This is a genomic window from Aeromonas sp. SG16, from assembly GCF_024436135.1.
Taxonomy (GTDB): Bacteria; Pseudomonadota; Gammaproteobacteria; order Enterobacterales; family Aeromonadaceae; genus Aeromonas; species Aeromonas jandaei.
This window is the reverse complement of sequence record NZ_JANFNW010000005.1, coordinates 73,298-129,409: the sequence shown is the minus strand read 5'-3', so window position 1 is coordinate 129,409 and position 56,112 is coordinate 73,298. Positions and strand designations below refer to the sequence as shown.

General features: G+C 57.9%; 61 protein-coding genes (2 of these 61 only partly in view). 46 read left to right on the top strand and 15 right to left on the bottom strand.

Annotation, left to right across the window (positions count from 1 at the left end; all coding sequences use genetic code 11):
* The 4 genes in view from fliGL to lfiJ are tightly spaced (at most 12 nt apart) and all read left to right on the top strand, a layout consistent with a single transcriptional unit that may run on beyond the window.
* Positions 1-581, top strand: partial view of a lateral flagellar motor switch protein FliGL gene (fliGL, locus tag NOM67_RS13840; RefSeq protein WP_033115424.1) — the 3' portion only. 448 nt of this gene lie to the left of the window's left edge; 581 of the gene's 1,029 nt are visible here — the last part of the coding sequence; its start codon lies beyond the left edge, outside the window; it ends in the stop codon at positions 579-581.
* A 12-nt stretch (positions 582-593) separates the two neighbouring features.
* Positions 594-1,286, top strand: a complete 693-nt coding sequence (gene lfiH, locus NOM67_RS13835; RefSeq protein ID WP_156853737.1) for a lateral flagellar assembly protein FliH — start codon at positions 594-596, stop codon at positions 1,284-1,286.
* Positions 1,279-2,607 carry a lateral flagellar FliI-like assembly ATPase LfiI gene (lfiI, locus tag NOM67_RS13830; protein WP_041210148.1) on the top strand — a complete coding sequence of 443 codons (1,329 nt, stop codon included), beginning with the start codon at positions 1,279-1,281 and terminating at the stop codon, positions 2,605-2,607. Before lfiH ends, lfiI begins: the two co-directional genes overlap by 8 nt.
* 12 nt (positions 2,608-2,619) lie before the next feature.
* Positions 2,620-3,039 (top strand): lateral flagellar protein LfiJ, encoded by a 420-nt coding sequence (gene lfiJ, locus NOM67_RS13825; protein ID WP_041210149.1) that lies wholly within the window; start codon positions 2,620-2,622, stop codon positions 3,037-3,039.
* Here the strand turns inward: lfiJ and lfgN are convergent.
* From lfgN to lfgA, 3 genes are all read right to left on the bottom strand, one after another.
* Positions 3,036-3,479: a lateral flagellar protein LfgN gene (lfgN, locus tag NOM67_RS13820; protein ID WP_104015876.1), complete on the bottom strand. Its 444-nt coding sequence runs from the start codon at positions 3,477-3,479 to the stop codon at positions 3,036-3,038. The two genes, lfiJ and lfgN, sit on opposite strands and share 4 nt — an antisense overlap.
* Positions 3,476-3,751, bottom strand: a complete 276-nt coding sequence (gene flgM, locus NOM67_RS13815) for a flagellar biosynthesis anti-sigma factor FlgM (protein WP_033115419.1) — start codon at positions 3,749-3,751, stop codon at positions 3,476-3,478. The genes lfgN and flgM overlap by 4 nt, the downstream gene beginning before the upstream one ends.
* A gap of 77 nt (positions 3,752-3,828) precedes the next feature.
* The gene (gene lfgA, locus NOM67_RS13810) at positions 3,829-4,620 is read right to left on the bottom strand and encodes a lateral flagellar basal body P-ring formation protein LfgA (protein ID WP_305121673.1); all 792 of its coding nucleotides are present in this window, start codon (positions 4,618-4,620) and stop codon (positions 3,829-3,831) included.
* Between the two features lie 60 nt (positions 4,621-4,680).
* Here lfgA and lfgB point away from each other — a divergent pair, with 60 nt between their 5' ends.
* The 12 genes from lfgB to NOM67_RS13750 all read left to right on the top strand — a co-directional run bounded on the left by lfgB (position 4,681) and on the right by NOM67_RS13750 (position 14,491).
* A complete protein-coding gene (gene lfgB, locus NOM67_RS13805; protein ID WP_033115417.1) occupies positions 4,681-5,070 on the top strand; it encodes a lateral flagellar basal body rod protein LfgB in 390 nt (129 codons plus the stop codon).
* Positions 5,071-5,072: 2 nt separating this feature from the next.
* Positions 5,073-5,498: a lateral flagellar basal body rod protein FlgCL gene (gene flgCL / locus NOM67_RS13800; RefSeq protein ID WP_033115416.1), complete on the top strand. Its 426-nt coding sequence runs from the start codon at positions 5,073-5,075 to the stop codon at positions 5,496-5,498.
* Between the two features lie 3 nt (positions 5,499-5,501).
* Positions 5,502-6,209, top strand: a complete 708-nt coding sequence (locus NOM67_RS13795) for a flagellar hook assembly protein FlgD (RefSeq protein ID WP_041210153.1) — start codon at positions 5,502-5,504, stop codon at positions 6,207-6,209.
* Positions 6,210-6,227: 18 nt separating this feature from the next.
* Positions 6,228-7,433 carry a lateral flagellar hook protein FlgEL gene (gene flgEL / locus NOM67_RS13790; RefSeq protein ID WP_255937976.1) on the top strand — a complete coding sequence of 402 codons (1,206 nt, stop codon included), beginning with the start codon at positions 6,228-6,230 and terminating at the stop codon, positions 7,431-7,433.
* Between the two features lie 10 nt (positions 7,434-7,443).
* A complete protein-coding gene (gene lfgF / locus NOM67_RS13785) occupies positions 7,444-8,178 on the top strand; it encodes a lateral flagellar basal-body rod protein LfgF (protein ID WP_033115413.1) in 735 nt (244 codons plus the stop codon).
* 82 nt (positions 8,179-8,260) lie between these two features.
* A complete protein-coding gene (gene lfgG / locus NOM67_RS13780; RefSeq protein WP_033115412.1) occupies positions 8,261-9,046 on the top strand; it encodes a lateral flagellar basal-body rod protein LfgG in 786 nt (261 codons plus the stop codon).
* Positions 9,046-9,717 (top strand): flagellar basal body L-ring protein FlgH, encoded by a 672-nt coding sequence (gene flgH, locus NOM67_RS13775; protein ID WP_033115411.1) that lies wholly within the window; start codon positions 9,046-9,048, stop codon positions 9,715-9,717. Before lfgG ends, flgH begins: the two co-directional genes overlap by 1 nt.
* 8 nt (positions 9,718-9,725) lie before the next feature.
* Complete coding sequence (gene fgIL, locus NOM67_RS13770) at positions 9,726-10,832, top strand: lateral flagellar basal body P-ring FlgIL (RefSeq protein WP_255937972.1); 1,107 nt, start codon at positions 9,726-9,728, stop codon at positions 10,830-10,832.
* Between the two features lie 8 nt (positions 10,833-10,840).
* Positions 10,841-11,239, top strand: a complete 399-nt coding sequence (locus tag NOM67_RS13765) for a rod-binding protein (RefSeq protein ID WP_042030092.1) — start codon at positions 10,841-10,843, stop codon at positions 11,237-11,239.
* Positions 11,239-12,558, top strand: a complete 1,320-nt coding sequence (gene lfgK, locus NOM67_RS13760; RefSeq protein ID WP_156853734.1) for a lateral flagellar hook-associated protein LfgK — start codon at positions 11,239-11,241, stop codon at positions 12,556-12,558. The genes NOM67_RS13765 and lfgK overlap by 1 nt, the downstream gene beginning before the upstream one ends.
* A 10-nt stretch (positions 12,559-12,568) precedes the next feature.
* Positions 12,569-13,468: a lateral flagellar hook-associated protein LfgL gene (gene lfgL, locus NOM67_RS13755; protein ID WP_041210158.1), complete on the top strand. Its 900-nt coding sequence runs from the start codon at positions 12,569-12,571 to the stop codon at positions 13,466-13,468.
* Positions 13,469-13,489: 21 nt separating this feature from the next.
* Positions 13,490-14,491, top strand: a complete 1,002-nt coding sequence (locus tag NOM67_RS13750; RefSeq protein WP_042030090.1) for a hypothetical protein — start codon at positions 13,490-13,492, stop codon at positions 14,489-14,491.
* A gap of 70 nt (positions 14,492-14,561) precedes the next feature.
* Here NOM67_RS13750 and fliB read toward each other — a convergent pair whose 3' ends face one another.
* On the bottom strand, positions 14,562-15,725 hold the full coding sequence (gene fliB, locus NOM67_RS13745) for a flagellin lysine-N-methylase (RefSeq protein ID WP_201968042.1): 1,164 nt from the start codon (positions 15,723-15,725) through the stop codon (positions 14,562-14,564).
* A gap of 201 nt (positions 15,726-15,926) precedes the next feature.
* On the opposite strand from fliB, the gene lafA reads away from it, so the two are divergent.
* The 9 genes from lafA to lafU all read left to right on the top strand — a co-directional run bounded on the left by lafA (position 15,927) and on the right by lafU (position 23,238).
* Positions 15,927-16,793 carry a lateral flagellin LafA gene (lafA, locus tag NOM67_RS13740; protein WP_071913369.1) on the top strand — a complete coding sequence of 289 codons (867 nt, stop codon included), beginning with the start codon at positions 15,927-15,929 and terminating at the stop codon, positions 16,791-16,793.
* A gap of 113 nt (positions 16,794-16,906) precedes the next feature.
* Complete coding sequence (gene lafB, locus NOM67_RS13735) at positions 16,907-18,190, top strand: lateral flagellar capping protein LafB (protein ID WP_201968041.1); 1,284 nt, start codon at positions 16,907-16,909, stop codon at positions 18,188-18,190.
* A gap of 46 nt (positions 18,191-18,236) precedes the next feature.
* Positions 18,237-18,629 (top strand): lateral flagellar export chaperone LafC, encoded by a 393-nt coding sequence (gene lafC, locus NOM67_RS13730; RefSeq protein ID WP_033115401.1) that lies wholly within the window; start codon positions 18,237-18,239, stop codon positions 18,627-18,629.
* Positions 18,630-18,750: 121 nt separating this feature from the next.
* Entirely contained in the window at positions 18,751-19,089 is a 339-nt protein-coding gene (locus NOM67_RS13725) for a LafX (protein WP_201968040.1), read from the top strand.
* Positions 19,086-20,174 (top strand): flagellar hook-length control protein FliK, encoded by a 1,089-nt coding sequence (locus tag NOM67_RS13720; RefSeq protein WP_236663483.1) that lies wholly within the window; start codon positions 19,086-19,088, stop codon positions 20,172-20,174. The genes NOM67_RS13725 and NOM67_RS13720 overlap by 4 nt, the downstream gene beginning before the upstream one ends.
* A gap of 35 nt (positions 20,175-20,209) precedes the next feature.
* Positions 20,210-20,668 carry a lateral flagellar basal body-associated protein LafF gene (gene lafF / locus NOM67_RS13715; RefSeq protein ID WP_042030211.1) on the top strand — a complete coding sequence of 153 codons (459 nt, stop codon included), beginning with the start codon at positions 20,210-20,212 and terminating at the stop codon, positions 20,666-20,668.
* Between the two features lie 7 nt (positions 20,669-20,675).
* Positions 20,676-21,386: a lateral flagellar system RNA polymerase sigma factor LafS gene (lafS, locus tag NOM67_RS13710; protein WP_033115398.1), complete on the top strand. Its 711-nt coding sequence runs from the start codon at positions 20,676-20,678 to the stop codon at positions 21,384-21,386.
* 47 nt (positions 21,387-21,433) lie between these two features.
* Positions 21,434-22,291, top strand: coding sequence for a lateral flagellar motor stator protein LafT (gene lafT / locus NOM67_RS13705; RefSeq protein WP_033115397.1), 858 nt, complete (start codon positions 21,434-21,436; stop codon positions 22,289-22,291).
* On the top strand, positions 22,291-23,238 hold the full coding sequence (gene lafU / locus NOM67_RS13700) for a lateral flagellar motor protein LafU (protein ID WP_255937953.1): 948 nt from the start codon (positions 22,291-22,293) through the stop codon (positions 23,236-23,238). The genes lafT and lafU overlap by 1 nt, the downstream gene beginning before the upstream one ends.
* Before the next feature lie 380 nt (positions 23,239-23,618).
* Here lafU and NOM67_RS13695 read toward each other — a convergent pair whose 3' ends face one another.
* Positions 23,619-24,629 carry a lytic transglycosylase domain-containing protein gene (locus NOM67_RS13695; protein ID WP_252353708.1) on the bottom strand — a complete coding sequence of 337 codons (1,011 nt, stop codon included), beginning with the start codon at positions 24,627-24,629 and terminating at the stop codon, positions 23,619-23,621.
* 164 nt (positions 24,630-24,793) lie between these two features.
* A complete protein-coding gene (locus tag NOM67_RS13690) occupies positions 24,794-25,114 on the bottom strand; it encodes a hypothetical protein (protein WP_255937950.1) in 321 nt (106 codons plus the stop codon).
* 159 nt (positions 25,115-25,273) lie between these two features.
* On the opposite strand from NOM67_RS13690, the gene mraZ reads away from it, so the two are divergent.
* The 18 genes from mraZ (at position 25,274) to mutT (ending at position 46,355) form a co-directional block, all read left to right on the top strand.
* The gene (gene mraZ, locus NOM67_RS13685; RefSeq protein ID WP_201968037.1) at positions 25,274-25,732 is read left to right on the top strand and encodes a division/cell wall cluster transcriptional repressor MraZ; all 459 of its coding nucleotides are present in this window, start codon (positions 25,274-25,276) and stop codon (positions 25,730-25,732) included.
* On the top strand, positions 25,733-26,671 hold the full coding sequence (rsmH, locus tag NOM67_RS13680) for a 16S rRNA (cytosine(1402)-N(4))-methyltransferase RsmH (protein ID WP_201968036.1): 939 nt from the start codon (positions 25,733-25,735) through the stop codon (positions 26,669-26,671).
* A gap of 3 nt (positions 26,672-26,674) precedes the next feature.
* The gene (gene ftsL, locus NOM67_RS13675; RefSeq protein ID WP_005341708.1) at positions 26,675-26,989 is read left to right on the top strand and encodes a cell division protein FtsL; all 315 of its coding nucleotides are present in this window, start codon (positions 26,675-26,677) and stop codon (positions 26,987-26,989) included.
* A complete protein-coding gene (locus tag NOM67_RS13670; RefSeq protein WP_033115391.1) occupies positions 26,986-28,740 on the top strand; it encodes a penicillin-binding transpeptidase domain-containing protein in 1,755 nt (584 codons plus the stop codon). Before ftsL ends, NOM67_RS13670 begins: the two co-directional genes overlap by 4 nt.
* Positions 28,721-30,205: a UDP-N-acetylmuramoyl-L-alanyl-D-glutamate--2,6-diaminopimelate ligase gene (murE, locus tag NOM67_RS13665; protein WP_255938196.1), complete on the top strand. Its 1,485-nt coding sequence runs from the start codon at positions 28,721-28,723 to the stop codon at positions 30,203-30,205. The genes NOM67_RS13670 and murE overlap by 20 nt, the downstream gene beginning before the upstream one ends.
* The gene (gene murF / locus NOM67_RS13660; protein ID WP_201912974.1) at positions 30,202-31,557 is read left to right on the top strand and encodes a UDP-N-acetylmuramoyl-tripeptide--D-alanyl-D-alanine ligase; all 1,356 of its coding nucleotides are present in this window, start codon (positions 30,202-30,204) and stop codon (positions 31,555-31,557) included. The genes murE and murF overlap by 4 nt, the downstream gene beginning before the upstream one ends.
* Positions 31,551-32,633, top strand: a complete 1,083-nt coding sequence (gene mraY, locus NOM67_RS13655; RefSeq protein ID WP_005341701.1) for a phospho-N-acetylmuramoyl-pentapeptide-transferase — start codon at positions 31,551-31,553, stop codon at positions 32,631-32,633. Before murF ends, mraY begins: the two co-directional genes overlap by 7 nt.
* Before the next feature lie 4 nt (positions 32,634-32,637).
* Complete coding sequence (murD, locus tag NOM67_RS13650) at positions 32,638-33,921, top strand: UDP-N-acetylmuramoyl-L-alanine--D-glutamate ligase (protein WP_255937942.1); 1,284 nt, start codon at positions 32,638-32,640, stop codon at positions 33,919-33,921.
* A complete protein-coding gene (ftsW, locus tag NOM67_RS13645) occupies positions 33,918-35,099 on the top strand; it encodes a cell division protein FtsW (RefSeq protein ID WP_041210684.1) in 1,182 nt (393 codons plus the stop codon). The genes murD and ftsW overlap by 4 nt, the downstream gene beginning before the upstream one ends.
* Positions 35,099-36,181, top strand: coding sequence for an undecaprenyldiphospho-muramoylpentapeptide beta-N-acetylglucosaminyltransferase (gene murG / locus NOM67_RS13640; RefSeq protein WP_255937937.1), 1,083 nt, complete (start codon positions 35,099-35,101; stop codon positions 36,179-36,181). Before ftsW ends, murG begins: the two co-directional genes overlap by 1 nt.
* A gap of 109 nt (positions 36,182-36,290) precedes the next feature.
* On the top strand, positions 36,291-37,745 hold the full coding sequence (murC, locus tag NOM67_RS13635) for a UDP-N-acetylmuramate--L-alanine ligase (RefSeq protein WP_071913394.1): 1,455 nt from the start codon (positions 36,291-36,293) through the stop codon (positions 37,743-37,745).
* Between the two features lie 98 nt (positions 37,746-37,843).
* Complete coding sequence (locus NOM67_RS13630) at positions 37,844-38,596, top strand: cell division protein FtsQ/DivIB (protein ID WP_033115385.1); 753 nt, start codon at positions 37,844-37,846, stop codon at positions 38,594-38,596.
* Positions 38,577-39,836 (top strand): cell division protein FtsA, encoded by a 1,260-nt coding sequence (gene ftsA, locus NOM67_RS13625; protein ID WP_005336148.1) that lies wholly within the window; start codon positions 38,577-38,579, stop codon positions 39,834-39,836. The genes NOM67_RS13630 and ftsA overlap by 20 nt, the downstream gene beginning before the upstream one ends.
* A 39-nt stretch (positions 39,837-39,875) precedes the next feature.
* Positions 39,876-41,027, top strand: coding sequence for a cell division protein FtsZ (gene ftsZ, locus NOM67_RS13620; protein WP_005336147.1), 1,152 nt, complete (start codon positions 39,876-39,878; stop codon positions 41,025-41,027).
* A gap of 99 nt (positions 41,028-41,126) precedes the next feature.
* The gene (lpxC, locus tag NOM67_RS13615; protein ID WP_005336146.1) at positions 41,127-42,050 is read left to right on the top strand and encodes a UDP-3-O-acyl-N-acetylglucosamine deacetylase; all 924 of its coding nucleotides are present in this window, start codon (positions 41,127-41,129) and stop codon (positions 42,048-42,050) included.
* Between the two features lie 140 nt (positions 42,051-42,190).
* Positions 42,191-43,096 carry a M23 family metallopeptidase gene (locus NOM67_RS13610; RefSeq protein WP_255937930.1) on the top strand — a complete coding sequence of 302 codons (906 nt, stop codon included), beginning with the start codon at positions 42,191-42,193 and terminating at the stop codon, positions 43,094-43,096.
* Positions 43,097-43,155: 59 nt separating this feature from the next.
* Complete coding sequence (gene secA / locus NOM67_RS13605) at positions 43,156-45,876, top strand: preprotein translocase subunit SecA (RefSeq protein WP_255937927.1); 2,721 nt, start codon at positions 43,156-43,158, stop codon at positions 45,874-45,876.
* Positions 45,877-45,950: 74 nt separating this feature from the next.
* Positions 45,951-46,355 carry an 8-oxo-dGTP diphosphatase MutT gene (gene mutT / locus NOM67_RS13600; RefSeq protein ID WP_216995041.1) on the top strand — a complete coding sequence of 135 codons (405 nt, stop codon included), beginning with the start codon at positions 45,951-45,953 and terminating at the stop codon, positions 46,353-46,355.
* A gap of 72 nt (positions 46,356-46,427) precedes the next feature.
* Here the strand turns inward: mutT and yacG are convergent, their stop codons facing one another.
* The 9 genes from yacG to NOM67_RS13555 form a co-directional block, all read right to left on the bottom strand.
* A complete protein-coding gene (gene yacG, locus NOM67_RS13595) occupies positions 46,428-46,622 on the bottom strand; it encodes a DNA gyrase inhibitor YacG (protein ID WP_005336142.1) in 195 nt (64 codons plus the stop codon).
* A 9-nt stretch (positions 46,623-46,631) separates the two neighbouring features.
* A complete protein-coding gene (gene zapD, locus NOM67_RS13590; RefSeq protein ID WP_041210678.1) occupies positions 46,632-47,354 on the bottom strand; it encodes a cell division protein ZapD in 723 nt (240 codons plus the stop codon).
* 44 nt (positions 47,355-47,398) lie between these two features.
* Positions 47,399-48,007: a dephospho-CoA kinase gene (gene coaE, locus NOM67_RS13585; RefSeq protein ID WP_255937918.1), complete on the bottom strand. Its 609-nt coding sequence runs from the start codon at positions 48,005-48,007 to the stop codon at positions 47,399-47,401.
* Positions 48,008-48,024: 17 nt separating this feature from the next.
* Positions 48,025-48,897, bottom strand: a complete 873-nt coding sequence (locus tag NOM67_RS13580; RefSeq protein WP_255937916.1) for an A24 family peptidase — start codon at positions 48,895-48,897, stop codon at positions 48,025-48,027.
* A gap of 61 nt (positions 48,898-48,958) precedes the next feature.
* Entirely contained in the window at positions 48,959-50,200 is a 1,242-nt protein-coding gene (locus NOM67_RS13575; protein ID WP_255937914.1) for a type II secretion system F family protein, read from the bottom strand.
* Positions 50,201-50,345: 145 nt separating this feature from the next.
* Positions 50,346-52,052 carry a PilB family type IVa pilus assembly ATPase TapB gene (gene tapB / locus NOM67_RS13570; protein WP_033115377.1) on the bottom strand — a complete coding sequence of 569 codons (1,707 nt, stop codon included), beginning with the start codon at positions 52,050-52,052 and terminating at the stop codon, positions 50,346-50,348.
* A gap of 6 nt (positions 52,053-52,058) precedes the next feature.
* A complete protein-coding gene (locus NOM67_RS13565; RefSeq protein WP_255937910.1) occupies positions 52,059-52,475 on the bottom strand; it encodes a prepilin-type N-terminal cleavage/methylation domain-containing protein in 417 nt (138 codons plus the stop codon).
* A 322-nt stretch (positions 52,476-52,797) separates the two neighbouring features.
* A complete protein-coding gene (gene nadC / locus NOM67_RS13560) occupies positions 52,798-53,655 on the bottom strand; it encodes a carboxylating nicotinate-nucleotide diphosphorylase (RefSeq protein WP_255937908.1) in 858 nt (285 codons plus the stop codon).
* Positions 53,656-53,658: 3 nt separating this feature from the next.
* Positions 53,659-54,129, bottom strand: a complete 471-nt coding sequence (locus tag NOM67_RS13555; RefSeq protein WP_255937906.1) for a TIGR02281 family clan AA aspartic protease — start codon at positions 54,127-54,129, stop codon at positions 53,659-53,661.
* A gap of 124 nt (positions 54,130-54,253) precedes the next feature.
* Here NOM67_RS13555 and ampD point away from each other — a divergent pair, with 124 nt between their 5' ends.
* From ampD to aceE, 3 genes are all read left to right on the top strand, one after another.
* Complete coding sequence (ampD, locus tag NOM67_RS13550) at positions 54,254-54,823, top strand: 1,6-anhydro-N-acetylmuramyl-L-alanine amidase AmpD (protein ID WP_255937904.1); 570 nt, start codon at positions 54,254-54,256, stop codon at positions 54,821-54,823.
* A 278-nt stretch (positions 54,824-55,101) separates the two neighbouring features.
* Positions 55,102-55,866, top strand: coding sequence for a pyruvate dehydrogenase complex transcriptional repressor PdhR (gene pdhR, locus NOM67_RS13545; RefSeq protein WP_139394041.1), 765 nt, complete (start codon positions 55,102-55,104; stop codon positions 55,864-55,866).
* A gap of 79 nt (positions 55,867-55,945) precedes the next feature.
* A protein-coding gene (aceE, locus tag NOM67_RS13540; RefSeq protein ID WP_041210670.1) for a pyruvate dehydrogenase (acetyl-transferring), homodimeric type crosses the window boundary here: on the top strand, positions 55,946-56,112 show its 5' end (the start). Its footprint extends 2,494 nt past the window's final position; only the first 167 of its 2,661 coding nucleotides appear in the window; the start codon lies at positions 55,946-55,948; the stop codon falls past the right edge of the window.

The window sequence follows — 56,112 nt, the reverse complement described above, 5'->3', positions numbered from 1 at the left end:
AGACCGCTTCCGCGGTACTGGATGAGCTGCCCGGCTCGGTACACGACGATCTGCTGGTGCGGGTCGCCAGTCTCAGCAGCGTTAGCGAGCATGTTCTGGGTGAACTCAGGCTGACGCTAGATCGTTGTCTTGCCTATGTTGCTGACCAGTCCGGAGCCAAGGTGAATGGTGTGCGGCAGGTTGCCGATATCCTCAACCGCTATCAGGGCGACAAGGAGCAGATGCTCTCGCTGCTGCGTGAACACGATGGTGACATGGCGCTGGAAATCGAGAAGAACATGTTCGACTTCATGACGTTGCGTCGCCAGAGCGACGAAACCCTGCAGCGTCTGGTGCAGGAGATCCCGAGCGAGCTGCTGGCGCTGGCCCTCAAGAATACCGAGACCAGTTTCCGCAAGGTGGTGCTCGGTGCCATGCCGAAGCGGATGGCTCAGGCACTGGAAGATCAGATCCAGCATCAGGGCAGCGTCTCCTTGCGCAAGGTCGAGCAGGCCCGAGAGGAGATCATGCAACTGGTCCGCGAATTGGTGGAGCAGGGCGAGATCGAGTTCCAGCTGTTCGAAGAACCGACGGTCAGCTAACAGGGGGCATTGATGAGTCACTATGTGCGCAAGTTGATGCCCGGCCCGACCCGGCTCTACCGCTTTCCGGCCTTGGGGCAGAGCGGGGAAGAGGCTCAGAGTCAGCAGGAGCAGTTCGAGTTTGGTTATCAGCAGGGGCTGGAGCAAGGTCACGACGAAGGGTATCAATCCGGATATCAGCAGGGACTGACCAGCGGTCTGGTGGAAGGAGAGGCCAAGGGGCTGCAGCAGGGACAAACCCGCGGCTTCGCTCAGGGTTTGGCGGAGGGGCGCGCCTCTTTCGATCAGGCCATGGTGCCCTTTGCCAAGCTGCAGGAGCAGTGGGAATCCCTGACCCGGGTAAAGATGCAGGAGCAGAAAGCACTGATTGCCCAGCTGGTGGCCCAGGTGGCCAAGCGGGTTATCCAGGCCGAATTTACTCTCAATCCCCAGCAGGTACTCAATCAGGTGGAGCAGGCGCTGGCGACTCTGCCTGCCGCTTCGGAAGAGCTGGTCATCTATCTCAATGAGGGGGATCGCCAGCGTCTGGCCGAACAGGGAGTCACCCGCTGCGAAGGGTGGCCGTTGCAGGTAGACCCCAATCTGGCCATTGGCGATGCTCGCATCGAAACACGAGCAGCGGTGATCGAGGTCAATACCGGCGAGCGCCTTGCCTCCTGCATCGAGCAGCTGAACAGCACGCTGGAACTGCCGCAGCATGCATGAAGCTCTGCAACAGGCGCTCACCTCGGCGCTCGACTGCTTTGACGAGGTGCCCGGTTTTCGCCGCTATGGCCGACTGGTTCGCGTAACGGGGCTGACCCTTGAGGTAATCGGCTGCCAGCTGGTGATGGGGCAGCGCTGCCGGGTCGATACGGCATCCGGCGAGTCTCTGTTGGCGGAGGTGGTGGGTTTCAACCGGGAGATCTCCTATCTGATGCCGCTGCAGCCCATGGGAGGGCTTTACGCCGGAGCCCGGGTGCTGCCAATCGATGGCGAAGAGACAATCAGGGTCGGTGAGCATCTGCTGGGCCGGGTTGTCGATGGTCTGTTGCAGCCGCTGGATGGCCGTCCTCTTCGTGACGAGGGGGAGCGTGTTGCACTCTTCTCTTCTCCGCCCAATCCGCTGCTGCGCACGCCGATCCGTGAACCTCTTGATGTGGGTATCCGTGCCATCAATGGCTTGCTGACGGTTGGCAAGGGGCAGCGACTGGGCCTGTTTGCCGGTTCCGGCGTGGGCAAGAGCATGTTGCTCGGCATGATGACCCGCAACACCACGGCACAGATCGTCATCGTGGGGCTGATTGGTGAACGGGGTCGTGAAGTCCGCGAGTTCATCGAACACAGTCTCGGTGCGGAAGGTCTGGCCCGCTCGGTGGTGGTGGCCGCTCCTGCGGATCAATCCCCTCTGATGCGGTTGCGTGCCGCCCAGCTCTGCCATCGTCTTGCCGAATATTTTCGTGAGCGGGGCCAGGATGTACTGCTATTGATGGACTCCCTCACCCGCTACGCCCAGGCCCAGCGCGAAATCGCACTGGCTATCGGTGAGCCGCCGGCGACGCGCGGCTACCCGCCATCGGTGTTCAGCATGCTGACCCAGCTGGTGGAACGGGCCGGCAACGGTACCCACCCTGATGGCAGCCTGAGTGCCTTTTACACCGTGTTGGCGGAAGGGGATGATCAGCAGGACCCGGTAGTCGACTCGGCCCGTGCCATTCTGGATGGTCACATAGTGCTGACCCGACGTCTGGCGGAAGAGGGGCACTACCCGGCCATCGACATCGGCGCTTCGGTGAGCCGGGTGATGCCGCAAGTGGTGCCGACTGACTGGCAGCAGCTGGCGGTCACCTTGCGTCAGTTGTGGGGGCGCTACCAACAGGTGCGCGAATTGCTGCCGCTCGGTGGCTATCAACCGGGGGCAGATCCACAGATGGACGAAGCGGTACAACGTTACCCGGCCATTGCCGCCTTCCTGCAGCAGGGGATCCATGAAGAGACCCCGCTGGCTCAGGTCGTGGCTGGGCTCAAGCAGGTTCTGGGCAGGTAATCAGAGGTCGCCATGTTGAAATCCTATCTCGGCTTGCAGCAGGAGGCGCTGGAGGCGCTCGGCAAGGAGCGTCAGCGCTTGCGGGAAGAGGCGATAAGGGAAGAGCAGAGAGCCTTGCGGTTGCAGGAGGTGATCGGCTCGCTGAGCCCCGGCTCGGCCACTTTCCATCCCTTGCTGTGGCAGAACAAGCAGCAGATGGATCGCCAGTTGCGTCATTTGCTGGCCCATCAGGTTCAGCAATCGGCACTGGCCAAGCTCGATCTGGAGCGCCATGAAGGAGAGGTGGTCAGGCAGTTTGGTCGGGTCAAAGGGCTGGAGCACCTGCTGGACAAACGTGAGCGAGCCATCAGCCAGCAGCGGGAGCTGCGGGATCAGCGCCAGCTCGACGAGCTTTCCGGCTTGCGCCACCGTCAGCTCAAAGAGGGGAACTAGTCGGGAAAACGCTCCAGCTGGCCGTAAGCATGCTCCTGACCCAGCAGCGTGTTGATGGTCTCTATCTGCCCAGCCAGCAGACGGCCGTTGAGATCGTTCTGGCGCAGACACTGCTGCAACAGCAGTTCGAGTTGTTGCCACTGGCTAGCGACTTTTGGCTGCATGGTGGCAGGCAGTTTGGCAATCAGGGTCGCCATCCCCTTTTCATCCGGTTTCAGTCCCAGAGCGAGCAGATGGTGGCAACGTTGCTGAGCCTGTTTTTGCACATCGGCCATCAGCCTTGTCTGCTGCTGGTTGTGGGTTGCCAGTCCATCGACATCGTGCGCTGCCAGCAAGCCGTGCTGGCGCAGCAACAGGCTCTGCAGCTCGGCGTAGCGGCTGCAATCTTGCTGGATGCCCAGGATCAGCTCCTTGATCCGCTGCTTCGGCTCCATGCTCATCGGCGATGCATGTCCAGAATGGCCTGACCCAGTGCATCCATATCGAGTTCCAGTTTTCCTTCGCTGATGGCCTGACGGATCCGGTTCACTTTTTCCATATCCACGTCGGATGTGGTGGCAAGCTGGGCTCTCGCCTGATTGACAACCTGTGCCGTGCTGCTGATCTGGGCGTCAGCCTTGGTAGCGCGCGCCTCGACTTGGGCTGGCGCGCCATCCTGCTTGCGTTGCAACTGGGTCTGAACGTAGAGCGGGTCGGTGCGTGTGATTTTCATAACGTCAATTCCTGGTGGTCTATCTCTGCAAAGCGACCCAAGGTCGGCCTAACTTGAATAAAAACCCTTATACGGGTTCAAAAACGGGTTTCGACTTCCCCTTTTGCGATGACCCAGGCCTGGATCTCTTTGCCTGAGCTGCTGTTGCGTACCTTGATGCCATCGCCGATGGCGCCGCTTGCCAATGCCGTGCCGCGGGTTGTGGCCGAGAATCCACCCTGACCGGCCCGGATCAATACCCCTTCACCCTCCTTCACCGCCCAGGCCTTCTGCAGGTCCAGTTCGCCAATCAACTGCCCCATCCTGAGATTGCGATTGGCCTTGCTGCCTGTCAGCGACTCGGTGACGGGAATGAAGCCTCGCTGCAGTCTGCTGACATCCAGAGACTCCTCGACGAGGTCCGCTGCCTGAATGGTCTGGCCTTTCCGGATCTCCCGGGCCGTCATCCAGACTGGCAGCATGAGCGTGACCTCGACCCGGGCTCTCAGTTGCCAGGAGGGGTTGGCACACTCGACCAGGTAGGGGCGACGACCCCACGGCTGGCGATATTGGCCCCCTGCCTGCAAGCGGATCTCTTGCTGGCAGGGAGGAAGGTGTTCCACCGCCGGAGAGATCCACACCTGATAGTCCACCTCCGGGATTGCCCAGCCCTGTTGTTGCAGGTAGGCATGCAGGGTCTGACTTGCATCCTCCCTGAGGCGGGCACCGACCTGTTGCGACAGCTCGCCGGGTTCAGCGTGCAGCGGGCTTGCCAGCATCAGCAGCCAGAAGAGGCCTGATCGCTTCCATACGGGAAACGGTACTTCCCCTTTTGTCAATGTGATCAGCCAGGGGCAGCGCTGCATCCGGCGCAAATAAGGGATCTTCATGATTGGCATGAGTCTTGATAACAAGTGCACCGGTCTGACTGATTCATAAAAGGATGAAGCATGAGTATCTCATTTGACAGCGCTCTTGGCGTACACCCTTATGCCCTTGATATTCGGGCTGATCGGGCGCGTATTCTGGCCGGGAATCTGGCCAATGTGGATACCCCCGGCTATCTGGCCCGGGACGTCGATTATAAGACGATTCTTGGCCGTGTCGCACAGCAAGTTGCGGCAGGCGAGGAGAGCGCTGCCATCAGTCAGGGCACCATGGCTGACGATATGCAGCATCCGCTATATCGCATCCCCTATCAGGCATCCATGGATGGCAATACCGCTGAGCTCAGCGTCGAGCAGAGCAAGTTTGCCAACAATGCCACGGATTTCCAGACCAGCCTGACCTTCCTGAATATGAAAATCACCGGGATCGCCAAAGCGATCGAGGGGCGTTAATCATGTCGTTCAACCGAATCTATGACATCGCCGGCAGTGCCATGCGGGCACAAACCGTGCGACTCGATACCGTCGCTTCCAACCTGGCGAACGTGGACAGTGCAGCCGGCAGTGAAGATGCCGCGTTTCGCGCCATCAAGCCGGTTTTCTCCACTCTCTATCAGCGCGTGCAGGATGCAGAGGCGCTGGGGTCTGCACAGGTTCAGATTGCCGGCATAGTGCAGTCCGATCGTCAGGTCGAGAAGCGTCTCGAACCGACCAACCCGATCGCCGATAAAGACGGCTTTGTTTACTACTCCAACGTCAATGCGGTGGAGGAGATGGCCGACATGATGAGTGCCTCCCGCGGTTTCGAAACCTCGGTCGAGGTGATCAATCGCATCAACAGCATGCAGCAGGGTCTGCTGCGTCTTGGTCAGGGGGTCTAAGCCGTGAGTCTGCCTCAGGTAAGCACCCTTGATACCGCCCGTGGTGCCAGCCAGCGCTCTGCCACCCCGGATATCGCCCCCAACAATGCGGCGGCGGGCTCTGCCACTGGCCAGAGTGCCCAGAGCGGCATGCAACTGCGCAACGAATTTCTGCAGATGATGGTGGCCCAGATCCAGAACCAGGACCCCACCAACCCGCTGGATGGCGCCCAATATGTCACCCAGCTGGCCCAGTTCAGCATGGTGGAAGGGGTCGAGAGCCTGAAGCTGCTGCAGCAGAAGTCCATCAACATGATGGATACCCAGCAGGTACTGCAGAGTACCGACCTTATCGACAAAGAGGTGATGGTACCGAGCAAGACCCTGACCAAGAGCGATGACAAAGCCATTCGCGGTCAGGTCGAACTGGCGGGCGCCGCCGATCAGGTCGAGCTCAAGGTTTATGACGAGCATGGCACCCTGGTTGCGACCAAGAGTTGGGGTGAAAGCAAGGCTGGCGGGCTGGATTATGAACTGCCGGAGCTGCCCGCCGGTGAGTACAGCTTCGAGGTCAAGGCATCCCTCAACGGGGTTGCCACCACGTCCAAAAACTATGTCGCCAGCAAGGTGGATCGCGTCACCCTGCCCGGCACGGGCGAGATCATGTTGCAGGTCGCTGGCGTGGGTGACGTCCCCCTCTTCAGTGCCATTCAGTTCGGCAAATCGGCGTAATCAAACAGGAGCGAAATTGTGTCTTTCAGTATCGGATTGAGCGGCCTGCGCGCCGTAAACCAGGAATTGAGCGTTATCAGCAACAACGTGGCCAACGCCAGTACCGCAGGCTTCAAATCGAGCCGTGCCGAGTTTGCTGCCATCTATGGTGGCGGTCAGGCGGGCGGGGTTGAGATGAACAACGTATCCCAGAACTTTGACCGCAATGGTGACGTGATGCGTACCGGCCGTGGTCTGGATCTGGCCATCTCCGGCAGCGGTTTCTTCGTGCTCAAGGACAGCAACGGCCAGACCTCCTACACCAGAGCCGGCATGTTCCAGCGTGACCCGAACAACTACCTGACGGCCGCCAACGGCACCCGTTTGCAGGGCTATACCACCAATGATGCCGGTGAGCTGCAATCCGGGGTGATCGGTGACATCCAGGTCAAAGCCGGCAGCCTGCCTGCCAAGGCATCCGACAAGCTGGAGTTCGTCGCCAACCTGAAGGCGGATGCCAGCGTGATCGATCCGGCTCTTCACCCCTTCGATCCAGCCAAGTCAGACAGCTTCAGCTACTCCCAATCCAGCAAGGTCTATGACTCGCTCGGGGTTGAGCACACCGTCACCCAGTATTTTGTCAAAACGGCACCCAATGAGTGGGCCGTGCATTACACATTCAATGGCACTGATATCACCCCTGCTGGCGGGGCCAAGATGAAATTCACCGCTGATGGCAAGCTGGATACGGGGGCTTCGACCATTCCTGCCAATTTGGCGCTGGCACCCGCGGGCGCCTCTCCAATTGCCCTGCAACTGGATATGAGTCGAGTCAGTCAGTACGCCTCCGATTTCAATGCCACTCGTAACCAGTCCAACGGCTATACCGCGGGCGATTTGACCGGTGTTCGGGTGGATGCCGATGGCGGCGTCTTCGCCACCTTTACCAACGGCCAGAGCCTGAAGCAGGGGCAGGTGGTGATGGCGAACTTCGCCAATCCCAACGGTCTGCTGCAGACCAACAACACCACCTGGCAGCAGTCCTTCAGCTCCGGTCAACCGGTGCTGGGGGCGCCGGGCTCCGGCACCATGGGTCAACTGACAGCAGGGGCTTACGAGAGCTCCAACGTCGACCTGACCGGTGAGCTGGTCAGCCTGATGACCTCCCAGCGCAACTATCAGGCCAACGCCAAGACCATCAGCTCAGCTGACAAGATGACCCAGGTTCTCTTCAACTCCTTCTAAGGGCTGACCCGTGGAAAAGCTTATCTATACCGCCATGTCAGGGGCGCAACATACCCTGATGGCCCAGCAAATCCGGGCCAATAACCTGGCCAACGTCAACACCGCCGGCTTTCGTGCTGACTTCGAGCGGGTGTCGGCCTATGCCCTGAGCGGTGATGGTTACCCCAGCCGGGTCATGGCTCGCGAAGAGATGGCCGGCACCGACTTCAAGCCGGGCGCGCTGATGCAGACCGGGCGCAAGCTGGACGTGGCCATTCGCGGTGAAGGCTTTATCACGGTGCAGACCGCAGATGGCAAAGAGGCCTACACCCGGGCCGGCAATCTGGAGAGCGATGCCGACGGGCTGTTGACCCTCAACGGTCGCCCCGTGCTGGGCGATGGTGGGGAAATGGTACTTCCTGCCTATCGGGATCTCAGTTTTGGCAAGGATGGTTCGCTCAGCATCACGCCGCCCGGCGGCGGTGCCCGTCTCGACGTGGGACGCCTCAAGCTGGTCAACCCGGATCCCGCCGAGCTGGTCAAGGGGCAGGATGGCCTCTTCCGCTTGCGACAGGGGGGGGATGCCGAGACCAGCGAGCAGGTCGTACTGGCTTCCGGTTTTCTGGAGGGGGCGAACGTGAATGCGGTCGATGAGCTGATCAGCAGCATGTCGCTGACCCGCAACTTCGAGCTGCAGGTCAAGCTGATGAAGACCGCGGACGAACAGGCCAGACAAGGGGCCCGGCTGATTTCCGGTCAGGGTTAATCATGAACGGGACGAGCAGTTTGGTGCATCGTCCCGCTGAGAGATGCTTCGGCATCCGAATGAATCAGGTGGAGAGACAAAGATGCATGCAGCACTTTGGGTAAGCAAGACGGGTCTGTCGGCCCAAGATGCCAAGATGGCCAGCATTTCCAACAACCTGGCCAACGTCAACACGGTTGGTTTCAAGCGTGATCGGGTTGCCTTTGAAGATCTGTTCTATCAGGTGCAGCGTCAGCCGGGGGCACAACAGGATCAGCAGAACCTCTCGCCCATCGGCATCCAGATGGGTAATGGTGTGCGTGTGGTCGGTACCCAGAAGGTCTTTACCCCGGGTCAGTTCCAGAACACCAATCAGGAGCTGGATATGGCAGTGGTCGGCGCCGGCTTCTTCAGTGTCGAGCGCCCCGATGGCGAGACTGCCTACACCCGCAATGGTCAGTGGCATCGCAATGCGGAAGGAATGCTGGTCAACGCTGATGGTCTGCCGATGCAGCCGCAGATCCAGATCCCGGACAACGCTACCAAGATCTCCATCGGTACCGACGGTACCGTGAGTGCCACCTTGCCGGGTCAGCAGGAGAATGTGGAGCTGGGACGCATCACCCTGACCAACTTCTCCAACCCGGCTGGTCTCGAGGCGCTTGGTGGCAACCTCTATCGCGCAACTGGCGCATCCGGTGAAGCCATCGAAGGGGTGCCCGGTGAAGAGGCGATGGGGGCCATCAAGCAGTTCACGCTGGAGAGCTCCAACGTCAACGTGGTGGAGGAGATGGTGGACATGATCACCACCCAGCGAGCCTACGAGATGAATGCCAAGGTGGTCTCTTCCGCCGACCAGATGCTCAAGTTTGTCACTCAAGCGCTGTGATGATGAAGATGATGTGGCGTTACCTGTGGGTCGTGCTGTTGCTGGGTGGCTGCGCGACCTATGAGCTCAAGGCTCCGGAGCCGGGCGAGGAGAAGTGGGCGCCTTCACGGCCCATGCAGTCTGCCTCGGCCCGGGGGGAAGATGGCAGTCTGTATCGTGGCGACTACATGATGACCCTGTTTCAGGATCGTCGCGCCTATCGTATCGGCGACATTCTGACCGTGGTGCTGGAAGAGCGTACCCAGTCGAGCAAGAAAGCCAACACCAGCATGAGCAAGAACAGCAGCATGAATGTGCCAGCCCCTTCCATCGGTGGCAAACTGCGCCCTGACTGGGGGGCGACCCTCAGTGCCGACCGGGATTTTGATGGTGGAGCGACATCCAGCCAGCAGAATACCCTGGCCGGTTCCATCACGGTGACGGTGGCCGAAGTGATGCCCAACGGCGTGCTCGGTATCCGCGGCGAGAAGTGGATCCGTCTCAATCAGGGTGATGAGTACATCCGTCTGGGCGGCATGGTGCGGGTTGAGGATATCGACCAGAGCAACCGCATCTCGTCCCAGCGCATCGCCGATGCCCGCATCACTTATGCTGGCCGTGGTGCGCTTGCCGACAGCAACCAGATGGGTTGGCTGGGGCGCTTCTTCAGCTCCGCATTTGCACCGTTTTGAGGTCTTACATGAACAGATGGGTTATCGCCCTGCTTTGCCTCTGCCTGCCATGGTGGGTGAATGCCGCTCCTGCCGCCAAGCGGTCACTGCTTGATATTGCCGACGTGCAGGGGATGCGAACCAACCAGCTGGTTGGTTACGGTCTGGTGGTGGGGTTGTCCGGCACCGGCGACAAGAGCCAGGTGAAGTTTACCGGTCAGTCGATGGCCAACATGCTCAAGCAGTTTGGCGTGCAACTGCCGGATGATATCGATCCCAAGCTCAAGAACGTCGCTGCGGTATCTGTGCAGGCAACCCTGCCGGCACTGGCTGGCAAGGGGCAGCTGGTGGACGTAACCGTCACCTCGATTGGCGATGCCAAGAGTCTGCGTGGCGGCTCGCTGCTGTTGACCCCCTTGCGCGGTATCGATGGTGAAGTGTATGCGGTGGCCCAGGGCAATCTGGTGGTGGCCGGGGTCAAGGCCGAGGGGCAGTCCGGCTCTTCGGTGACCATCAACGTACCGACGGCGGGGATCATTCCCAATGGCGCCATCATTGAGCGGGAAGTGGCCAGCAATTTTGCCGACAAACCCGAAGTGACGCTTAATCTGCATCAGCCTAACTTCAAGACGGCCCGCAATGTGGAGCGGGCCATCAATCACCAGCTGGGGCCGGTTGCCAAAGCGGTCAGTGCCGGTCGCATTCAGATTGCAGCCCCCCGTGACGAGAGCCAGCGCATCTCGTTCATGGCATTGCTGCAGGACGTACAGGTCGACATGGGGCAGGAGCGACCCAAGGTGGTATTCAACAGCCGTACCGGTACCGTGGTAATGGGGCAGGGGGTCAAGGTGCACAAGGCGGCGGTCAGCCACGGCAGCCTGACGGTGACCATTGGCGAGAGCCAGACCGTCAGCCAGCCCAATCCCTTCTCCAATGGACAGACCACCACGACCCCCAACTCGAAGATCCAGGTGGATCGCGAACGGAACAACATGTTTGTCTGGCCTGATGGCACTTCGCTTGAGGTGATCGTCAAGGCCGTCAACTCGCTTGGGGCAACGCCCGATGATGTTATGGCCATTTTGCAGGCGCTCGATGAGGCTGGTGCCCTCGAGGGAGAGCTGGTGGTCATCTAAGGATCTCTATGACCCGAATAACTTCGGAACCTGGTTTCTATCAGGATCTCAATGAACTTCAGCAGATCAAGAGCAACCCGGATCAGCGTGCCGCGCTCGATGCCGTAGCCGGTCAGTTCGAAGTGAGCTTTCTGCAGACCGTGCTCAAGCATATGCGCTCGGCCAGTGATGCCCTGCAGGATGAGGATGACAAGCTCATCAAGGGGCAGGATCTCTATCGCGATATGTATGACAGCCAACTGGCGATGAGCCTGGTCAAGCGCGGCGGGATCGGTCTTAAAGAGCAGATGGTCAGTCAGTTGGCACCGACATTAAAGAATGCCGACCAGGCGGTCGCTTCAGAATCACAGACCCTGGCTGCCTTCAGTCAGCCTCTGAACACGGCAAAAATGAGGAAAGGTGACTGATGTCTCTGCTCAATATCGGTTTTAGCGGACTCAATGCGGCACAGATTGCGTTGAATGTGACCGCCCAGAATATCGCCAACGTCAATACCATCGGCTATAGCCGTCAGGAGGCCATGATGGGCAGCCTGTCGGGTTTTGGCCGGCTGGATAATGGCCAGGGGGTAGAGGTAACCGGTGTTCGCAGGATCACGGATGAGTATCTGGTTTCCCAGCATTGGCGCAGCCGCTCTGCGACCGGGGCCTCCTACTCGTTTCATCAGTACATCAATACCACCGAGCAGCTTCTGGGCAGCGAGTCGATGAACATCGCCAAGGGTCTGGACAGCTTCTTCGCCTCACTGAGTGCGGCCCTCGACAGCCCGGAAACACCGGCCCAGCGTAGCCAGATAGTGAGCTCTGCCGGCGCGTTGGCGAACCGCTATGGTCAGTTGAACGAGAGCATGATGACCCAGGAGAAACAGATCGACGATCAGCTGAACAGCACGGTTTCTCAGGTCAACAGCTATCTCAAGCAGGTTGCCGAACTCAATACGCAGATCAGCGAGCAGGCCTCCAAAGGGGTCAATACATCGGCTCTGGAAGACAGTCGTGAGCAGATCGTGCGCGAGCTTTCCACCTATATGGAAGTGAGGGTCAACCGGCAGAGCGATGGTTCTTTCTCGCTAAGTCTGCCTCAGGGGCAACCGCTGGTACTGGCTGGCAGCAGCAGTACGCTCTCGCTGGCCGGTGACAAGCTCAGCCTCAGTTTTGGCCCGCAGACTTTCGAAGTACCCGCTCTGCATGGTGGTACTCTGGCGGGAGTAATGGATTACCGTGCCAATGTGCTGCGCCCGCTGCGCGACGAACTCAACCAGATGGCAAAAAAACTGGCAGACGACTTCAATGCCAAGCAGGCCGGTGGTGTTGACCTTAATGGTGACCCGGGCAAACCCCTGTTCAGTTACGACCCGCTCAACCCTTCCGGGACCCTGAAGATTGCCGATGGCTTTACCGGCGATCATCTCGCTTTTGCCAAGGCCGGGGGCGGGCAGGGCGACAACCGCAATCTGCAGGAGATCATCACCATCAAAGATGGCCAGTATGACGCCTACAGCGCCCTGCTTGGCCGGATAGCGGTGCAGAGCGGACAGGCCAAGGCGACCATGCAGGCTGATGCCAATATGGAGAAGCAGCTGGCTACCAAGCTGAGCAGTGTCAGCGGGGTCAACACCGATGAAGAGGGGATCAAAATCATGGCATACACCAAGGTATATCAGGCCAATGCCAAGGTGATTAGTACCTCGGATCAGCTCTTCAATTCCATCCTGAACATGTTCTGACGGAGTGACCATGCGCATCAGTACCAACCAGATCCAGCTCAGCATGCTCGATAACCTGCAATACGGTTTCGGCGAGTATGCTCGCCTCGATCGCCAGATCTCCTCAAACAAGCGCATTCTGCAGCCTTCGGATGATCCGGTGGGCAGCGTGCAACTGCTTGGACTCAAGAAAGAGCAGGTGGCGATGGAGCAGTATCAGAAGAACATCGCCAACGCTAAAAGCCAGCTCTCTCAGGGTGAAATCCAGCTGGAGTCCATGACCAATATGCTGATGCGGCTGCGCGAACTGACCCAGACTGCGGCAACCGGCTCCTTGTCAGAAGATGATCGCCGCGCCATCGCGACTGAAGTCGGAGTCATCAAGGAGGGGCTGTTCGATCTGGCCAATGCACGCAACGAGAGTGGCTCCAGCCTGTTTGCGGGTAGCCAGGTCAATCAGACCACACTCGTGAAAAATGCCAGCGGTGATTACGTCTATCAGGGGGATGCTCTGGTGCGTGAGGTCAGCATCGCCAAGGGGGTCACGGTAGGTCTCAACCAGACGGCAGACAAGCTGTTCATCGATAACGGCGATTTCTTCAAGCAGCTCGATACCATGGTCGCTGCGATAGAGAGCGGAGCGCCCGATGCAGCCGATCAGGCGCGCAGCATGCTGGATCGCAGCAAGGTGTTGCAGGACGATATCAGCCAGATGGTGAGTACCATCGGCGCCCGCATGAACCTGCTTGATCAGGTCGATGAGGGGCATACCGAGAAGGGGACCTATAGCAAGGAAGTGAGCAATCAGATAGAGTCCCTCGACTATGCCAGTGCCGTTACCCAGCAGGCCCATGTGCTGATGGCCTTGCAAGTGCAGCAACAGGCATTTGCCAAGGTTAACGGATTGAGCCTCTTCAACTACATGCCATAACGTCAGGCGCAAGGAGTCATGATGCAGATTCAGCAAACCCGTCCGGGCGGTGTGGCCGAGACGCCCGCTCAGCCGCGGCTACACGGACGCTTGACTGCTCAGGACACATCCCGACCGGCAAAAAAAGTTGAGCGCCAGCCCAATATTGTCCGGCTCGACCGCTGGGCACTAATCGGGACTGCCCAGCAGCGGATTGCACATGCCCAGGGTGGTGAGCTGGCATTGAGCCAGGTCTGGGGCGAGCTGAAGCGGCTGGAACAACAGCTGGGTCAGCATCGTGAGGCCGGCGGCGATCTGGTGACACGTCTCAAGCAGCTGGAAGACAAGCTCACCCGGCCACAAGCGCCCCTGACCTCGGAGTTGAAGCCGCGTTTGTTGACCTCGGCCGCCGAGAGCCGGGTTCATTACAGTGCCGATCGGCTCGACCTGCTAAGTCCCAAGGCAAGTGCCGAGCGTCTGGTGTTCTCTTTCCCGCAAACCGCCAGTGCCATCGAGGTGACCCTACCTGCAGGAGCCAATGAGGCAGATGTTGCATCCAGGCTCGATCGGGCGCTGCGCAAAGAGCACATTCAGGCGCGTCTCAACGAGTTGGGCAAGCTGGAACTGAGCGTTCCGGAGTTGCATCGGCGCAAACTGGACGAGCCTGTTCTGCTTAGTGGGGAAGGCATTCGCATTCCGGCCGGAAACCCTGTTCCGGTGCAATTCAAGGCAAAGCCGGGGCAATTGACCCAGTTGGGCGAAGGTATCGACAAGGGGGAGTTGCGACAGGAGCAACAGCGCCTGAGAAGATTGCTTGGGGAAATCGAACAATCCGTGCGGGAGCTGAAGCAGTTCCGCCAGCGGATGGTCAAGCAGCTCGATCGGGTCAAGGCGCGTAGCCAGAACATGAAGCAGCAGGAGCTTGAGCAGCTTCAGGGCAAGCTCAGTGAACAGCTAAAGGATGGCGGTTTCATGGGAACCATGTCTGGTCTGCTGGCTCAGGCCAATGTATCGCGCCAGAATGTGGTAGCACTTCTGACGTAAAGGGCGACGCGCTACATCAACGCCAAGATGAAAAAAGAGACCGCCAGCAACATGCTGGCGGTCTCTTTTTTCAGGGTTTCAGCAAGGCGTACAGAGTGAGATCGGAGGAAAAACCGGAGGCACTGAGTCCCTCTTCTATAGTCTTGAGAAAGTTCCGGTTGTGCTGGCGTATGGTGTGATAGCTGTAGAAAAGATCGATGACATCCTGTTCTTCCAACTCCTTGTCCATGGCCAGCAGACACAGGTAGTTGCGCAGCAGGAAGTAATCGATCACCAGGAGCTGATAGGCCTGGAACGGGGTGGTCTGCTGCAGTGGGAAGTTGTTGTTGTAGACGTAATAGAGCAGGTAGTTGTTGAGAATGTGAGGCCTGGTTGCCAGAAAGGGAGCTACCTTGTTGTTCCAGGTTTGTTGCAACAATGCCAGCTTGCCTTCGTCATAAACGCCCTCTAGTACCAGATTTATTTTGTCGAGGCAGCATTGCATGGTCTGGCGGCCACGTCTTCCCTGTGAATATGCAACCAGCTGATGGGTAATTGTTCTCAGCCCCCACCACTGCAATGTGGGCATGGAGGGCAACTGTTCGAACATGACGTGAAGTTCCCCCTGCTCGGCCATTACCGCTACCTGCTCGAGAAATGCTTCGTGCGACAAGGAGGTTGCATCCCGATGAAGCAGCAGTCCGATAAGCCATAGGCGCAGTTCGACCGGGAGAACGGTGGCTGTCAGCACGTGGAGGCTAAGACTATGCAAGGTTGCCATGGCAGCGGATGGCGGAGTGGTAAAGGGGAGAGGCTGTCTGAGCTGAGTCTCCTCAGTCTGCATTGCCATTGGGTCTAGCAACAGGTGCCGACAAACCTCGGGGCAGGAGAGAACCAGCGATTTCTTGAGCTGGTTGGCGAGCCGGGTTTGGGTTCTGGGGTAGGTCTTGCAAGTCTGGCTCAGTGCATCAGGCCCTGCCTTGCCGTGGATCTGACACAATCGCTTTTCGTCAAGAAAAGGGCAGGCATCCTGCTCGTCAAGCTTTATGACCCCCCACTGTTCACTGCTTTTCTTAACTTTGCGGATGTGTTGTTTGCTCAACGACCGTATTACGGGATCCGGGTGTTTTTCGTAACTGCGGAACGTCGCTTTATCAATACTGATGGTCCAGCTATGACAGCAGTTGTCTTTGCAGCCATCTCCAATGCATTGAAATTGCGTGACAAACCGAGGGGTATATAGAAATGCAGTCATGTCGCTTTCCGATAGTGAAGGGTGACGACTTGAAGCAATTCGCATGCCGTGTGAATGGATGTGGCGAGGATATTCAGTAATGAGAGCGGCCAAAAGATAGAAATATGCTCAATAGAATTAAATTTTAGCGGCAAAGAGGTCGTCTATATCTGATGTCAACCTAACAAGCTGCTGTGCAGCATTTAACTCGAGGAATAGATCATGGGCTTGTCCATTCATACCAATTTTGCTTCTCTGACCACTCAAAACCAACTGAACTCCACCAACAAGATGCTGGGCACTGCCATGCAGCGTCTGGGCACCGGTTTGCGCATTAACTCTGCAGCCGATGACGCAGCTGGTCTGCAGATGGCTACCCGTCTTCAGGCACAGTCAAATGGCCAGAAGGTTGGCATGCGCAATGCTCAGGATGCTGTTTCCATGATGCAGACTGCTGAAGGTGCTATGGACGAGATGACCAACATTGTTCAGCGTATGAAGGATTTGGCGACTCAGGGGGCTAACGGTACAACTAACGATAAAGACCGTCTTGCGATTGGTGCCGAGATGAAAGAGCTGTCAGCCGAGCTGAAAAACATTCGGGACAATACTACTTTTGCTGGCGAAGCAATTATCGCCGATGCAGGGAAGTTTGGTGCTGGCAAGGTTACATTCCAGATTGGCGGCACTGCAGCAGAGAAGCTGGATGTAGACGTGTCCAAGATCGTGAAAGACGGTGTTAATAAAAAGATCACCGATGCTGCAGATACAGATTTGAAAGATGCAGAAAAGACTGATTTGGGCCAAGCGGGTATGCAGGGTCAGATCAAGAAGATGGACGATTTGTTGGCAGATATTGGACAAGCTCGTTCTTCTTTCGGTGCCAACATCAACCGTCTGGAGCACACCGTCAACAACCTCTCCAATATGAAAGAGAACACCGACATGGCGAACGGCCGAATCATGGATGCCGACTTCGCTCAGGAGAGCACCAACATGACCAAAAACCAGATGTTGATGCAGGCTGGCATGTCTGTGCTGTCCAACTCCAACCAGATGACCGGCATGGTCACTTCCCTGCTGCGTTAACAGGTTGTTTGGCCGCCCTTGTCGGGCGGCCTTTTGTTTAGTCGATACGTGTTGGTTGGAAAGGGCTTATAAAGTATTTTCCAACAGGCATGCCACAGAATAAGGGTGTAATGATGCAAGTAGATCCGGCCAGCATGGCAATGCAACTGGTAGCTATCGAGCGCCAGAATATGGACAAGCTGCTGAAAAAGCAGATGGACAGTATCAAGGGACAACAGAGTGCAATCAGCACGCTCACGACCAAGCTGTCGAGTTTTCAGACCATGCTCAAGGATCTGAACAAAGCATCCAACCTGCAAGCCCAGAAGGCGGTTATGTCTCAGGAAGGGATCATGACGGTGACGAGCAATGGCAAGGCCAGCTCCGGTCAATACAACTTCTTCGTTAAGCAACTCGCTCAGTCTCATCAGGTTGGCCTGAGCCTGGATAGCGAAACCACTCCTCTGCCTGCAGATGGCGTATTCTCTTTGACGGTCAAAGGCAAGAGTGTGGATATCGATCTGGCCACCCTACCTGCTGGGTCGACAGTGAAGGATCTGGTTTCCCATATCAATAATGCCAAGGATAACCCTGGTGTTAAAGCCACACTGGTTAGGACCGACGGCAAGGTCAATATGGTGTTGACCAGCAAGGATAGTGGTAAAGAGAATGCTATCACTGTGAATTACAGCGGTGATTTGAACTCGTCTTTGGGTATCGCTGTTACCAACAAGAGCGAGATAACCAAAGCTCAGGATGCCGAGTTGCAGATGGGGGGAGACAATCCCTTAACTATCACCTCGGCCAGTAACAAGATTGAAAATGTGGTCGATGGCCTGACCCTCCAACTTACCAAGGCCCAGAAAAGCGGTGATGCTCCTCTGCAGGTGACTGTCGAACAGGATAAAGAGGCGGTGACAGGCTCTCTCAAGAAGTTTGTAGACAGCTATAACGAGCTGGTCGACGAACTGGCCAAGATGACGTCCAGCGATCCCAAGGCTCCGGGGGCGCTCTCTTCCGATAGTGGTGTCCGCAGCCTCAAAAGCGCGCTTGCCAACAGTGTGCGCGATCTGCCCAACGGACTTAGTCTGGGTAGCCTAGGCATAAAGACTGACAAAACAGGCAAGCTCTCTTTCAGCGAGACTGACTTCAACAAGGCGCTGGAGAAGGATCCCGAGCTGCTAGGCAAGGCATTGATGGGGGATGACGGTCTGCTCAAACGGATGAGTGATTCTCTGGATCCCTATACCAAACGTGATGGTGCTCTCAAAGGACGCAAAAGCAGCTTGGAGGCCGGTGAAAAGCGGGTGAATGAGCGAATGGAAGCGCTGGATCGCCGTATGAATTCCGCGTATAAGCGCTACCTCAACCAATTTACCACCATGAATCAGATGATGCAGACCATGGGCAACCTGTAAGGGGTCTTGCTATTTGGCTGCCTCATCCGGAGCAAGCGAGTTTTACATGTTTGAACATCAAGATGGCTATGATGCCTACCAGTTTGCGGCGACTCAGGCCAAGGCTGCGAGTGCGGATCCACATCAGCTGGTGTTGATGCTGATGGATGGCCTGCTCGACGAAATGGCCAGAGCAGAGGGGCATATTCAAGCCCGCCAGTTTGAACGCAAAGGACAGGCAATCAGCAAGTGTCTGCAGATCCTGGGGGGACTGGACAGCGCACTCGACATGGAGAAGGGCGGTGAACTCGCCAGCAATCTGCATCGTCTCTATGACTACTGCGGTCAGCGTCTGTTCGAGATCAGCGTCTCCAACGATATTGCCGGTTTTGCCGAAGTTCGCCGCATCCTGCTGGAGCTGAAAGAGGGCTGGGAAGCGATGGCTCGTCATCCGCGCTAAGGCGGAAGTCCCTCTTCCTCTTATACAGGCGAAAACCGCCTGTACGCTCCGAAATACCCGAGTTCCATATATGGCCTGTTCCTTGCTAGTTGGCTGAGCTGTTTTCTTTGGGAGCAATAGCATGCCACTGATTGGGTCAACCCACCTTCCAGCTGAGCTGGATAAACGCCAGCGTCAACTGCTTGGCCTGGGCCGCCTGATTTTGCAGCAGGCTCATGCCGGTCAGTGGGATGCCGTTCGTTTATCCGATAGCAAGCTGGCCAGATTTGCCGAGCTCATGGCCAAAGAGCCTGAGCTGTGGGCCTCATTGTCTGCTGCGCGAGCGCAGGTTCGCAGCTGGCATCAAGAGGCACAACAGCTGTGTCGGCAAGAGTTGACCTTGCGTGAGCGCCAATGGCATGAGCTGTCCCGGAAGAGAGAAGGTTTGCAAGCATACGGAGAGGTGCAGGAGTGGGCATGATTCAGTTTTCCGGTCCCGAGGTATTGGCGATGCCAGAACAGAGCGGTTTTACCCGTCTTGCTCGTCAGCCGGAGGATCAGGGGGGATTATTTCCACCACTTGACCTGTTGCTGGAAGAGGGGGCTCTTGCTCCTGCGCCCGAAGAAGTAAAGGAAGAGGTAGAACAGGATGAACCGGACGAGGTCGCTGATAATGTTGCGGCTCGGCTGGACGCATTCAGTAATATGCCTCCCCCATTCCTTTTGCATGAAGCCAGCACGAGAGCTGCAATTGTCTCTTCCAACGTGGCTGCTGCCACTGCTGGCAATGTAGAGTCCGGCGAGGATGTGCAGGGCGGCACGCCCTCTGTCTCTGCTGCCCTGCGGGCGCTATCTGCGTACAAGCAGCCGGAAACGGACAAGAGTCAGCCTGTCATGGAGACGCCTGTCTCTGGCAACAAGGAGCGAGTCGATCGCGCAGCTACTGATTTTTCCAGTTTTATGCTGGCTCGACCCTCGGCGCGCACTGATGACGCAGCCATACGCGAGAAGACGATAGCCAGCTTGCAGAGCCTGCTGGGTGTTGAGCGTGCAGGGGAACGGGAGTCCGGTGTTTCTGACCTCAAAGGTATTGTGAGCAATCAGATATCAGCGCCAGCGCCGAAAGTTGCCGAGTATCAGTGGGCTCCGGTCAAACTGGCCGAGCCCCAGGTGCAGTGGGGGCAGCAACTGGTCGATGTGCTCAAGGACAAGGTCGAGCTGCAGGTGAACCAGCAGATCAAGCAGGCTCATATTCGCCTGGATCCTCCTGAGCTGGGCCGACTCGAACTGACTGTTCGGGTCGAGGGGGACCGGCTCAATGTTCAACTCAATGTGACCAACCCCGCTGTTCGGGACGCGCTGATCCAGTCGATGGAGCGGTTGCGCATGAGTTTGGCTCCTCACCATGCCGGTGGAGTTGAAGTCAACGTCGGGCAGGGCGGGGGACAAGGCGATGCGCAAGGAAAGTGGCAACAGGAGAAAATCCTGGCGGGCCGTCGCCAATGGCAAGATGAATTTGAAACTGCCGGGCAGGATGAGCGTGCATGGCTCAACACCCTGGTGTGACCTAAACCGGCTAAATCGAGAGTGAAATCAAAATGATGCGCCGTATCATGAAGTGGTTGATGTTGGTTGTCATGGCTCTTTGCCTGTTGCTTGTGCTTGCCTATGGTGCCTATCTCAAGCGCGATACCATTGCGGTCTGGCTCGGTCTGGAAGAGCCCAAGCCAGAGTTGAGTGCCACTCCGTTGTTCAAGCCGATGGAGCGCTTCGTCATCAGTCTGGATGGAGGGGTTGAGTCTCACTATCTGGTACTTGAGCTGGCTCTGGTGACTCACAACAAGGCGCATCTGAATACGTTGAACGAGCTGACACCACTCATCCGGAACGCCATGGTGCAGTATTTCAGTCACCGTACCCACGATGATGTGAAAAAAGAGCTGCAGAATATCACCTCTTTGCAGGGTTCCCTGCTCGCCAAACTGGTCACCACCTTGCAAGGTTACGGTTACAAGACCTACCTCGACGAAGTGTTGATCACCAAGGTTCTGGTGCAATAAGACAGATATGATCGATGTCGACTGGGATGCCCCTCACGAGTTCACTTCTTCTCCGCCCCGTACCGGCGAGCAGGCCATTCTGACCCGTTATCTGCCGCTGGTTAAGCGAGCCGCCAGCCACCTGCGCAGCCAGGTTTCCGCCTGCTTTGATCAGGAGGATATGGAGCAGGTCGGCATGATGGGGTTGCTGGAGGCCTGGCGTCGTTACGGTAGCGAACCGGATGTCCAGTTCGAGAGCTATGCCTTCAAGCGGATCCGGGGCGCCATGCTCGATGAATTGCGTCGACTCGACTGGCGGCCTCGTCAACTGCGCCAGCAGGTACATAGCCACAATCAAGTCCAGCGAGATCTGCATAACCGGTTGGGCCGGGCGCCAACCGAGCAAGAGCTTGCCGCTGCGTTGAACTGCACCATTGAAGAGGTACGCCAGCTTGCATATGCCAGCCAGGCTGAGGCTTTGCAGAGCCTTGAAGAGTGGCTGGAGAACGGTGGAAGGGCGCCTGCAACCGAATCTGATGATGTCGATATGGCCATGACCATCAGCAAGGCGCTGACCCTCTTGGACAAACGGGAACAGCTGCTGCTCTCTCTCTACTATCAGCAGGAGCTGAATATGAAAGAGATTGCGCTGGTGCTGGGGCTGACCGAGTCGCGGGTTTGCCAATTGCACAAGCAATGTGTACTTCAGCTCAAGCAGCGATTGGTCGACTCCATATAGTAGTGCCCCATGATTCGTGGGGGTGGTTGTAGAATTCGGGAGCATTCATGCAAAAACAGATTGGCATCGGCGTCATATTAATATGCGTGCTGGGTGGCTTCATGATGGCAGGTGGCAACCTTGCGGCTTTATGGCAGCCAGCCGAGCTGATCATTATTGTGGGTGCTGCTGCTGGTTCCATGTTTCTTGGCAACTCGAAAGAGGTGATGCACGAGATGTGGGCGCAATTGAAGATGTGCTTCAAGCCCAACAAGGAAGAGCGCGAGGTCTATCGCGAGTTGCTGACGCTGATGCATCAACTGCTGGAGGAGACGCGCAACAAGGGGATGAAAGCGCTGGACGAGCATATTGAAAACCCCCAGCAAAGCTCGGTGTTCCTGATGTACCCGCAAATTTCGGAAGATCCCCAGTTGCTCGGTTTTATCATCGACAACCTTCGTCTGCTGGGGATGGGCAAGATCACTCCTCATGAGCTCGATACCATCCTGGAGCAGGAGATCATGGCGATTGAGGAGGATATGCTCAAGCCTGCCCATGCACTTCACAAAACCGGCGAGGCCTGCCCCGGCTTCGGTATTTTGGCGGCTGTTATGGGGATCATTATCACCATGCAGCAACTCGATGGTCCTCTGAGCAATATCGGCGTGCATGTAGCGGCGGCGCTGGTGGGTACCTTTATCGGTATTTTCCTCTGCTACTGTCTGCTCGAACCCATCAGCAACGCAATGGAAGAGATGGTCAAACGCCGGGTCGGTCTGCTGATGTGCATCAAATCCATTCTGATTGCCCAGCTACGTGGCAAGACGCCTCTGCTGGCGGTCGATTCCGGCCGGAAAATTCTCGAACCTGATGTCAAACCCAGCTTCCTGGAACTGGAAGACTGGGTGACCAACAGGGCGATGTAATGCGCAACCACGAACAGATCATCGTCAAGCGCCAGCAGAGGCGTAACAGCTCCCCCAAAAGCGGAGGGGCGTGGAAAGTGGCATTTGCCGACTTTACTCTGGCCATGATGGCGTTTTTCATGGTGCTCTGGATCCTGGCAGTCTCCAACCAGGAGGAGCGGGAGATGGTAGCCAGCCGCTTGCGCGATTACAGCATTATGGATAACGAGGCCAACCCGTTTGATATTCGCAATAGCCCCTATCCGGTCGATCTGGGCGGCAATCCTTCGGTCATCGATGAGCTCAATCCCAAGTTTGATCAGAAGGGACAGCTGACCCCCAGACATATGGATCGCAATCAGAGCATCTTTTCTGAGGGGCCCGGTGGTGGATACGAGCAGCTACTGGTCGGCAAGCTGGAAGGTGAGCATCAGATGAAGCAGCTTGCCGGGTTTATCGGTAATCTTGCGGAGCAAATGCAGGCGAAGAACAATCTGGAGATTCAGATTGTGCCGCAAGGTTTGCGCATCCTGATCCGTGATGACGCCGATCGCGAAATGTATAGCCGCGGCAGTGCCCGTATTAGCCCCTTCTTTCGTCATATGCTGATGGCGCTTGCCCCGATTTTTCAGCGGGTGGAAAACCGGGTCATGATCTCGGGTCATACCGACAGCACCCCTTTCGCGGGTGAAAACTACAGCAACTGGGAGCTTTCATCGGATCGCGCCATGATGGCGAGACGTGTGTTGCTGGCGGGGGGCATGCCACCAGAGCGTATTGCTCAGGTAGTGGCCATGTCTGACACCATGCTGGAAGATAGCGAAAATCCACAGGGTAGCCGGAACCGTCGTATCGAGTTGCTGATTATGACGACCAGAGCGGAACAGAATCTGGAGCAGCTGTTCAGTGCCGAGACCAAAGCAGCAGCCACTCAAGCCAAGGAAGAGACAGTTAATGGACGCCCCTGAAACAGAGTTTCTGTTCCATACCGCACACAATGATCCGAGAAGAAAGGTGCCTCGCTGGTATCTCCATGATGGTGCTACACCCTTCGAATCGCAGAGTTGTGGCATTGCAGCTCGCCTGCTGATATCCGGTTTGCTGTTTGACAAGAGCATTGGCCGGGCCGTCATCAAGGATATCGGGCCGGGTGGGGTGGGCTTTCTTGCTCCTGCCCGATTCATTTTGCCCGAGACAGTAACCCTTTCTCTGTTGCCACGCATTACACTGACATGCCGCATCACCCATCGCCGTCCCATTGGCCAGCACCTCTGTTTTTATGGGGCGCGCTGGTCACATCCGGAGCAAATTGACCTTGCGCCGGTATTGAGCCATTGGCGGCACAGCTTCAGGGTACCGCAATCAACGGCCGCTTCAGAGTCATCCCAAGAGGATCTGGCTGACGTTCCAGCCTGAGCTCACCACGGCTCATATCAAGACCTCTGGCTGTCTTCAGCAGCAGCGGGTCATGCAGGCTCTCCAGTGAAACGGCTTTGAAGATGAGCTTGCCGCTGCCCCGCTGTGGTGTCGTGACCGGGGCTTTTGCTTTGCTGTAAACAACCGGGCAATTGGTTATTCCTGCCGGTACCGGGAGCTGCCATGCCGGATTCCAGCGGCTGGCGTCATTCATGGATACACCTTTGGCCTGAGCCCAGGCAGGCAGCGAACAGCCTTCCGGATTGCGAAAAACCTTCAGGTCGTTGCCACTTTTCCATGGCGGCAACTGGAAATGGTGGGTGCTTGCCATGTCGAGCACTCTGGCAAGGGCAATAAAGCGGGCAACGTAAACCCGGGTTTCCGCCGGCAGATCCAGAGCCCAGATATTTCGGGTGCCAGCTTTCAATACCGCATTCAGCACTCGCCCTTCTCCAGCGTTATAAGCAGCCAGCGCCAGCAACCAGTCCCCGCCAAAGAAACGAGAGAGCCAGCCAAGGTAAGTCAGAGCTGCGTCGGTTGCCAATGGCAGTGAATAACGGCCATCGAATGAACTATTGATAGGCACGGCAAAGCGCCTGGCCGTATCGGGCATGAGTTGCCAGGGGCCTGCTGCGCCAGCGGCAGAGACAACATCGAGGCGGTAGCTGCTTTCCAGCAAAGGGACAAAAGCCAGCAGGGGCGGAAGTTTGCGTTCCTGAACCTGTTCCGAGATCCAGCGGATGATGGGTTGGGTTTCGGCAAGACGTTGTTGCAGATAGGGGCGCTGGGCAAGCAGAAAGGCTTGCTGTTGACTAACCAGCTCGACCCCCTCTCCACGTATCGGAGGAGGGAAGCCGGTTTGCCATTGATAATTGTTATAAGCGTGACAAGATGTGGATGTTATTAACATCGCGCTTAGTAAAAAGAAAATGAACCTGGTCATTGTGAATTTGTTGAACAAGGATCGCACAATAATAAAAACATCATGTATCTCAACAGTTTTCTGAATTTAGGGTCGTCTGATCATGTGTAATCCAGGACGTGGCAAGCATGATAACACGAGTAAAAAAGAGCCCAAATGCAGGTAAAGCAATCCAGAAGTTTTTGCTATATCTGATCCTCGCCAATTTTATTCTCATGGGGCTTTACATCGCGTTTGCCCACGAGCTGACCTTTGCCGTCAATATCCTGCTGACTACGCTGCTGATAATTTACAACCTGCTGCTTTGCCATCTGGTCTCTTTGCGTGCCCGCCGTTCTAAAGATGGCTATATCATCTATCCGGTGATCTGCGTCAGTATTTTGCTCTGCGCCGTTGTGCTGTTCCGTTTCATCATCTCTCCCAGATAGTAACTGCTCACCCACAGCTTTTTTATTAATCGTATTTTCTGTCGCCACAAATAACTCGTGGAAAATCAACCCACTCAATCCGTAACCCGCAAATGCTGCGTCAATATGTTCCCTCTGGCCGATCTCCTTGCTTGAAAAGCCCCCTCCACGTCCTTAAACTTCAAGGTGGGGAAAAGTGGATCAAAGTGGTTTTAAAAGGGGCTGCTCGCCCGTTTACTCACCTTCAGGGACAGAAATTTGTTGCGTGGCGCTCACGCCATCAGCCTGGACAGCAAAGGGCGGTTGGCGATTCCGACCAAGTTTCGTGACTGGCTGCGCGATGAAAGCGACGGCCAGCTGGTCTGCACCATCGATATTGCCCACCCCTGTCTGCTGCTTTACCCCCTGAACGAGTGGGAAGAGGTCGAGCGCAAGCTCAAGACCCTTTCCAGCATGAATCCCGCCGAACGCCGTTTGCAGCGGCTGTTGCTCGGGCATGCAACCGAATGCGAGCTGGATGGCAATGGCCGTCTGCTGCTCAGCCAGCCACTGCGCAACCATGCGGGGCTGGACAAGAAGATCATGCTGGTGGGCCAGCTCAACAAATTTGAGCTGTGGGATGAAGCCCGCTGGCAGCAACAGGTCAATGACGACATCTTGGGTCTGCCCGGGGACGATTGGGCAAGCTCACAACGACTACAGGATTTCTCTTTATAAATGACCCAAGCCGCTGAACACATCACAGTGCTGCTGCACGAAGCCGTCGAAGGTCTGGCCATCAAGCCGGACGGTATCTATGTCGACGGCACTTTTGGCCGTGGTGGTCATTCTCGTCTGATCCTGCAACACCTTGGCCCTAACGGCCGTTTGATCGCCATCGATCGCGATCCGCAGGCGATCGCCGAGGCTGCCAAGATCCAGGATCCGCGTTTCGAGATTGTGCATGGCCCCTTCTCCGGTATCACCAGCTATCTGAGCGAGCGCGGTTTGCTGGGCAATGTGGATGGTTTTCTGCTCGATCTGGGGGTTTCATCTCCCCAGCTGGATGACGCCGAGCGTGGCTTCAGCTTTATGAAAGATGGTCCGCTTGATATGCGAATGGACCCCACTTCCGGTCAGAGCGCCGCCGAGTGGCTGGCCAAGGCCGATGTGGACGATATCGCCTGGGTATTGAAAACCTTTGGTGAGGAGCGCTTTGCCAAGAAGATTGCCCGCGCCATCGTGCACGACCGGGTTACCGAGCCTTACGTGCGCACCCGCCAGCTGGCCGAGATGATTGCCCGGGTCAATCCGAGCAAGGAGAAGGGCAAGCATGCGGCGACCCGCAGCTTCCAGGCTATCCGCATCTACATCAACAGTGAGCTGGACGAGATCGAGACCGCTCTCAACGGTGCGCTGGAGGTGCTGGCTCCGCACGGTCGTCTGTCGGTGATCAGCTTCCATTCGTTGGAAGACCGCTTGGTGAAGCATTTTATTCGCAAGCACGAGAAGGGACCGGAAGTACCCTACGGCATTCCGTTGACCGAGGCCCAGCTGGCTGGCGGTCGCAAATTGAAGTCGGTCGGCAAGGCACTCAAGCCTTCTGATCATGAAGTGTCGGAAAATACCCGGTCGCGCAGCTCCGTGCTGCGGGTCGCCGAGCGTCTGGCGGAGTAAGCGATGAGCGAAGTGCGTGTCCACCTTGCCAAGGAGATCGTTGCGGATCTCTGGCGGCACAAGCTGCAGATCCTGTTGTCGGTCGCCGTGCTGGTGACTGCATTTGCCGTGATCCTGGTGACCAACATGACGCGCGGCCTGACTGCCAAACAGAACGACCTGATGGCCGAAGAGGATCGCCTCAATATCGAATGGCGGCACCTCCTGCTGGAGCAGGGCACCCTGGCAGAACATTCCCGGGTGGCCACTCTGGCGATGGACAAGTTACAAATGGGTCGCCCTCTGGTGACCACCGAGAAGGTAATTACCCTGCCATGAAACGCAAGGCTACAGCCAAAGCTGCCAAAGCGAACGTCAAAGCGCCCTCGATCTATCCGTGGCGCTTTCGCACGCTGGTCGTATTCATCGGCATCGCATTTGTTGGGCTGATCCTTCGTCTGGCCTGGATCCAGGTGATCAACCCTGACCGCCTGCGCCAGGAGGGGGACATGCGCTCCCTTCGTACCACCTCTACCCAAGCGGTGCGCGGCATGATCACCGATCGCAACGGTGAACAGCTGGCGGTATCCGTGCCGGTCGAAGCGGTCTGGGCAGACCCCAAGACGGTGCACGAGTCTGGCGCAATTCACAACGAGCGAGCCTGGATGGCGCTCTCTGCTGTGCTCAAGATCGACATCAATACCCTCAAACAACGGATCGCCAATCCCAGCAAGCGTTTTGTCTATCTGCAGCGTCAGGTAACCCCTGCCGTTTCGGAATATATCAAGGGGCTCAAGCTGGGCGGTGTCTATCTGCGTCCCGAGTCGCGCCGCTTCTATCCGACCGGTGAGATCAGTGCCCATCTGGTTGGGGTGACCAACATCGATGGCCACGGCATCGAGGGTATCGAGCGCAGCTATGACGAGTGGCTGACCGCAACACCGGGCGAGATGCGGGTGCGCAAGGATCGTCAGGGGCGGGTCATCGAACGCCTTGGCATCGTCAAGGAGGGCAAGAACGCCAACGATCTGCAGCTCAGTATCGATCAACGGGTACAGGCGCTGGCTTATCGTGCGCTCAAGCGGGCCACCGACGAGAACAAGGCGACATCCGGCTCCATGGTGATGCTGGATATCAAGACCGGTGAAGTGCTCGCCATGGTCAACACCCCCTCCTACAACCCGAACAACCGCGGTCAGTATCAGAGTTTCCGGGTGCGCAACCGGGTGGTCACCGATACCTACGAGCCGGGCTCTACTGTCAAGCCATTGATTTTGCTCAGTGCCTTGCAAGCCGGTGTCACCAGCTGGAAAGACTTCATTCAGGGCGGGCCGCTCTTTATCGGCGCAAAGCAGATCAAGGACGTCAGTATCCACCGGGCGACCAACCTCTACGACATTCTGCGCTACTCCTCCAACATCGGTATGTCGCGCATCGCGCTGCGGATGCCGGCGCAGGAGATGATCAACACTCTCAGCATGTTTGGCTTCGGTATGGATACCGGTAGCGGCCTGATGGGCGAGAGCAGCGGCATGCTGCCCCAGCGTCGCCGCTGGTCCGATATCGAGCGGGCGACCCTTTCATTTGGTTATGGTCTGCGGGTTACCCCGCTGCAACTGGCTTCCGCCTACGCCACCCTGGCCAACAAGGGCAAGCGGGTGCCCATCTCCATCGTCAAGGTCACCACGCCGCCCAAGGGTGAGCAGGTGATAGACCACAACAACGCCTCCGCCATGCTGCAGGCGCTGGAATACGTGGTCGACAACGCCATTCCCAAGGCCAAGATCCCGGGCTACCGGGTAGGCGGCAAGAGTGGTACCGCCAAGGTCGCCGTTGCAGGTGGCTATGGCAAGGATTACATGGCCTGGTTTGCCGGCTTCGCCCCGGCCAGTGATCCCCGTTTCGTCATGGTGGTGGTAATCAACGAGCCAAAAGGCAGCGCCTATTATGGTGGCGCCGTGGCGACCCCGCCGTTTGCAGAGGCCATGGGCGGGGTACTGCAACTCTTCAATATTCGTCCGGATGCGGTACCCCCTTCGGTACCCACCAAACTCGCCAGTACGGAGGCTCCTGTTGCACCGCGCACTTGATTCATTACTGCGCCCCTTCGGCATTACGGCGCCGGCGCTTGCCCTGACCGATATCCAGCTGGATAGCCGGCGGGTCGGCCCCGCCTCTCTCTTCGTGGCCATTCGCGGCCATCAGGTGGATGGCAGACGGTTTATCGAACAGGCGGTGGCTCAGGGAGCGACCGCTGTTGTGTTTGAGGAGGACGGTGAATTTATCGCGCCCGCAGTTTCCGTTCCCTGCATCGGAATGCGCGATTTGCCTGCTCATCTCTCCGCCCTCGCAGGCTATTTCTACGATCAGCCAGCCAAAAAACTGGAGCTGGTGGGGATCACGGGGACCAACGGCAAGAGCACCACTGCGCTGCTGGTCGCCAACTGGCGCACCCTGCTGGGTGGCAAGGCTGGCGTGATGGGCACCATCGGTAACGGTCTGTTTGGCAACCTGATCGAAGCGGAAAACACCACTGGCAGCGCCATTCAGGTGCAAGCCAATCTGGCCACCCTGCAAGAGCAGGGGGCGGATCTGGTGGCGATGGAGGTCTCCAGCCACGGTCTGGTGCAACATCGGGTTGCCGCCTTGCCGTTTGCTGCCGTGGTATTCACCAATCTGAGTCGGGATCACCTCGACTACCACGGCACCATGGAGGCCTATGGTGCCGCCAAGGAGCAGCTGCTGCAGCTGGTCGATGAGCCCAATGCGGTGATCAACCTCGATGACGAGTTGGGTGCCAAGTGGCTCGAAAAATATTCCTCAGCGGTGGCGTTCAGCGTTAATGGCCCGATTGAAAACCATTCCGGCCGTCAGTTAACGGCGCAGCAACTCGATTTTCACCAGCAAGGTTTTCGCGCGCAGATTAACTCCAGCTGGGGGAATGGTGTATTATCCGCCCCCTTGCTCGGGCGCTTCAACGTCAGCAATGTGCTGGCGGCGATGGGTGTCATGCTGGTACTCGGCTATGACTTCGACGAGCTGCTGGCAACTGCCCCGAAATTGCAGCCGGTGACCGGTCGCATGGAGTGCTTTGGCGGCGGTGATGCGCCCCTTGCCGTGGTCGATTATGCCCACACTCCGGACGCGCTGGACAAGGCGCTGCAGGCACTGCGAGTGCATTGCAAAGGCCAGCTCTGGTGTCTGGTCGGTTGTGGTGGTGATCGGGATCGCGGCAAGCGCCCCATGATGGCAGCCATGGCTGAACAGTATGCGGATCGCGTGATCCTGACCGACGACAACCCCCGTACCGAGGAGCCGGCCCGGATCATGGCCGACATGGTGGCGGGTCTTCGTGATCCTGCTGCGGTGCAGGTCGAGCACGATCGGGTCAAGGCGATCAACCTGGCCATCCGTCAGGCTAGCAAACAGGACATCATTCTGGTGGCCGGCAAAGGCCACGAGGATTATCAAATCATTGGAACCGACAAGCGGCACTATAGCGACCGGGAAACCGTCGCCGCTGCTTTGCACACATTAATGGAGTCATTCAAATGATGACCCTCAGGCTTGCCGACCTGGCGCAGGTGCTTGATGCCCGTCTGATTGGTGAAGATGGCGAGATTACTGCAGTCAGCACCGATACCCGTACTCTGGGTGCTGGCGCTTTGTTTGTTGCACTGCGCGGCGAGCGCTTCGATGCCCACGACTTTTGCGATCAGGCGCTGGCGGCAGGGGCCTCTGCCCTGCTGGTCGAGCGCGAACTGCCGCTGGCCATTCCCCAACTGGTGGTAGCCGATACCCTCAAGGGGTTGGGCCGTCTCGGCAAACTGGTGCGTGAGCGCATCAACCCGAAAGTGCTGGCTATCACCGGCAGCTGTGGCAAGACCACGGTGAAGGAGATGGCCACCGCCATCCTGCGTCATGAAGGAGAGGTGCTGGCCACCGCTGGCAACTTCAACAATGAGGTGGGTGTGCCGCTCACCCTGCTGCGTCTCGAGCCGCAACACAAGTTTGCGGTGATGGAGCTGGGGGCCAACCATCCGGGCGAAATCGCCTGGACTACCTCGCTGGCCAAGCCCGATGCCGCCATCATCAACAACGTCGCAGCTGCCCATCTTGAGGGCTTCGGCTCTCTTGAGGGGATCTACCACGCCAAGAGCGAAATTTTTGAGGGCTTGAGCGAAGGCGGCACCGCCATCGTCAACGCCGACAACGAATTCTGGCCGAAATGGCGCGAGCGTGGCATTCGCTGCGCCTTCTCCATCGAAGATCAGAGCCAGCCGTTCCATGCTCGCGATGTGGTTCTCAACGCTCAGGGGTGTGCCGAGTTCGTCATGGTAACCCCGCAGGGCGAGGTGAGCCTGACTCTGGCGATCCCCGGCCGCCATAACGTGGCCAATGCGCTGGCTGCTGCTGCCGGTACCCTGGCACTTGGTGCTTCTCTGGCCTCGGTCAAAGCCGGTCTGGAGCAGATGGCTCCGGTCAAGGGACGCTTCTGTGTTCAGCACTGGGGCGGTCTGACCCTGGTGGACGATACCTACAATGCCAGCGTGGAGTCCGTGCTGGCGGGCATCGATGCCCTGACCGCCATGAGCGGCTTCAAGGTGCTGGTGTTCGGTGACATGCGGGAACTGGGTGAGGAGTCTGCCGAGCAACATGCCCGGGTTGGCCATCATGCCCGCGAGTGCGGTCTGGATGCCGTGCTGACAGTGGGGGAAGAGAGTCGCCATACCGCAGATGCCGCGGCTGGCCGACATTTCGATAACAAGGCGTCGTTGTTTGAAGTGCTTGCGCAAATGATTAATACACATCAGGAAATTTCGATTCTGGTCAAAGGTGCCCGTGGCTCCCGCATGGAAGATATCGTCAAGATGGTCGTCGACCATCAGGAGTCAGCCGCATGCTAGTCTGGCTGGCTGAACTGCTCACCCCGCACTTCACCTTTTTCAACGTCTTCTCCTACCTGACGTTTCGCGCCATCCTGTCGATCATTACCGGTCTGGGAGTTGCGCTCTGGATGGGGCCGCGCCTCATTCGTCGCCTGCAGATCCTGAAGTTCGGTCAGGTGATTCGCAACGATGGTCCCGAGTCTCACCTCAGCAAGCGGGGTACCCCGACCATGGGTGGCCTGATGATCATTGCCGCCATCTTCACTTCCGTGTTGCTCTGGTGCCGCCTCGACAACCCTTATGTCTGGCTGGTGCTGTTTGTGCTGGGCGCCTACGGTGCCATCGGCTTTGCCGACGACTACCTCAAGGTGGTGCGCAAGAACACTGACGGTCTGATCGCCCGCTGGAAGTACTTCTGGCAATCCGCCGTTGCGCTGGGAGTGGCGGTATTCCTCTATGCAACTGCCACCCACGATGGTCAGACCCAGCTGGTGGTGCCCTTCCTCAAGGATGTGATGCCGCAACTTGGCCTGATGTTCATCCTGCTGACCTACTTTGTCATCGTCGGTACCTCCAACGCGGTCAACCTGACCGATGGTCTGGATGGCTTGGCCATCATGCCGACCGTGATGGTGGCGGGCGGCTTTGCGTTTATCGCCTGGGCGACCGGTAACGTCAACTTCGCCAGCTACCTGCATATTCCCTATGTTCCCTATACCTCTGAACTGGTGATTGTCTGTACCGCCATCGTGGGGGCGGGTCTGGGCTTCCTCTGGTTCAACACCTATCCAGCACAGGTCTTCATGGGCGACGTCGGCTCGCTGGCGCTGGGCGGCGCGCTCGGTACCATCGCCGTGCTGGTTCGTCAGGAGTTTCTGCTGGTGATCATGGGCGGGGTCTTCGTGATGGAGACCGTCTCGGTGATCCTGCAAGTGGGTTCATACAAGCTGCGCGGCGTGCGGATATTCCGCATGGCGCCGATCCATCACCACTACGAGAAGAAGGGCTGGCCGGAGCCGCGCGTTATCGTGCGCTTCTGGATCATTACCCTCGTGCTGGTGCTGCTGGGTCTTGCCACCCTGAAGGTGAGGTAAGGCCATGGTCATCATCATCGGATTGGGTAAAACCGGACTCTCCTGCGTCGACTACTTCCTCGGCCGTGGCGTGACGCCACTGGTGATGGATACCCGCTCCAACCCGCCCGGCAAGGATCAACTGCCGCCGGAGGTGGAGCTGATCCACGGGCTCGACGAGGCGCTGCTCAAGCAGGCGCACATGATCGTAGCGAGCCCGGGCATTGCCTTGGCGACCCCCGAATTGAAAGCGGCTGCCGAGCGTGGTGTGCAGATAATCGGGGATATCGAGCTGTTTGTGCGCGAGACCCAGACACCGGTCATCGCCATCACCGGCTCCAACGGCAAGAGCACAGTGACCACGCTGGTGGGCGAGATGATTGCCGAAGCCGGACTCAATGTCGGTGTGGGTGGCAACATAGGGACGCCGGCGCTCGATCTGCTCAAGCAGCCGATGGATCTCTGCGTGCTGGAGCTCTCCAGCTTCCAGCTGGAGACCACCTATAGCCTGCGTGCTGCCGCCTCCGTGGTGCTCAACCTCTCCGAAGATCATATGGATCGCTATCAGGGCATGGCCGATTACCGCGCAGCCAAGATGGAGATCCATCAGAACTCCAAACATATTCTGGTCAACCGTGACGATGCCCAGACCCTGCCTGATGTGGGTCAGGTGTGGCAGAGCTTTGGTCTCGACTGCAATGGTTACGGCCGCTGCCTGCTGGATGGTCGTTACTGGCTGACCCTGCACGGCGAGCCCCTGATCGCGGTGGACGAGATGAAGATCGTCGGCGCCCACAATCAGGCCAACGCCCTTGCCGCCATGGCGCTGTGCGATGCGGTTGGTATTCCCCGCGCGGCGCAACTCATCGTGCTGCGCCGTTTTGAAGGCCTGCCGCACCGTGCCCGCTTCGTGCGCGAGGTAAACGGAGTGCGCTGGATCAACGACTCCAAGGCGACCAACGTGGGTGCGACTCTTGCTGCCGTTGCCGGTGTGCGCGAGTCGGTCAGGGGACGGCTGTTGTTGCTGGCCGGTGGTCAGGGCAAGGGGCAGGATTTTGGCCCCATTCAAGCGCTGCTGGGCAACCAGATCGATCACATGTACTGCTTCGGCCAGGATGCCGAGGTGCTGCTGGCGCTGGGTGAGCAGACCGAACGGGTTGCCGACTTGGCTGCCGCTGTTGCCAAGGCGGCTGCCGATGCCAAGCCCGGTGACTGGGTGCTGCTGGCTCCCGCCTGTGCCAGTCTGGATCAGTTCAAGTCGTTCGAGGTGCGCGGAGATCGCTTCACCGAGATGGTGATGGCGCTATGAACGCCCTTCGCGCAGCAGCAGGTCTTTTCCAGCGCTGGTTGTTGCCGGCTCGTCCGGCCGGTCTATATGATCGGCAGCTGGTCGTGCTGGCGCTTGCGCTGATGGCGCTCGGGGTGGTGATCGTGGCATCCGCCTCGATCCCCGAGGGGATCTCTCTGGGTGACGATCCCTTCATGTTCGTGAAACGTCACGCCATGTTTCTGGTGATGGCGCTTGGCATCTCCTGGTTCGTACTGCAGGTGCCGATGGCGCGTTGGCAGGAACATAACGGCCCCATGCTGCTGCTGGCTATCTTGATGCTGGTGCTGGTGCTGCTGGTGGGACGCAACGTCAATGGTGCGGTGCGCTGGTTACCGCTCGGCCCGTTCAACCTGCAGCCTGCCGAATTCGGCAAGCTGGCGCTCTTTGTCTATCTGGCCGGTTATCTGGTGCGGCGCCAGAACGAGGTGCGTGAAGCCTGGATTGGCTTCCTCAAGCCGCTGGCTGTATTCGGGGTGCTGGCCGTCCTGTTGCTGCTGCAACCTGACCTGGGTTCCACCGTGGTGATGTTCGTGACCTCGTTCGGCATGCTCTTTCTGGCGGGCGCCCGACTCGGCCAGTTCCTGACCCTAATCGGTGCTGGCGTAGGTGCCGTGGTGATGCTGATCATCGTCGAGCCTTACCGGATGCGGCGGGTTACCTCCTTTATGGATCCCTGGGCCGATCCGTTTGGCAGTGGCTACCAGCTGACACAGTCGCTGATGGCGTTTGGCCGCGGCAGCTGGTTCGGCGAAGGGCTGGGCAACTCGATCCAGAAGATGGAGTACCTGCCGGAAGCGCATACCGACTTCGTCTTTGCGATCCTCGGTGAAGAGCTCGGCTACGCCGGTGTGCTGGGTGCCCTGTTCCTGATCTTCGCACTGGCGGTCAAGGCGTTGAAGCTGGGCCACAAGGCTCTTGCTGCCGATCGCCTCTATGACGGTTATCTGGCCATCGGTATCGGGATCTGGTTCAGTTTCCAGACCTTCGTTAACGTTGGCGCGGCTAGCGGCATGATGCCGACCAAAGGGTTGACCTTGCCGCTCGTGAGTTACGGTGGCTCCAGTCTCATCATCATGACGGTGGCAGTGAGCATGTTGATTCGAATCGATTTTGAGTTGCGTCAGGCGACAGCCCAGGCGCGGGTGCGGGAGGTTTAGTGAGCAAGACGCTGTTGGTGATGGCAGGTGGTACCGGGGGACATGTCTTCCCGGGTCTGGCCGTAGCCGATCGATTGAAGGAGCAGGGCTGGACTGTCCACTGGCTGGGCACCGCCGACCGGATGGAAGCCGAGCTGGTACCAGCCCATGGCTATCCTATCTCCTTTATCGATATTCAGGGGGTGCGTGGCAACGGCATCAAGCGGCTGCTGGCGGCGCCCTATCGCATCGTGAAATCCGTGCTGCAGGCGCGTCAGGTGCTCAAAACCATTCGCCCGGATGTCGTGCTCGGCATGGGCGGCTTTGCCTCCGGCCCGGGTGGCGTGGCGGCCTGGTTCTCCGGCATCCCGTTGCTGCTGCACGAACAGAATGCAGCAGCCGGTATGACCAACAAGCTGCTGGCGCGTATCGCCAAGCGGGTGTTGATGGCATTCCCGGGGGCGTTTGCACCGAGTCGCCGCACTGCCGTAGTGGGTAACCCGGTTCGCCCCGAAGTGGTCGCACTGCCGGATCCGCAACTGCGAAGCAGCAGTGAGCCGTTGCATCTGCTGATTGTGGGTGGAAGTCTGGGGGCTCGCGTGCTCAACGAGCAGGTGCCCGCGGCGGTCGCTGCGGCTGGTGTGCCTATCGAGGTGCGTCACCAGTGTGGCAAGGGCAATAGCGACACCGTCAACGCGGCCTATGCCCAGCACGGTATCAATGCCGAGGTAAGCGAATTTATCAAGGATATGGCGGGAGCCTATGCCTGGGCCGACCTGGTGGTCTGCCGGGCGGGGGCACTGACTGTCTCCGAAGTGGCTGCTGCCGGTGTGGCTGCCATCTTCGTGCCGCTGCCCCATGCAGTAGATGATCACCAGACCCGCAACGCCTTGACCCTGGTCGATGGCGGTGCGGCTGAGTTCCTGCCCCAGTCCGAGTTGACCACAGCCTCGCTGGCTGCGCGTCTCTCCTGGCTCGCCGGGCGCAGGGAGACGTTGTTTAACATGGCCAAGGCCGCCCGTCGCGTCGCTATTACCGATGCGGCAGAGCGGGTTGCTGACGAGTGCAAACGACTCGCCGCAGGGCAGACAAATAAAGAGTAAGGATGAGATTGCACTGGCCACGCCGTGCAGACTCACCCCTTTGTAGATTGATGCTGTGAGATGAGGCCGTTTGAGAGCAAACGGCTTGCGGCAGACTAAAGAGATGATTATGACCAAGGTTGAACTGGCAAAACTGCGTACTGTGATCCCCGAAATGCGCCGCGTGCGTCGCATCCATTTTATCGGTATCGGTGGTGCCGGTATGGGCGGGATCGCCGAAGTGCTTGCCAACGAAGGGTATCAGGTAACGGGTTCTGATCTGGCTCGCAATGCGGTAACCGAGCGGCTTGAGGCTTTGGGCGCCCATATCTTTACTGGCCACAGTGCCGAGCACGTCAACGGTGCCAGCGTGGTCGTGGTCTCCACTGCTATCAAGCAGGACAACCCCGAGCTGCTGGCTGCCCGCGAACTGCGGATCCCGGTAGTGCGCCGTGCCGAGATGCTGGCCGAGCTGATGCGTTTCCGTCACGGTATCGCCATCGCCGGTACTCATGGCAAGACCACCACCACCAGTCTGGTGGCGAGCATTTATGCCGAAGCCGACCGCGATCCGACCTTCGTTATCGGTGGCCTGCTCAACAGCGCTGGTACCAATGCCCGTCTGGGCAGCAGCCGTTATCTGATAGCCGAAGCGGACGAGAGCGACGCCTCCTTCCTGCATCTGCAGCCAATGGTCTCTATCGTGACCAACATCGAAGCGGATCACATGGATACCTACGGCGGTGATTTCTCCAAGCTGAAGGCCACCTTCATCGAGTTTCTCCACAACCTGCCTTTCTACGGTCTGGCGGTGGTCTGCATCGATGATCCGGTGATCCGTGGCATGTTGCCCGAGATTGCCCGCCCGACCCTTACTTACGGTCTCTCTGACGATGCGGATGTGCAGGTGCTGGATTTTGTCCAGACCACCAACCACAGCTGCTTCCGGGTGCGCCGCAAAGATGCGGGTGAGTTGCAGGTCACCCTCAACTTGCCGGGGATCCACAACGCCTTGAACGCTGCCGCGGCGATTGCTGTCGCGACGGAAGACGGAGTCAGCGACGATGCCATCATCCGTGCGCTGGCCAAGTTTGAAGGGGTAGGCCGCCGCTTCCAGCAGTATGGCGAGTTCGAAACCGGCCGCGGTAAGGCGATGCTGGTCGACGATTATGGTCACCATCCGAGCGAAGTGAAGGTGACCATCAATGCTGCTCGGGCCGGCTGGCCGGAGAAGCGTCTGGTCATGGTGTTCCAGCCGCATCGCTACACCCGCACTCGCGACCTTTACGAAGACTTCGCTGACGTGCTCTCCAAGGTAGACGTGCTGGTAATGCTGGAGGTTTATGCTGCCGGCGAGGATCCGATCCCGGGGGCAGATGGTCGTGCGCTGTGCCGCTCCATCCGTTCGCGCGGCAATCTGGAACCCATCTTTGTGGCCACGCCAGATGACGTGCCGGCCGTGCTGGCCGACCTGGTTGGCGAAGGGGATCTGGTGCTGACTCAGGGGGCGGGGAACGTCGGAGCGCTGGCCCGTCGTCTCGGCGAGATGAAATTGAGCATAGATAGCATGAAATCTGGTGCCTGAGGGCCCAATGAGTATTTTGACCGCCAAGCCGGGGCCTATATAATGGCGAACCGGTCTGTCAAAAGGCCGGTTTAGCGCGTTACACGGGGATCGAGCGGGTGGAGGCAAGGGCACAGGGGCGCACCAAGGGCGGCTTCATCGCAGGCGTGATGTTTTTCCTGCTGGTGATATGGGGCTGCTACCGGACTGCGCTGGATGTTAAAGGTTGGCTGACGGATGCCAACCGGTTGCCCATGAGCGAGCTGTTGCTGCAGGGGCAACACCAGTATCTGGAAACCGAAGAGCTGCGACTGGCCGTGCTGGATGGCGCAGAGTCACGCAACTTCTTCGAGTTGGATGTTAACGAATTGCAGGCACGGCTTAATGCCTTGCCATGGGTAGCCTCGGTATCGGTACGCAAGAAGTGGCCGAACAAGATCAAGGTCTACCTGACAGAACAGGACGTGGCGGCGCGTTGGAACGGCAACCGCTTCGTTAACACCAAAGGCAAGGTGTTCAGTGCACCGGATCGGGTCAAGACACCGCTGTTGCAGCTGTCGGGGCCGGATGACCAGGCCGCCATGGTGTTGAAAGAGAGTCGGCAGTACGAAGCGCAACTGGCTGCCAAGGGATACAAGTTGCTGGGGGTGAATCTGACCCCCCGCCATGCCTGGGAACTGACCCTGGATGGCAATATCAAGCTGTTTCTGGGGCGTAACGACATAGCGCTCCGGTTGCAGCGGTTTATCGATGCCTTCCCGGCTATCGAACCCCGCGCGCAGGTTGCGTACGTGGATCTTCGATACGATACCGGAGTGGCAGTTGGCTGGAAGAAGAGCGAAGAGAAAGTGCATGACCAACACCGCAGATAGGAATTTGATTGTCGGACTGGATATCGGCACAACCAAAGTGGCGGTTCTGGTCGGTGAAGTATTGCCGGACGGTGAACTGAACGTCATCGGTATGGGCAGTCACGCTTCCCGCGGGATGGAGAAGGGCGGGGTCAACGACCTCGACTCCGTGGTCAAGTCACTGCGCCGTGCGGTGGAAGAGGCCGAGATGATGGCGGATTGCCAGATCAGCTCGGTTTACCTCGGCTTGTCCGGCAAGCATATCGACTGCCGCAACGAGACCGGCATGGTACCCATCTCTGACGAAGAGGTGACTCAGGAAGACGTGGACAACGTGATCCATACCGCCAAGTCGGTCCGCCTCTCGGATGAACTGCGGGTATTGCACGTGCTGCCGCAAGAGTTTGCCATCGACTATCAGGAAGGGATCAAGAATCCGGTCGGTCTCTCCGGTGTACGGATGGCGGCCAAGGTGCATCTCATCACCTGCCATAACGACATGGCTCGCAACATCGAGAAGTGTGTCGAGAAAGTGGGTCTGCGAGTCGATCAGCTGATCTTCTCCGCGCTGGCCTCCAGCTATGCCGTGCTGACCGAAGACGAGAAAGAGCTGGGTGTCTGCGTGGTAGACATTGGTGGTGGCACCATGGACATGTCGCTGTTTACCGGCGGTGCCCTGCGCCACACCAAGGTGATCCCGTACGCTGGCAGCACTGTAACCAGCGACATCGCCTACGCCTTCGGCACGCCGCCGCTCGACGCAGAAGCGATCAAGGTGCGCTACGGCTGCGCTCTCGGTCGTCTGGTCAGCAAGGAAGACAATATTGAAGTGCCCAGTGTCGGCGGTCGTCCGGCGCGCAGCCTGCAGCGGCAGACACTGGCTGAAGTAATCGAGCCCCGCTACACCGAGTTGCTCTCCATGGTGAATGATGAGCTGGTGCGGGTACAAAGCGAATTGAAAGCGCAGGGGGTCAAGCATCAGCTGGCAGCCGGTGTGGTCTTGACCGGCGGCGCTGCCCAGATCGAAGGCATTGTGGAGTGTGCAGAGCAGATCTTCCAGAGCCAGGTTCGGGTAGGGGAGCCCATGAATATTCGTGGCTTGAGTGATTATGTGCAGGCGCCGGTGTACTCGACTGCGGTCGGGTTGCTGCAGTACGGCCGTACACATCAGGCAACAGGTAGCAACAAAGAATATGCCGCCAAGGCAAGCGTCGGTGGTCTGGTCAAACGGGTCAGCAACTGGCTGCGTGGCGAGTTTTAAGAATTTTGCTGAGTCAGGCAAATAAAGCGGAGAGACAACATGTTTGAATTTATGGATAGCCACACTGACGAAGCCGTCATTAAAGTGATCGGTGTAGGTGGCGGCGGCGGCAACGCTGTCGAACACATGGTTCGTCAAAACATCGAAGGTGTCGAGTTCATTACCGTCAACACCGACGCTCAGGCACTGCGCAACTCCAGTGCCAACACCACTCTGCAGATCGGCGGTGGTATCACCAAGGGTCTGGGTGCTGGCGCCAACCCGGAAGTGGGCCGTGATGCGGCTATGGAAGATCGCGAAGCGCTGCGTGAGCTGCTGACCGGCTCCGACATGGTGTTCATCGCTGCCGGTATGGGCGGTGGTACCGGTACCGGTGCTGCGCCGATCGTGGCCGAAGTGGCGCGCGAAATGGGCATCCTGACCGTGGCCGTGGTCACCAAGCCGTTCTCATTCGAAGGGAAGAAGCGGATGGGCTTCGCTGCGCACGGTATCGAAGAGCTCTCCAAGAACGTCGACTCCCTGATCACCATCCCCAACGACAAGTTGCTGAAGGTGCTGGGTCGTGGCATCTCCCTGCTGGACGCCTTCAAGGCGGCCAACGATGTGCTGCTTGGCGCGGTACAGGGCATTGCCGAGCTGATCACCCGTCCGGGCCTGATCAACGTCGACTTTGCGGACGTGCGTACTGTTATGCGCGAAATGGGTACCGCCATGATGGGTACCGGTTCCGCTTCCGGTGATGACCGTGCCGAAGAAGCTGCCGAGAAGGCTATCTCCAGCCCGCTGCTGGAAGACGTAGATCTGGCCGGTGCCCGCGGCATCCTGGTTAACATCACTGCCGGCATGGACATGACCATCGAAGAGTTCGAAACCGTGGGTAACGCGGTCAAGGCCTTCGCTTCCGAGAACGCCACTGTAGTAGTGGGTACCGTAATCGATCCGGAAATGCACGACGAACTGCGTGTGACCGTGGTTGCCACCGGTATCGGTGCCGAGCGCAAGCCGGACATCACGCTAGTCAAGAGCAGTCAGGTGCAAGAGCGCCCGGTACGTCAGCCGTTGGTCAGCGACATGATGCAGGGCCGCGTGATGGACGAAGCCCCGGCCAAGGTGGTTAACGCCGAGCCGCAAGCCCGTCGTGAACCGGATTATCTGGATATTCCGGCGTTCCTGCGCAAGCAGGCAGACTAAGTCTCTTATGAGGCGTGTTTGTCTGTTGCTTAAGGAATGTGCTAAGATGGCCTGCCAACGACCATCTGGTCCGGATTTTAAGCTGTTTAGGGTACACCCATGATTAGACAAAGAACCTTGAAAACGAGTGTTCAGGCGACTGGCGTCGGCCTGCATTCGGGCCGGAAAGTCACTATGACATTCCGTCCGGCTCCTGTGAATACAGGGATCGTTTACTTGCGTACCGACCTGAATCCTGTGGTGGAGCTGCCAGCCAATGCCGATCAGGTGCGTGATACCGTGCTCTGTACCGCTCTGGTCAACGAAGCCGGCGTGCGTGTCTCTACCATTGAGCACCTCTCCGCCGCGTTGGCCGGGATGGGGATCGACAACCTCTACGTCGAGGTTGACGCGCCTGAGATCCCGGTAATGGATGGCAGTGCGCATCCCTTTATCTACCTGCTGCAGGAAGTCGGGATCCGTGAGCAAAATGCTGCCAAGCAGTTTGTGCGGATCAAGAAGAGCATCCGTGTTGAAGATGGCGACAAGTGGGCGGAATTCCACCCCTATCGCAACGGCTTCAAAATGGATCTCGAGATCGATTTCCAGCATCCGGTCTTTGAAGGGCGCAACCAGCGTTGTGTACTGGATTTCTCCGGTGCCTCCTTCGTGAAAGAGATCAGCCGTGCCCGTACTTTCGGGTTCATGCGTGATATCGAGTACCTGCGTTCCCAGAATCTGGCGCTGGGCGGAAGCCTGGAAAACGCCGTGGTACTGGATGACTACCGGGTACTTAACGAAGATGGTCTGCGTTACGAGGACGAGTTCGTCAAGCACAAGATGCTGGACGCAATCGGTGACCTCTATATGTGCAACCGCAGCATTATCGGTGAGTTCCGCGCTTACAAGACAGGGCATGCCCTGAACAACAAACTGCTGCGTGCCCTGCTGGCCGAGCAGGAGGCTTGGGAACTGGTGACCTTCGAGGGTGAGGGCGACAAAGCGCCTATCGCTTACTACGATAACGGTCTGGTTCTGGCCTGATAGCTGTGCAACGGAACGTCGGTCTCCTCTCCGCACCGACGTTCCGTCATTTGTTTACTCCATCCTTTAATACCGACTATCTCCCGGTTTTATTTCCCGTGCAGGCCCATGGCCGCACCTGACCGAGCAGACTGATTTCTATGAGCATTACCCTGATCCTCCACGGCAAGCAGCGACGCAGGTTGCACTTACCAAAACAACGTCTGGCATGGGTCGGCGGTATTGTTTTCTCCCTGTTGGCCCTTGGTTGCGGCTGGCTCTGGCAGAGCTGGCAGCAGAAGATGGATGCGCTTGAAGTGGCGCTGGCCATGGCCGAACAGCGTTCCGTAGACCAGAGCGGCGATGAGGCCCGCGAGCAGCTGGCGATGCTGGCAGCCCAGGTGGGCACCATGCAGGGTCAGCTTGGCCGTCTGAATGCCCTTGGCGAACGGCTGACCGAGCAGGCCGACCTCGATCCCGAAGAGTTCAATTTCAAAGAGCTGCCCCCGATGGGCGGCCCCTCTTACGATGAAGATCTGGAAGTGAGCCTCAACGAGCTGCAAGCCTCCATGAAACATCTCAGCCAACAGCTCAGCAGTCGCGAAGAGCAGCTGTCGGTACTTGAATCTTTCATCATGAATCACCATATCACCGATGCCGGTTTTATTTCCGGCACGCCGGTCAAGCAGGAGCGAGTCTGGGTCTCGTCCGGCTTTGGCGGACGGGTCGATCCGTTCAACGGGCGTGCCAAGATGCACAAAGGGGTGGATTACCGTGGCAAACCCGGGACCCCCATTCTGGCCACCGGGCCCGGCATTGTCAGCTGGGCCGGCCGTCATCCGGAATTTGGCAACATGGTGGAGATTAATCACGGCAATGGTCTGGTCACCCGCTATGCCCACAACTCCAAGTTGCTGGTCGAGGTGGGCACCCTGGTTGATCAGGGGCAGAAGATTGCCTTGATGGGACGCACCGGTCGCGCGACCGGGGTCCATTTGCATTACGAAGTGTTGAAAGATGGTCGTCAGGTAAACCCCGCACGCTTTCTCAGTGCCAGCCGGGGTTAGGTTTTTTCTTCAGGTTCCAGTGACGGAACGCTTTATATAACCAGAAATAGTTGGTACCCATGATTAGCACACTGCTTACCAAGATTATCGGCAGCCGGAACGACAGAACGCTCAAGGCTTTGCGCAAAATTGTAAAACAGATCAATGCCATGGAGCCGCAGTTCGAGGCTCTCTCGGATGCCGAGCTGCAGGCCAAGACGGCCGAGTACCGCCAGCGTCTGGAGCAGGGCGAGACCCTGGAGCAGCTGCTGCCGGAAGCCTTCGCCACTGTGCGCGAAGCCTCCAAGCGGGTATTTGGCATGCGTCACTTCGACGTGCAGCTGATCGGCGGCATGGTGCTGAACTCCAACCGCATCGCTGAAATGAAGACCGGTGAGGGTAAGACCCTGACCGCGACCCTGCCGGCTTACCTGAATGCCCTGAGCGGCCGCGGCGTCCACGTCGTGACTGTGAACGACTATCTGGCCAAGCGTGACGCCGAGGCAAACCGCCCGCTGTTTTCCTTCCTCGGCATGACCGTTGCGTGCAACGTGCCGGGCATGGATGCGTCCCAGAAGCGTGACGCCTATGCGGCCGACATCACCTACGGTACCAACAACGAATTCGGTTTCGACTACCTGCGCGACAACATGGCGTTCTCGCCCGAGCAGCGCGTCCAGCGTCCGCTCAACTACGCGCTGGTGGATGAGGTGGACTCGGTGCTCATCGACGAAGCCCGTACCCCGCTCATCATCTCCGGCCCGGCGGAAGACAGCTCCGAGCTCTATATTCGCGTCAACAAGCTGATCCCGCTGCTGGTCAAGCAGGACAAGGAAGATACCGAAGAGTACACCGGCGACGGTCACTACACGGTAGACGAGAAGAACCGTCAGGCGCTGCTGACCGAAAACGGCCAGATCTTCGTGGAAGAGCTGCTCAAGAAAGAGGGGCTGCTGGACGAGAACGACTCCCTGTTCTCTGCCACCAACATCAGCCTGCTGCACCACGTCAACGCCGGTCTGCGCGCCCATACCCTGTTTGAGCGCAACGTCGACTACATCGTGCAGAAGGACGAGATCGTCATCGTTGACGAGCATACCGGCCGTACCATGCCGGGTCGTCGCTGGTCCGATGGTCTGCATCAGGCGGTCGAGGCGAAGGAAGGGGTCAAGATCCAGAACGAGAACCAGACTCTGGCTTCCATCACCTTCCAGAACTACTTCCGTCTCTACAACAAGCTGGCGGGCATGACCGGTACTGCTGATACCGAAGCGTTTGAATTCCAGCAGATTTATGGCCTGGATACCGTGGTTATCCCGACCAACAAGCCGATGGTGCGTAAAGACATGGGCGATCTGGTCTACCTGACCGCCAACGAGAAGTATGCCGCCATCGTCAAGGACATCCGCGAGTGCGTGGAGCGTGGCCAGCCAGTACTGGTAGGTACCGTTTCCATCGAAAACTCCGAGCTGCTCTCCGGCATTCTCAACAAGGAGAAGATCCCGCACCAGGTGCTGAACGCCAAGTTCCACGCCATGGAAGCGGAGATCGTTGCCCAGGCTGGCCAGACTGGCGCGGTCACCATCGCCACCAACATGGCGGGTCGTGGTACCGACATAGTGCTCGGGGGCAACTGGCAGGCGGAGATCGCCAAGCTGGAGAATCCGACCGAGGCACAGGTTGCCGAGCTGAAAGCGGCCTGGCAGGTGCGTCACGATGCGGTGCTGGCTGCCGGCGGTCTGCATATCATCGGTACCGAGCGTCACGAGTCCCGTCGTATCGACAACCAGCTGCGCGGCCGTTCCGGTCGTCAGGGTGACCCGGGCTCCTCCCGTTTCTATCTCTCCATGGAAGATACCCTGATGCGGATCTTCGCCTCCGATCGCGTGACCGGCATGATGAAGAAGCTGGGCATGGAAGAGGGCGAGGCCATCGAGCACCCGTGGGTGACCAAGGCGATTGAAAACGCCCAGCGCAAGGTGGAAGGTCGCAACTTCGACATCCGCAAGAGCCTGCTGGAGTTTGATGACGTTGCCAACGACCAGCGCAAGGTGGTTTACGAGCAGCGCAACGAGTTGCTGGATACCAACGACATCTCCGAGACCATTCACGTTATCCGCGATGACGTCTATGGCGCCATCATCGATGAGTACATTCCGCCCCAGTCTCTGGAGGAGATGTGGGATGTGCCAGGTCTGGAAGCACGCCTGAAGGCCGACTTCGCCCTCGATCTGCCGCTGCAGCAGTGGCTGGCGGAAGATGACAAGCTGTATGAAGAGAAGCTGCGCGAGCGCATTCTGGATGAAGCCACCAAGCTCTATGCCCACAAGGAGGAGCTGGTCGGCAAAGAGGTGCTGCGCAACTTCGAGAAAGCGGTGATGCTGCAGACTCTGGATGGCCTCTGGAAAGAGCATCTGGCGGCCATGGATCACCTGCGTCAGGGCATCCATCTGCGCGGCTACGCCCAGAAGAACCCCAAGCAGGAGTACAAGCGCGAGTCCTTCGATCTGTTCACCCAGATGCTGGAAACTCTCAAGCGCGACGTGGTCAGCATCCTGAGCCGGGTTCAGGTGCAGGAGCGCGATGTGGAGGCGATGGAAGAGCAGCAGCGCCAGCAGGCCGAGTCTGCCCCCCGCACCTACACCCACGCTGCCGCTGAGAACCAGCTGGCGGACGAAGAGGAAAGTGCTGCCGAGGGTCACACCACCTTCGTGCGCGACGAGCAGAAGATCGGCCGTAACGATCCCTGCCCGTGTGGCTCCGGCAAGAAGTACAAGCATTGCCACGGTCAGTTGACCTGATCGACCCGATGCCATAAAAGGCGGGCCCAGTGCCCGCCTTGTTATTGGTGGCAACAAGCGAACAGAGGTAATTGATGGAACAGAAAAAACGGATCTGGGTGGCCGTTGGCGTCATCGAGAACGAACGGGGCGATATCTTCATTGCCAAGCGCTCTTCCGACCGTCATCAGGGCGATCGCTGGGAGTTTCCCGGCGGCAAGGTGGAGTCCGGTGAGGATCTGCTGACAGCGCTGGATCGGGAGCTGTGGGAAGAGATCGGGATCCGGGTGCAGGATTGTGCTCCCTTCATGGAGCTGCATCACGACTATCCAGAGAAGCAGGTACTGCTCGATATCTGGAAGGTGACCCGTTTCAGCGGTGAACCATTTGGTAAAGAGGGTCAGGAGTGTTTATGGGTGCCGGTCGTCGAATTGCACAATTACCACTTCCCCGATGCCAACGGCCCGATTGTGGCGCGTCTGCAGGCGGCTCAAGCGTAACCTGCCGTTATCTAGCTATGAAAAAAGGGCCGTATGGCCCTTCTTACTTTGCAGAATTGAGCGAGCTCTGGCTTATAGCCACTGGTCGCCCTCTTCTGGCTCCGGCAGCAGATCCGGGTTGATCTCTCCGGGGATCCGCTTCTCCTCATCGGCCCACTCGCCGAGATCGATCAGCTGGCAGCGCTTGCTGCAGAAGGGGCGAAACGGGCTCTGCGGGCCCCATTCCACTTCGCTCTGGCAGGTCGGGCACTTTACCTTGGTGACCATAAGCACTCCCTAGCAGCAGGCGAGCTGGAATGGCACATCGCCAATCGGCTGTTCGCCGGTTGGCAGGAAGCGCAGCGCAAAGCGGTTCTTGTGGCCGCTCAGGGTGGGGTAGCAGCAGAGGTTGCCCGGCAGCTTGATGCGGATAAGCTCGGCGCTCTCGGCGGTGTCCTGAAAGAAACCATTGGTCGCTACCTGCTCGCTGAAACTGCCTGATTCGCGCCACAGGCGCAGCAACAGGGTGATGGCATTCATCAGCAGGGTGATGTCGCTAAGCCACAGCTGCATCTGCTGATGGCGGGTAATGGCTGGCGTACCGAGCCAGTGGTGCAACTGCGGTACGTCGAAGGCACACAGGCCACCCGGGATGGAGAAGCGCTGACGGATAGAGCCGAGCAGGCGATCCTCTTTCAGGCGAGCGCCGGGACGCGGGGAGTTGAGCAGGCTGCGGGAGAGCTGGCTGCTCTCGTGCTGCATCTGCTTGATCTGCTCCAGATCGACGTCGGGCAGGCTGGCCCAGTGGCTCAGGCGCTGGCCGAGACGCTCGAGATCCTTGATCAGGTCGGCACGCAGGTCACCACGCTCCAGCAGCTCCTGCAGATCGAACAACCCTTTGAAGAAGGCGATATGAGCCCAGGGCTGGTCGTTCTCCAGATTGTCGCGGATCTGGGAAAACAGGGATTCCAGACGAAGATAGGTCCGGCTTTTTTCATTGAGGGGGAAATCGTAAATCATGCCTAATCCTGGCCAGCCATAAATCCGGCCTAGTGTACTCACTGTTAACCAGCTTGTTGAGAGGCAAATGCCAGATATGTTTCGTGCAGCGTTAAAATCCGCGCTTTTATCGCCATTTCGCTGCCATTGAGGTTCTCGATGACATCATCCGCCGCTGCCAGGCGCTCCGACCGGCTCGCCTGTGCCGCGATGATGGCCTTGGCCTGTTCGGCGGTAACGCCATCCCGGCGGCAGGTGCGCTCGATTTGGGTCGCCTCGTCCACATCGACTACCAGTACCCTATTGGCCAGACCGGTGAGTTTGTTTTCCACCAGCAGCGGCACGGCCAGCAGACAATAAGGTGAGCGGGCTGCGGCGCACTGGCGCTGCATCTCATTGCGAATGAGCGGGTGGAGCAGGGCATTGAGCCATGCTTTGGCCGACGGATCACTGAAAACCCGTTCGCGCAGGGTGCGGCGGTCGAGTTGACCGCTCGGCTCAATCACATTCGGGCCAAAATGGTCGGCGATGGCGGCAAGAGCAGGGGTGCCCGGCTCAACGACCTCGCGGGCGATCACATCGGCATCCACCACCTCGATACCCAGCTCGGCAAACTGATTGGCGATGGTGGTCTTGCCGCTGCCGATGCCGCCGGTTATTGCAACTACATACATGAGTCAGAGCGCCTGTTTTAGAGGATGGTGGTGAGATACCAGCGGGTGATGGTATCGCCCCATAGCAGCGCAATCCAGCCCGCGATGGCGAGGTAGGGGCCAAAGGGGATGGGGTTACCCTGATGGTGTTTGCGCAGGGCAATGAGCGAGATGCCGATGATGGTACCAACCAGGGATGAAAGCAGCAGTATGATCGGCAGTGCCTGCCAGCCGAGCCAGGCTCCTAGTGCCGCCAGCAACTTGAAGTCGCCATAGCCCATCCCTTCCTTGCCGGTCAGCAGTTTGAAAGCCCAGTAGAGGCTCCAGAGCACCAGATAGCCCGCCATGGCGCCGATCACCGCATCAGCAAGCGGTGCAAAACCACCGCTCAGGTTGAACAGCAAACCGCCCCACAGCAGCGGCAGGGTGAGCTGGTCTGGCAGCAACATCTTGTCGAGATCGATAAAGGTTAGGGCCACCAATACCCAAGTCAGCAGCAGAGCAGCCAGTGTACCCCATCCCGGCGTTATCACCATGGCTACTGCCACCGAGAGCAGTGCTGTCAGCAGTTCAACCAGCGGATAGCGGGCTGAGATAGGGGCTTGGCACTCACTGCACCGTCCCTTGAGCCAGAGCCAGCTCATCAGCGGGATGTTTTCCAGTGCTGTGATGGCATGGCCGCAATGGGGGCAGGCCGAGCGCGGTACCATCAGGTTGTAGCGCGGTTCGGTTGCTGGCTCTTCCTCGGGGGTGAAGTAGCCTCGATATTCAGCCTGCCACTCCCGTTCCAACATAATGGGCAAGCGATGGATCACCACGTTGAGAAAGCTGCCGAGCATCAGGGAGAAAATAAAAACCAGCGAGAAGTAGAGCCAGGGCAATCCGTGAGCCAGCTCGAGAAGAAGTGTCATAACCAACCGTCAGTTATCAAATGAGGGGGAGGGCATGGTTGTGGTGCCATGCCCTGATAAATCAGCCTACCACGTCGCCCAGCTTGAAGATGGGGAGGTACATGGCGATAACCATGCCGCCGACCAGCACCCCGAGCACCACCATGATAAGAGGTTCCAGCAGGCTGGTGAGGCCATCGACCAGATCATCCACCTCCTGTTCGAAGATGGTGGCGACCTTGGAGAGCATATCATCGATGGCGCCGGACTCCTCACCGATCATCACCATCTGAATCACCATGTCGGGGAAAAGATCCACGGTTCGCATCGCCACGTTAATCTGCATGCCGGCTACCACCTCGTTGCGAATGGCCATCACGGCGGTGCGATAGACGTAGTTACCCGAGGCTCCTGCAGCTGAAATAAGCGCATCTACCAGCGGGATACCGGCTGAGAAGGTAGTCGACAGGGTGCGGGCAAAGCGGGCCATGGCGGCTTTGTGCAGGATCATCCCGACTACCGGAATAGTGAGCACAAACTTGTCGGTATTGTCTTTTACTTTCTGGGAGGCTCGCCAGGCTCGGACATAGAGAAAGATGGCCAGTGCAGTTCCGCCGAAGAAGACATACCACCAGTTCTGCATAAAGCGGGAGATGCCGATAACAAACTGGGTAAAAATGGGGAGTTCGGCGCCGAAGCTCTTGAAGATGTCTTCGAATTGCGGGATGACGAACAGCAACAGGATGGAGGTAACGACAATCGCAACCAGGATAACCATGGTTGGGTAGAACATCGCCTTCTTGATCTTCGACTTGAGTGCTTCTGATTTTTCCCGATAGGTGGCGATGCGGTCATAGATGGTTTCCAGTGCGCCGGACTGCTCGCCAGCCTCAACTAAATCGCAATAGAGGTCATCGAAATAGAGAGGATGGCGGCGCAGCGCTTCCGACATGGGGGTGCCGGTTTCTACATCAGCGGCTATTTCTCCCATCAGTTCGCGCATGGATGCTTTTTCGTGGCTGCGGGCGATGATTTGCAGGCTTTGTACCAGAGGGACACCGGCGGATAGCATGGTAGTGATCTGGCGCGATACGATGGCAATATCCATCGGTTTGATCTTGGCGCCGCCCTTGGAGAAGAGCCCCTGACTCTTCTTGGCAACCTTGGTGACATTGACGCCCTGCTTGCGCAGCTCTGCCTTCACTGTGGCTATGTTCTCTGCTTGAAGCTCACCAGAGACTTTTTGTCCTTTGCGGTTTACCCCTTGCCAGCGAAAGGCGAAGACTTTTTTTGGGGCATTGGTTTTCTTGATCAGCGTTGCCATCGATGCATCCTGCAAATGGACTGGAGGGAAGAGGATAACCCCTGAGCCGTCAGATTTGATGTCTTGCCTCAGCGGCCGACTGTTATCCGGTCAATATCTTTTACCCATGTTTATGCACTCTGATGCCTGCTATCAGGATGAGCAATCAATTTGTCGTCACCCGGTTGACCTCTGCCAGACTGGTGACGCCAAGGCGAGCCTTTTCCAATCCAGACATACGCAAGGTACGCATCCCCTCTTTCTGGGCTATCGCCGCGATCTGTAGTGAATTGGCGCCCTGCATGATCAGCTTTGCTATGTTTTCCGACATCAGCATGATCTCGTAGATACCGACCCGCCCCTTGTATCCGCCCGAGCACTCCTTGCAGCCGACCGGTTTGAACAGTCGCAGCCCCGCCGCCAGTTGCTGCTGAGTAAAGCCCAGCTCCAGTAATTCTGCTTCCGGCACTACTTCGGGCGCCTTGCAGTGGTCACACAGTTTGCGTGCCAGCCGCTGGGCCATGATCAGGGTCACCGAGGAGGCGATATTAAAGGCTGGCACCCCCATGTTCATCATCCGGGTGAGGGTTTCGGCGGCGGAGTTGGTGTGCAAGGTGGAGAGCACCAGGTGACCAGTCTGCGCGGCCTTGATGGCGATTTCGGCGGTTTCGAGATCGCGGATCTCCCCCACCATCACCACGTCCGGGTCTTGCCGCAAGAAGGATCGCAGTGCGCTGGCAAAGGTCAGCCCAGCCTTGGGGTTGACCTGTACTTGGTTGACTCCGGGCAAGTTGATCTCCACAGGATCTTCGGCGGTGGAGATGTTCACCTCGGTAGTGTTGAGAATATTGAGACCGGTATAGAGCGAGACCGTTTTACCCGAACCGGTCGGGCCGGTGACCAGAATCATTCCCTGCGGCTTGGAGAGTGCACGCAGATATTGCGCCTTTTGGCGATCGTCAAAACCGAGCTGTTCAATGTTGAGTCGGGCAGCCGAAGAGTCGAGCAGACGGATAACGATCTTCTCTCCCCACATGGTTGGCAGGGTGTTGACCCGCATATCCATCGACTTGTTACGCGACAGCTTTAGTTTGATGCGACCATCCTGCGGCAGCCGCCGTTCGGCGATATCGAGCCGCGCCATGACCTTGAGGCGTGCAGAGAAACGGTTGGCCAGATTGACTGGCGGGGTTGCCACTTCATGCAGTATGCCGTCGATACGAAAGCGAATGCGATATTTCTGCTCGTAGGGTTCAAAGTGCAAGTCGGAGGCGCCGCGCTTGATGGCATCCATCATGATTTTGTTGATGTATTTGACGATGGGAGCATCATCATCAGCGGTATTGACGCTCTCATCGAGCCTGCTGCTCTCATCGGATACTTCGAGGTCGGAAATTTCAGATTCATCGATATCCTCCATTCCGAGAGCATCGTTCTCACTCTCCAGCAATTTTCCTATTGCCGCTGTGAGCTTGTTCTCCTCGACCAGCAGCGCCTCGGTATGCAGGCCGAAGCTGAAGCCGAAGTCTTCCAGTGCCGACACATTGGTCGGGTCAGACATGGCGATATAGAGGGTATGCCCCTGAGTGTAGATAGGCAGCACATGATGCTTCTCAATCAGCTTCTGATTGAGGTACTTCTGCGGGATCTCGGCCAAATCGAAGGCAGCAAGATCCAGCAGAGGTACCCCATACTCCAGCTCGCAGAAATCGGCGAGAGCCTTGCTCTCAAGGATCTCGTTCTCGATCAGGAAGGTTACAAAGGGCTTACGCTGGGCCTTGGCCTGGCTCAGATAACGTTGGGAGTCTTCTTCACTGATCAGTGAAGAAGCGGCCAGGCTTAACGCCAGGCCGCTATTGGGAGAGGAGGTCATGCTAAATTAGCAAACACCAGCAGCAATACAGGTTGAGCCACTAACAACCGACCATACTACTTGGCCGTTTGCACCTGTTCCATCGAGCATATATGTGAATGCAACGGGCGCAACTCCTGTTGCTGTAATTCGTGCAGCGCTGGCAGCTCCTGCGCCAACTGTTACGCTACCGACAAAACCACTGGCTCCTGCTGCAGATGGTATACCACCACTACCATTCTGATCGCATACTGACATATCCCCACCAGTTTGATAGCACACTTCGATTGCTGTTTTAAAGGCACCGGTAGCTGAGACAACTTCAGTAAATTTTGCCTTTTGGGTGTAAGTCTGATACGCCGGCAGTGCTACCGCGGCCAGAATGGCGACGATCGCCACAACGATCATCAGTTCTATAAGGGTAAAGCCTGATTGTTTCTTCATTTCAAATATCCTTTTGTCCTTGGTTCCTGGGAAGTGCCGATGGAAAATCATCCACACGTCAGTATCTTATCCGAGCTATCAAGGGTGGCAACAGAGATCGCTGCCTTTGTTAACCACTTTTCTGTCATTTGCTAAAAACATGATGAAAATCATATAGCAAGCAGTTTCTATCGACTCTTTTTATCGGTTGTAAAGGGCCCGCCATCACACTCCTTATGCTGAGGGTTCCTGCCATAAAGAAAAGGCGCCTGAGGCGCCTTTTGCAAGTCCATGATCTGTTATCTATCTTCCCGTTCACGTAGGAATTGCGTGCATCTTCCTGTCAGAGAAAACGCATCGAGAGATCGAGCGCCTGCACATGCTTGGTCAGGGCTCCCACAGAGATAAAATCGACGCCGGTGGCGGCAAATTCGGCCAGGGTATCGAGGGTGACATTACCGGATACTTCCAGCTTGGCTCGCCCCTGATTGATGGCAACTGCTTCACGCATCATGGTCACATCGAAATTGTCCAGCATCACGATATCGGCGTTGGCTGCCAGCGCCTGTTCCAGCTCGGCCAGCGATTCGACCTCCACCTCTACCGGTTTGCCCGGATTGAGATGACGAGCCTCATTAATCGCTTCGGCGATGCCGCCACAGGCAAGGATATGGTTCTCTTTGATGAGATAGGCGTCGTAGAGACCGAGGCGGTGATTCTTGCCGCCGCCACAGGTTACCGCGTATTTCTGGGCAGTGCGCAGCCCCGGGATAGTCTTGCGGGTGTCGAGTAGCCGGCAGTCGGTTTCCTCCAGTTCAGCCACATAGCGAGCGGTGAGGGTGGCAACGCCGGAGAGGGTCTGGACGAAGTTCAGCGCATTGCGCTCGCCGGTCAGCAGCAAGCGGGCTGGGCCGTGGAGGCGGAACAGCTCCTGATTGGGAGAGATCACCTCGCCATCCTGCACCTTCCACTCCACCTTCACCTCGCCGCCGAGTTGTACGAACACCTCGTCGACCCATGGCTGGCCGCAGAATACTCCGGCTTCACGGGTGATTACCCGGGCGCTGGCCATCCGGTCGGCAGGGATCAGCTGGGCCGTGATATCGGCGCTGGCGTCCGGTTGGTCGAGCGTAGTGAGGGCATCGCCCAGATCTTCGAGTAGTGCGGCGCGTACGGCGCGGCTGACATCCTGTTGAAACATGCCTTATTCCTGCAAGGGTCTGAGCAGCAGTTGCCGCTCTTTTTGAACCAGCTCCAGCCGGCCCAGGGCGTTCATGCCAACCAGCACCTCGTCGCCCTCTGCCGCCGGATTGATAAAGATGGCCAAATCGTACAAGGTCAATGGCCCCATCGCCAGCGTTTCGATGGTGCCGTTGCCGACCCGGATCTGACCCGCAGCCGTGTTGACCTGGCTGCTGCCGCGGGCTGTCAGACCCAGCCGCTCGGCAACCTGCTGCGGGATGGTGACACGAGTGGCGCCGGTATCGAGCAGCAGTTGCACCGGGTAGCCGTTGATGGCACCCTCCAGACGATAGTGGCCGCTCTGGTCAGCTTGCAGCAACAGTTCGCCGCTGGCGGTGACGCTGGGTTGGCTGCGGGAGTGAAAATAGAGGGTCAGCAGACCCATCAGAGAGAGCCAGGCCAGTAACCACATCCAGCGTGCCGTGTGCTGCATATCCCAATCCATTGCGAGCGGAAGATGACTCAGCCTAACACACCATTTCCCACAGATTCAGCGGCTTGGTGGCAAGATGCCAGCCCGGATCGCGCTTTTCTGTTCAACCCGTATCGAGTAGCCGATGACCCATTCTTACCCCATTTTTTCCATCGATGATGCCGGCTGGTGCCAGCAGGCTCGCCGGGTGCCTTCTCCCCATCACAACGAACGGGCCGCGTCGGACGATATCTCCCTGCTGGTGGTGCATGGCATCAGCCTGCCGCCGGGGGAGTTTGGCGGCCCCTTTATCGACGACCTTTTTATGGGGCGGCTCGACCCCGAGGCTCATCCCTATTTTGCCGGTATCCATCAGCTGCGGGTTTCGGCCCACTGCCTGATCCGCCGCGATGGCGAGCTGGTGCAGTATGTGCCGTTTGGCGCGCGCGCCTGGCACGCCGGGGTATCGAGTTGGCAGGGGAGGGAGGCGTGCAATGACTTCTCCATCGGCATCGAGCTGGAGGGGACGGACGAAACCCCCTATACAGATGCACAATATTTCGCACTGACGGGGCTCACCCGAGCCATCTCCGCCCGTTACCCGGCAGTCACCATGGAAAAAATTGTCGGCCATTGCGATATCGCGCCAGGGCGTAAAACGGATCCGGGGGAGAGTTTTCAGTGGTCACGCTTCCGCGAGATGCTCAATAGTTAAAGTAAATATTCAAATTTAGTTTGGGTTTTAAAATCAATGGCTTGCCTCTATGGCAGGCCATTTTTGTTTGTGGTTGCGCAAATGTTATTTGTGAGCCAGCTCAAGAATATTGGTAAGACCAATTTCTATGAGCCAAATCATGTTTACCCCGCTTTACCTCTTATTGGGTGGTGGTGATTCTTGATTCAGATCATCTTTTGAGTGGACTTTTGACAAGGCCTCTGCTAATTTTCGCCCCATTCATGAAATTGGTAATACCAATTTAACAAAGTAGCCTCATGCCCTATCGCAAGATTACGCAACCCAAGTTGGCCGACTCCATTGTCGCCGAGCTGGAACAGATGATTCTGGAAGGAAGTTTGCAGCCGGGGCAGAAATTGCCTCCCGAACGCGAACTCGCCATCCAGTTTCAGGTATCGCGCCCCTCGCTGCGCGAAGCCATCCAGCGACTTGAAGCTCGCGGGTTGCTCTATCGCCGTCAGGGCGGTGGCACTTATGTGCAGAATGCCCTGAGCAAGGGGATCGCCGATCCCCTGTTCGAACTGCTCAGCACTCACCCGGAAGCCCAGTATGACCTGCTGGAGTTTCGCCACGCACTGGAAGGCATCTGCGCCTACTATGCTGCGTTGCGGGGTACCGCTGCTGATTTCGAGCGCATTCGTCAGGTGCAGACCACCATCGAAGAGGCGGGCCAGTTAGGTTCGCTGGTGGCCGAATCGGCAGCCGTTACCCAGTTCTATCTGGCGGTGGCCGAGGCGTCCCACAACGTGGTGCTACTGCATCTGCTGCGGGCCATGAGCCCGATGCTTGAGCAGAACATTCTGAGAAATAACGAGATTTTGAATCGCCGCCCGGGAGTGGTAGCCAAGATCCGACGCCATCGTGCGAATCTGATCGAAGCCATCCTGTCGGGGGCTCCGGAGCGGGCCAGAACAGCTTGTCATGAGCATCTGGCCTTTATCGAGGACACCTTGTTGGATATGCAGAGGGAAGACAGCCGGATCCAGCGATCCATGCGTCGGATCCGTCAGCAGGAAAACTAATCCCACAAGGCTTTATTGTCGAATGCTTGCGCCCTTCGCCGTGCAATGCCGTGCAATCACAACAAAATAGGAACCAGCCATGTCTGATATCCTGAAGAACGATGTGGACCCGATAGAAACGCTGGAGTGGCTTGCCTCTCTGGAATCCCTGCTGCGTGAAGAGGGTCCCCAACGCGCTCAGTTCATCCTTGAACAGTTGGCCGAGAAAGCCCGCGCAAGCGGTGTGGACGTGGCTGCCAAGGCAAA

Coding starts and splice junctions, on each gene's coding strand:
- lfiH (WP_156853737.1), top strand. CDS start 594: ATGAGTCACTATGTGCGCAAGTTGATGCCCGGCCCGACCCGGCTCTAC.
- lfiI (WP_041210148.1), top strand. CDS start 1,279: ATGCATGAAGCTCTGCAACAGGCGCTCACCTCGGCGCTCGACTGCTTT.
- lfiJ (WP_041210149.1), top strand. CDS start 2,620: ATGTTGAAATCCTATCTCGGCTTGCAGCAGGAGGCGCTGGAGGCGCTC.
- lfgN (WP_104015876.1), bottom strand. CDS start 3,479: ATGAGCATGGAGCCGAAGCAGCGGATCAAGGAGCTGATCCTGGGCATC.
- flgM (WP_033115419.1), bottom strand. CDS start 3,751: ATGAAAATCACACGCACCGACCCGCTCTACGTTCAGACCCAGTTGCAA.
- lfgA (WP_305121673.1), bottom strand. CDS start 4,620: ATGAAGATCCCTTATTTGCGCCGGATGCAGCGCTGCCCCTGGCTGATC.
- lfgB (WP_033115417.1), top strand. CDS start 4,681: ATGAGTATCTCATTTGACAGCGCTCTTGGCGTACACCCTTATGCCCTT.
- flgCL (WP_033115416.1), top strand. CDS start 5,073: ATGTCGTTCAACCGAATCTATGACATCGCCGGCAGTGCCATGCGGGCA.
- lfgG (WP_033115412.1), top strand. CDS start 8,261: ATGCATGCAGCACTTTGGGTAAGCAAGACGGGTCTGTCGGCCCAAGAT.
- flgH (WP_033115411.1), top strand. CDS start 9,046: ATGATGAAGATGATGTGGCGTTACCTGTGGGTCGTGCTGTTGCTGGGT.
- fgIL (WP_255937972.1), top strand. CDS start 9,726: ATGAACAGATGGGTTATCGCCCTGCTTTGCCTCTGCCTGCCATGGTGG.
- NOM67_RS13765 (WP_042030092.1), top strand. CDS start 10,841: ATGACCCGAATAACTTCGGAACCTGGTTTCTATCAGGATCTCAATGAA.
- lfgK (WP_156853734.1), top strand. CDS start 11,239: ATGTCTCTGCTCAATATCGGTTTTAGCGGACTCAATGCGGCACAGATT.
- lfgL (WP_041210158.1), top strand. CDS start 12,569: ATGCGCATCAGTACCAACCAGATCCAGCTCAGCATGCTCGATAACCTG.
- NOM67_RS13750 (WP_042030090.1), top strand. CDS start 13,490: ATGCAGATTCAGCAAACCCGTCCGGGCGGTGTGGCCGAGACGCCCGCT.
- fliB (WP_201968042.1), bottom strand. CDS start 15,725: ATGACTGCATTTCTATATACCCCTCGGTTTGTCACGCAATTTCAATGC.
- lafA (WP_071913369.1), top strand. CDS start 15,927: ATGGGCTTGTCCATTCATACCAATTTTGCTTCTCTGACCACTCAAAAC.
- lafB (WP_201968041.1), top strand. CDS start 16,907: ATGCAAGTAGATCCGGCCAGCATGGCAATGCAACTGGTAGCTATCGAG.
- lafC (WP_033115401.1), top strand. CDS start 18,237: ATGTTTGAACATCAAGATGGCTATGATGCCTACCAGTTTGCGGCGACT.
- NOM67_RS13725 (WP_201968040.1), top strand. CDS start 18,751: ATGCCACTGATTGGGTCAACCCACCTTCCAGCTGAGCTGGATAAACGC.
- NOM67_RS13720 (WP_236663483.1), top strand. CDS start 19,086: ATGATTCAGTTTTCCGGTCCCGAGGTATTGGCGATGCCAGAACAGAGC.
- lafF (WP_042030211.1), top strand. CDS start 20,210: ATGCGCCGTATCATGAAGTGGTTGATGTTGGTTGTCATGGCTCTTTGC.
- lafS (WP_033115398.1), top strand. CDS start 20,676: ATGATCGATGTCGACTGGGATGCCCCTCACGAGTTCACTTCTTCTCCG.
- lafT (WP_033115397.1), top strand. CDS start 21,434: ATGCAAAAACAGATTGGCATCGGCGTCATATTAATATGCGTGCTGGGT.
- lafU (WP_255937953.1), top strand. CDS start 22,291: ATGCGCAACCACGAACAGATCATCGTCAAGCGCCAGCAGAGGCGTAAC.
- NOM67_RS13695 (WP_252353708.1), bottom strand. CDS start 24,629: ATGACCAGGTTCATTTTCTTTTTACTAAGCGCGATGTTAATAACATCC.
- rsmH (WP_201968036.1), top strand. CDS start 25,733: ATGACCCAAGCCGCTGAACACATCACAGTGCTGCTGCACGAAGCCGTC.
- ftsL (WP_005341708.1), top strand. CDS start 26,675: ATGAGCGAAGTGCGTGTCCACCTTGCCAAGGAGATCGTTGCGGATCTC.
- NOM67_RS13670 (WP_033115391.1), top strand. CDS start 26,986: ATGAAACGCAAGGCTACAGCCAAAGCTGCCAAAGCGAACGTCAAAGCG.
- murF (WP_201912974.1), top strand. CDS start 30,202: ATGATGACCCTCAGGCTTGCCGACCTGGCGCAGGTGCTTGATGCCCGT.
- mraY (WP_005341701.1), top strand. CDS start 31,551: ATGCTAGTCTGGCTGGCTGAACTGCTCACCCCGCACTTCACCTTTTTC.
- murD (WP_255937942.1), top strand. CDS start 32,638: ATGGTCATCATCATCGGATTGGGTAAAACCGGACTCTCCTGCGTCGAC.
- ftsW (WP_041210684.1), top strand. CDS start 33,918: ATGAACGCCCTTCGCGCAGCAGCAGGTCTTTTCCAGCGCTGGTTGTTG.
- murC (WP_071913394.1), top strand. CDS start 36,291: ATGACCAAGGTTGAACTGGCAAAACTGCGTACTGTGATCCCCGAAATG.
- ftsA (WP_005336148.1), top strand. CDS start 38,577: ATGACCAACACCGCAGATAGGAATTTGATTGTCGGACTGGATATCGGC.
- ftsZ (WP_005336147.1), top strand. CDS start 39,876: ATGTTTGAATTTATGGATAGCCACACTGACGAAGCCGTCATTAAAGTG.
- lpxC (WP_005336146.1), top strand. CDS start 41,127: ATGATTAGACAAAGAACCTTGAAAACGAGTGTTCAGGCGACTGGCGTC.
- NOM67_RS13610 (WP_255937930.1), top strand. CDS start 42,191: ATGAGCATTACCCTGATCCTCCACGGCAAGCAGCGACGCAGGTTGCAC.
- secA (WP_255937927.1), top strand. CDS start 43,156: ATGATTAGCACACTGCTTACCAAGATTATCGGCAGCCGGAACGACAGA.
- mutT (WP_216995041.1), top strand. CDS start 45,951: ATGGAACAGAAAAAACGGATCTGGGTGGCCGTTGGCGTCATCGAGAAC.
- yacG (WP_005336142.1), bottom strand. CDS start 46,622: ATGGTCACCAAGGTAAAGTGCCCGACCTGCCAGAGCGAAGTGGAATGG.
- zapD (WP_041210678.1), bottom strand. CDS start 47,354: ATGATTTACGATTTCCCCCTCAATGAAAAAAGCCGGACCTATCTTCGT.
- coaE (WP_255937918.1), bottom strand. CDS start 48,007: ATGTATGTAGTTGCAATAACCGGCGGCATCGGCAGCGGCAAGACCACC.
- NOM67_RS13580 (WP_255937916.1), bottom strand. CDS start 48,897: ATGACACTTCTTCTCGAGCTGGCTCACGGATTGCCCTGGCTCTACTTC.
- NOM67_RS13575 (WP_255937914.1), bottom strand. CDS start 50,200: ATGGCAACGCTGATCAAGAAAACCAATGCCCCAAAAAAAGTCTTCGCC.
- tapB (WP_033115377.1), bottom strand. CDS start 52,052: ATGACCTCCTCTCCCAATAGCGGCCTGGCGTTAAGCCTGGCCGCTTCT.
- NOM67_RS13565 (WP_255937910.1), bottom strand. CDS start 52,475: ATGAAGAAACAATCAGGCTTTACCCTTATAGAACTGATGATCGTTGTG.
- nadC (WP_255937908.1), bottom strand. CDS start 53,655: ATGTTTCAACAGGATGTCAGCCGCGCCGTACGCGCCGCACTACTCGAA.
- NOM67_RS13555 (WP_255937906.1), bottom strand. CDS start 54,129: ATGCAGCACACGGCACGCTGGATGTGGTTACTGGCCTGGCTCTCTCTG.
- ampD (WP_255937904.1), top strand. CDS start 54,254: ATGACCCATTCTTACCCCATTTTTTCCATCGATGATGCCGGCTGGTGC.
- pdhR (WP_139394041.1), top strand. CDS start 55,102: ATGCCCTATCGCAAGATTACGCAACCCAAGTTGGCCGACTCCATTGTC.